Origin of the sequence: Chryseobacterium phosphatilyticum (assembly GCF_002899825.2) — a bacterium.
Classification (GTDB): Bacteria; Bacteroidota; Bacteroidia; order Flavobacteriales; family Weeksellaceae; genus Chryseobacterium; species Chryseobacterium phosphatilyticum.
The window spans coordinates 115,344-173,014 of sequence record NZ_PPED02000003.1 but is presented as its reverse complement, the minus strand read 5'-3'; the positions used below and the strand labels follow the sequence as shown (position 1 = coordinate 173,014).

Annotated in this window: 52 protein-coding genes and 1 tRNA gene (2 of these 53 cut by a window edge); 22 read left to right on the top strand and 31 right to left on the bottom strand. The window is 35.4% G+C overall.

The features are described from left to right. The 3 genes from C1631_RS12840 to C1631_RS12830 all read left to right on the top strand — a co-directional run. Positions 1 to 727, top strand: the 3' portion of a protein-coding gene (locus C1631_RS12840; protein ID WP_109712541.1) for a porin family protein. It extends 485 nt beyond the left edge of the window; 727 of the gene's 1,212 nt are visible here — the last part of the coding sequence; its start codon lies beyond the left edge, outside the window; its stop codon occupies positions 725 to 727. 77 nt (positions 728 to 804) lie between these two features. After that, positions 805 to 1,104: a rhodanese-like domain-containing protein gene (locus C1631_RS12835; protein ID WP_109712539.1), complete on the top strand. Its 300-nt coding sequence runs from the start codon at positions 805 to 807 to the stop codon at positions 1,102 to 1,104. A gap of 27 nt (positions 1,105 to 1,131) precedes the next feature. Continuing rightward, on the top strand, positions 1,132 to 1,749 hold the full coding sequence (locus C1631_RS12830; RefSeq protein ID WP_109712537.1) for an HD domain-containing protein: 618 nt from the start codon (positions 1,132 to 1,134) through the stop codon (positions 1,747 to 1,749). Positions 1,750 to 1,784: 35 nt separating this feature from the next. Here C1631_RS12830 and C1631_RS12825 read toward each other — a convergent pair whose 3' ends face one another. The 10 genes from C1631_RS12825 to C1631_RS12780 all read right to left on the bottom strand — a co-directional run bounded on the left by C1631_RS12825 (position 1,785) and on the right by C1631_RS12780 (position 10,722). Continuing rightward, the gene (locus C1631_RS12825) at positions 1,785 to 2,555 is read right to left on the bottom strand and encodes an alpha/beta fold hydrolase (protein WP_103247707.1); all 771 of its coding nucleotides are present in this window, start codon (positions 2,553 to 2,555) and stop codon (positions 1,785 to 1,787) included. Between the two features lie 2 nt (positions 2,556 to 2,557). Beyond that, positions 2,558 to 3,502 carry an NAD(P)H-dependent flavin oxidoreductase gene (locus C1631_RS12820; RefSeq protein ID WP_109713306.1) on the bottom strand — a complete coding sequence of 315 codons (945 nt, stop codon included), beginning with the start codon at positions 3,500 to 3,502 and terminating at the stop codon, positions 2,558 to 2,560. A gap of 415 nt (positions 3,503 to 3,917) precedes the next feature. Then, positions 3,918 to 4,124 carry a hypothetical protein gene (locus C1631_RS24375; protein WP_103247706.1) on the bottom strand — a complete coding sequence of 69 codons (207 nt, stop codon included), beginning with the start codon at positions 4,122 to 4,124 and terminating at the stop codon, positions 3,918 to 3,920. 83 nt (positions 4,125 to 4,207) lie between these two features. Beyond that, entirely contained in the window at positions 4,208 to 5,575 is a 1,368-nt protein-coding gene (locus C1631_RS12810) for a peptidylprolyl isomerase (protein WP_109712535.1), read from the bottom strand. An 87-nt stretch (positions 5,576 to 5,662) separates the two neighbouring features. Continuing rightward, positions 5,663 to 6,586 (bottom strand): PfkB family carbohydrate kinase, encoded by a 924-nt coding sequence (locus C1631_RS12805; RefSeq protein WP_109712532.1) that lies wholly within the window; start codon positions 6,584 to 6,586, stop codon positions 5,663 to 5,665. 27 nt (positions 6,587 to 6,613) lie between these two features. Continuing rightward, the gene (gene gldD / locus C1631_RS12800) at positions 6,614 to 7,171 is read right to left on the bottom strand and encodes a gliding motility lipoprotein GldD (RefSeq protein ID WP_109712530.1); all 558 of its coding nucleotides are present in this window, start codon (positions 7,169 to 7,171) and stop codon (positions 6,614 to 6,616) included. Positions 7,172 to 7,215: 44 nt separating this feature from the next. Next, a complete protein-coding gene (gene mutY, locus C1631_RS12795; RefSeq protein WP_103247713.1) occupies positions 7,216 to 8,250 on the bottom strand; it encodes an A/G-specific adenine glycosylase in 1,035 nt (344 codons plus the stop codon). 98 nt (positions 8,251 to 8,348) lie between these two features. Continuing rightward, a complete protein-coding gene (locus tag C1631_RS12790) occupies positions 8,349 to 8,816 on the bottom strand; it encodes a hypothetical protein (RefSeq protein WP_123966673.1) in 468 nt (155 codons plus the stop codon). A 77-nt stretch (positions 8,817 to 8,893) separates the two neighbouring features. Next, a complete protein-coding gene (locus C1631_RS12785; RefSeq protein ID WP_103247702.1) occupies positions 8,894 to 10,255 on the bottom strand; it encodes a DUF5458 family protein in 1,362 nt (453 codons plus the stop codon). Between the two features lie 20 nt (positions 10,256 to 10,275). Next, positions 10,276 to 10,722: a type VI secretion system contractile sheath small subunit gene (locus C1631_RS12780; protein WP_165828291.1), complete on the bottom strand. Its 447-nt coding sequence runs from the start codon at positions 10,720 to 10,722 to the stop codon at positions 10,276 to 10,278. A 356-nt stretch (positions 10,723 to 11,078) separates the two neighbouring features. Here C1631_RS12780 and C1631_RS12775 point away from each other — a divergent pair, with 356 nt between their 5' ends. Next, the gene (locus tag C1631_RS12775) at positions 11,079 to 12,125 is read left to right on the top strand and encodes a hypothetical protein (RefSeq protein WP_109712529.1); all 1,047 of its coding nucleotides are present in this window, start codon (positions 11,079 to 11,081) and stop codon (positions 12,123 to 12,125) included. A 65-nt stretch (positions 12,126 to 12,190) separates the two neighbouring features. Here C1631_RS12775 and C1631_RS12770 read toward each other — a convergent pair whose 3' ends face one another. The 4 genes from C1631_RS12770 to C1631_RS12755 form a co-directional block, all read right to left on the bottom strand. Further along, on the bottom strand, positions 12,191 to 14,284 hold the full coding sequence (locus C1631_RS12770) for a M13 family metallopeptidase (RefSeq protein ID WP_103248561.1): 2,094 nt from the start codon (positions 14,282 to 14,284) through the stop codon (positions 12,191 to 12,193). A gap of 194 nt (positions 14,285 to 14,478) precedes the next feature. Beyond that, on the bottom strand, positions 14,479 to 16,536 hold the full coding sequence (locus C1631_RS12765) for a M13 family metallopeptidase (RefSeq protein ID WP_109712527.1): 2,058 nt from the start codon (positions 16,534 to 16,536) through the stop codon (positions 14,479 to 14,481). 232 nt (positions 16,537 to 16,768) lie between these two features. Continuing rightward, positions 16,769 to 20,167, bottom strand: coding sequence for a trifunctional glycoside hydrolase family 18/polysaccharide deacetylase/glycosyltransferase family 2 protein (locus tag C1631_RS12760; protein WP_109712525.1), 3,399 nt, complete (start codon positions 20,165 to 20,167; stop codon positions 16,769 to 16,771). Positions 20,168 to 20,255: 88 nt separating this feature from the next. Further along, a complete protein-coding gene (locus tag C1631_RS12755; protein ID WP_103247828.1) occupies positions 20,256 to 21,506 on the bottom strand; it encodes a CinA family nicotinamide mononucleotide deamidase-related protein in 1,251 nt (416 codons plus the stop codon). 114 nt (positions 21,507 to 21,620) lie between these two features. Here C1631_RS12755 and C1631_RS12750 point away from each other — a divergent pair, with 114 nt between their 5' ends. Further along, on the top strand, positions 21,621 to 22,094 hold the full coding sequence (locus C1631_RS12750) for a DUF7832 domain-containing protein (RefSeq protein ID WP_103247829.1): 474 nt from the start codon (positions 21,621 to 21,623) through the stop codon (positions 22,092 to 22,094). A 52-nt stretch (positions 22,095 to 22,146) separates the two neighbouring features. Here C1631_RS12750 and C1631_RS12745 read toward each other — a convergent pair whose 3' ends face one another. The 5 genes from C1631_RS12745 to C1631_RS12725 all read right to left on the bottom strand — a co-directional run bounded on the left by C1631_RS12745 (position 22,147) and on the right by C1631_RS12725 (position 26,600). Beyond that, the gene (locus C1631_RS12745) at positions 22,147 to 22,689 is read right to left on the bottom strand and encodes a lipocalin family protein (protein ID WP_103247830.1); all 543 of its coding nucleotides are present in this window, start codon (positions 22,687 to 22,689) and stop codon (positions 22,147 to 22,149) included. Positions 22,690 to 22,762: 73 nt separating this feature from the next. Then, the gene (locus C1631_RS12740) at positions 22,763 to 23,497 is read right to left on the bottom strand and encodes a LytR/AlgR family response regulator transcription factor (protein ID WP_103247831.1); all 735 of its coding nucleotides are present in this window, start codon (positions 23,495 to 23,497) and stop codon (positions 22,763 to 22,765) included. A gap of 94 nt (positions 23,498 to 23,591) precedes the next feature. Continuing rightward, the gene (locus C1631_RS12735) at positions 23,592 to 24,011 is read right to left on the bottom strand and encodes a DUF6326 family protein (protein ID WP_103247832.1); all 420 of its coding nucleotides are present in this window, start codon (positions 24,009 to 24,011) and stop codon (positions 23,592 to 23,594) included. A 20-nt stretch (positions 24,012 to 24,031) separates the two neighbouring features. After that, complete coding sequence (locus C1631_RS12730) at positions 24,032 to 24,733, bottom strand: DUF4386 domain-containing protein (RefSeq protein ID WP_103247833.1); 702 nt, start codon at positions 24,731 to 24,733, stop codon at positions 24,032 to 24,034. A gap of 118 nt (positions 24,734 to 24,851) precedes the next feature. Next, positions 24,852 to 26,600 (bottom strand): tetratricopeptide repeat-containing sensor histidine kinase, encoded by a 1,749-nt coding sequence (locus C1631_RS12725; protein WP_109712522.1) that lies wholly within the window; start codon positions 26,598 to 26,600, stop codon positions 24,852 to 24,854. 207 nt (positions 26,601 to 26,807) lie between these two features. Between C1631_RS12725 and C1631_RS12720 the strand changes: the two genes are divergently transcribed. From C1631_RS12720 to C1631_RS12705, 4 genes are all read left to right on the top strand, one after another. After that, positions 26,808 to 28,562: an amidohydrolase family protein gene (locus C1631_RS12720; protein WP_109712520.1), complete on the top strand. Its 1,755-nt coding sequence runs from the start codon at positions 26,808 to 26,810 to the stop codon at positions 28,560 to 28,562. 170 nt (positions 28,563 to 28,732) lie between these two features. Beyond that, positions 28,733 to 29,407: an SIMPL domain-containing protein gene (locus C1631_RS12715; RefSeq protein WP_103247836.1), complete on the top strand. Its 675-nt coding sequence runs from the start codon at positions 28,733 to 28,735 to the stop codon at positions 29,405 to 29,407. A gap of 150 nt (positions 29,408 to 29,557) precedes the next feature. After that, on the top strand, positions 29,558 to 31,162 hold the full coding sequence (locus C1631_RS12710; RefSeq protein WP_109712518.1) for a DUF4139 domain-containing protein: 1,605 nt from the start codon (positions 29,558 to 29,560) through the stop codon (positions 31,160 to 31,162). An 18-nt stretch (positions 31,163 to 31,180) separates the two neighbouring features. After that, complete coding sequence (locus C1631_RS12705) at positions 31,181 to 32,368, top strand: VWA domain-containing protein (protein WP_109712516.1); 1,188 nt, start codon at positions 31,181 to 31,183, stop codon at positions 32,366 to 32,368. A gap of 57 nt (positions 32,369 to 32,425) precedes the next feature. On the opposite strand, the gene C1631_RS12700 is transcribed toward C1631_RS12705, so the two are convergent. Continuing rightward, positions 32,426 to 33,631 (bottom strand): NAD(P)/FAD-dependent oxidoreductase, encoded by a 1,206-nt coding sequence (locus C1631_RS12700; RefSeq protein ID WP_103248691.1) that lies wholly within the window; start codon positions 33,629 to 33,631, stop codon positions 32,426 to 32,428. Between the two features lie 114 nt (positions 33,632 to 33,745). Between C1631_RS12700 and C1631_RS12695 the strand changes: the two genes are divergently transcribed. Beyond that, entirely contained in the window at positions 33,746 to 34,126 is a 381-nt protein-coding gene (locus tag C1631_RS12695) for a SpoIIAA family protein (protein ID WP_103248690.1), read from the top strand. 95 nt (positions 34,127 to 34,221) lie between these two features. Here the strand turns inward: C1631_RS12695 and C1631_RS12690 are convergent, their stop codons facing one another. Further along, the gene (locus C1631_RS12690) at positions 34,222 to 35,427 is read right to left on the bottom strand and encodes an MFS transporter (RefSeq protein ID WP_185144669.1); all 1,206 of its coding nucleotides are present in this window, start codon (positions 35,425 to 35,427) and stop codon (positions 34,222 to 34,224) included. Positions 35,428 to 35,574: 147 nt separating this feature from the next. Between C1631_RS12690 and C1631_RS12685 the strand changes: the two genes are divergently transcribed. Then, complete coding sequence (locus C1631_RS12685; RefSeq protein WP_109712514.1) at positions 35,575 to 36,480, top strand: AraC family transcriptional regulator; 906 nt, start codon at positions 35,575 to 35,577, stop codon at positions 36,478 to 36,480. Positions 36,481 to 36,614: 134 nt separating this feature from the next. On the opposite strand, the gene lipA is transcribed toward C1631_RS12685, so the two are convergent. After that, a complete protein-coding gene (gene lipA, locus C1631_RS12680) occupies positions 36,615 to 37,481 on the bottom strand; it encodes a lipoyl synthase (protein WP_109712512.1) in 867 nt (288 codons plus the stop codon). Between the two features lie 115 nt (positions 37,482 to 37,596). Here lipA and C1631_RS12675 point away from each other — a divergent pair, with 115 nt between their 5' ends. Further along, positions 37,597 to 38,229 (top strand): hypothetical protein, encoded by a 633-nt coding sequence (locus C1631_RS12675; RefSeq protein ID WP_109713304.1) that lies wholly within the window; start codon positions 37,597 to 37,599, stop codon positions 38,227 to 38,229. An 82-nt stretch (positions 38,230 to 38,311) separates the two neighbouring features. Here C1631_RS12675 and C1631_RS12670 read toward each other — a convergent pair whose 3' ends face one another. Further along, positions 38,312 to 38,872, bottom strand: a complete 561-nt coding sequence (locus C1631_RS12670) for an RNA polymerase sigma factor (RefSeq protein WP_109712510.1) — start codon at positions 38,870 to 38,872, stop codon at positions 38,312 to 38,314. A 198-nt stretch (positions 38,873 to 39,070) separates the two neighbouring features. On the opposite strand from C1631_RS12670, the gene tyrS reads away from it, so the two are divergent. Then, on the top strand, positions 39,071 to 40,366 hold the full coding sequence (gene tyrS / locus C1631_RS12665; RefSeq protein ID WP_109712508.1) for a tyrosine--tRNA ligase: 1,296 nt from the start codon (positions 39,071 to 39,073) through the stop codon (positions 40,364 to 40,366). An 88-nt stretch (positions 40,367 to 40,454) separates the two neighbouring features. Here tyrS and C1631_RS12660 read toward each other — a convergent pair whose 3' ends face one another. Both C1631_RS12660 and C1631_RS12655 read right to left on the bottom strand, forming a co-directional pair. Continuing rightward, positions 40,455 to 41,486 (bottom strand): T9SS type A sorting domain-containing protein, encoded by a 1,032-nt coding sequence (locus tag C1631_RS12660; RefSeq protein WP_109712506.1) that lies wholly within the window; start codon positions 41,484 to 41,486, stop codon positions 40,455 to 40,457. 218 nt (positions 41,487 to 41,704) lie between these two features. Then, entirely contained in the window at positions 41,705 to 42,217 is a 513-nt protein-coding gene (locus tag C1631_RS12655) for a hypothetical protein (RefSeq protein WP_123966671.1), read from the bottom strand. Positions 42,218 to 42,542: 325 nt separating this feature from the next. Here C1631_RS12655 and C1631_RS12650 point away from each other — a divergent pair, with 325 nt between their 5' ends. Then, the gene (locus tag C1631_RS12650) at positions 42,543 to 42,764 is read left to right on the top strand and encodes a hypothetical protein (RefSeq protein WP_103249009.1); all 222 of its coding nucleotides are present in this window, start codon (positions 42,543 to 42,545) and stop codon (positions 42,762 to 42,764) included. Between the two features lie 65 nt (positions 42,765 to 42,829). Continuing rightward, entirely contained in the window at positions 42,830 to 43,027 is a 198-nt protein-coding gene (locus C1631_RS12645; protein WP_103249008.1) for a hypothetical protein, read from the top strand. 34 nt (positions 43,028 to 43,061) lie between these two features. Here C1631_RS12645 and C1631_RS12640 read toward each other — a convergent pair whose 3' ends face one another. Further along, a complete protein-coding gene (locus C1631_RS12640) occupies positions 43,062 to 44,750 on the bottom strand; it encodes a helix-turn-helix domain-containing protein (RefSeq protein WP_109712504.1) in 1,689 nt (562 codons plus the stop codon). 297 nt (positions 44,751 to 45,047) lie between these two features. On the opposite strand from C1631_RS12640, the gene C1631_RS12635 reads away from it, so the two are divergent. Further along, on the top strand, positions 45,048 to 47,042 hold the full coding sequence (locus C1631_RS12635) for a sensor histidine kinase (protein WP_109712502.1): 1,995 nt from the start codon (positions 45,048 to 45,050) through the stop codon (positions 47,040 to 47,042). Further along, positions 47,032 to 47,673, top strand: coding sequence for a response regulator (locus C1631_RS12630; protein ID WP_103248732.1), 642 nt, complete (start codon positions 47,032 to 47,034; stop codon positions 47,671 to 47,673). Before C1631_RS12635 ends, C1631_RS12630 begins: the two co-directional genes overlap by 11 nt. A gap of 46 nt (positions 47,674 to 47,719) precedes the next feature. Here C1631_RS12630 and C1631_RS12625 read toward each other — a convergent pair whose 3' ends face one another. After that, the gene (locus tag C1631_RS12625) at positions 47,720 to 48,154 is read right to left on the bottom strand and encodes a hypothetical protein (RefSeq protein WP_228441199.1); all 435 of its coding nucleotides are present in this window, start codon (positions 48,152 to 48,154) and stop codon (positions 47,720 to 47,722) included. Between the two features lie 248 nt (positions 48,155 to 48,402). Between C1631_RS12625 and C1631_RS12620 the strand changes: the two genes are divergently transcribed. From C1631_RS12620 to C1631_RS12610, 3 genes are all read left to right on the top strand, one after another. Next, positions 48,403 to 49,041 (top strand): alpha/beta hydrolase, encoded by a 639-nt coding sequence (locus C1631_RS12620; RefSeq protein WP_103248730.1) that lies wholly within the window; start codon positions 48,403 to 48,405, stop codon positions 49,039 to 49,041. A 125-nt stretch (positions 49,042 to 49,166) separates the two neighbouring features. Beyond that, positions 49,167 to 50,483 carry a PDZ domain-containing protein gene (locus tag C1631_RS12615; RefSeq protein WP_103248729.1) on the top strand — a complete coding sequence of 439 codons (1,317 nt, stop codon included), beginning with the start codon at positions 49,167 to 49,169 and terminating at the stop codon, positions 50,481 to 50,483. Between the two features lie 3 nt (positions 50,484 to 50,486). Beyond that, positions 50,487 to 51,014 (top strand): hypothetical protein, encoded by a 528-nt coding sequence (locus C1631_RS12610; protein ID WP_103248728.1) that lies wholly within the window; start codon positions 50,487 to 50,489, stop codon positions 51,012 to 51,014. On the opposite strand, the gene C1631_RS12605 is transcribed toward C1631_RS12610, so the two are convergent. The 4 genes from C1631_RS12605 to C1631_RS12585 all read right to left on the bottom strand — a co-directional run bounded on the left by C1631_RS12605 (position 51,007) and on the right by C1631_RS12585 (position 55,222). After that, on the bottom strand, positions 51,007 to 52,050 hold the full coding sequence (locus C1631_RS12605) for a L,D-transpeptidase (RefSeq protein ID WP_185144668.1): 1,044 nt from the start codon (positions 52,048 to 52,050) through the stop codon (positions 51,007 to 51,009). The genes C1631_RS12610 and C1631_RS12605 overlap by 8 nt on opposite strands. Positions 52,051 to 52,163: 113 nt before the next feature. Continuing rightward, complete coding sequence (locus C1631_RS12600) at positions 52,164 to 52,922, bottom strand: response regulator transcription factor (protein WP_109712500.1); 759 nt, start codon at positions 52,920 to 52,922, stop codon at positions 52,164 to 52,166. A gap of 487 nt (positions 52,923 to 53,409) precedes the next feature. Next, positions 53,410 to 54,543, bottom strand: coding sequence for an acyltransferase family protein (locus tag C1631_RS12595; protein WP_165828290.1), 1,134 nt, complete (start codon positions 54,541 to 54,543; stop codon positions 53,410 to 53,412). A gap of 605 nt (positions 54,544 to 55,148) precedes the next feature. Next, positions 55,149 to 55,222 (bottom strand) — tRNA-Asp (locus C1631_RS12585). 348 nt (positions 55,223 to 55,570) lie between these two features. On the opposite strand from C1631_RS12585, the gene C1631_RS12580 reads away from it, so the two are divergent. Both C1631_RS12580 and C1631_RS12575 read left to right on the top strand, forming a co-directional pair. Next, complete coding sequence (locus C1631_RS12580; protein ID WP_109712496.1) at positions 55,571 to 56,482, top strand: aldo/keto reductase; 912 nt, start codon at positions 55,571 to 55,573, stop codon at positions 56,480 to 56,482. A 24-nt stretch (positions 56,483 to 56,506) separates the two neighbouring features. Next, positions 56,507 to 57,671, top strand: the 5' portion of a protein-coding gene (locus C1631_RS12575; protein WP_109712494.1) for an NAD-dependent epimerase/dehydratase family protein. 413 nt of this gene lie beyond the right edge of the window; the window shows 1,165 of its 1,578 coding nt (coding positions 1-1,165); its start codon is at positions 56,507 to 56,509; the stop codon falls past the right edge of the window.

The following is a 57,671-nucleotide window of genomic DNA, read 5'->3' as shown; positions in this document are numbered from 1 at the left end:
TTATAAAAAACAGATTGCGGAACATCTGAAATGCGGTATTAACAGTGGGCAACTTCAAAATGTGAACTATACCACCAAAGATCTTACAAAGATATTTACTCAATATAATCAGTGTTCCGGAGACCAGATTACTGATTATGCAAAATCTGATACAAAGAAAAATCTTTTCCACCTGAACATAAGACCAGGGGTCAATTTTTCCTCATTTGAAACAACCCATAACTATAGCTATGAGTCAGTGAATACTGATTTTGGGAAAGACACTTCTTTCAGAATCGGGCTGGAATTTGAATATGTTCTTCCATTCAATAAAAATAAATGGGCTCTTTTTGCAGAACCTACTTACCAGTACTATAAAGGCAGTAAGGAAATCACTGAAAATGAGGGCTCTTATTTTGAATATAAATATACTGCTACGACAGACTATAAGTCTATCGAGCTTCCTCTTGGAGTAAGACATTATTTCTTTTTGGATGACCGTTCTAAAATATTTTTAAATGCAGCCTATGTAATTGATTTTAATTTGAGTTCTTCCATAAAATTCGACAGAAACGAGTTGGAAGTTTCGTCAGGAAATAATTTTGTTTTCGGAGCCGGATACAAATACAACGACAAGTTCAGTGCTGAAATCAGGGTGGGAACGTCAAGAACACTGCTTCGCGATTATGTAAGTATAAATTCAGATTATAAAGCTATATCTGTAATTTTAGGATATACTCTATTTTAAATAGTAGATCCGGTAGAGAGTTTTTCATAAAAAATTACGTAATTTCGTTTATAATTTAATGTTTAAAACCAACAACTATGTCTTTAATAGAAGTAATACAATCCGGAAATTATGAATTGATCGACGTTCGCGAGCCAATGGAGCTTGAAATGGACGGGAATATTGAAGGTGCTAAAAACATCCCTCTTGGTGAAGTGGAAGACAGACAAGATGAAATTTTATCTGTTGAAAAACCGGTAATCATTTTCTGCAGAAGCGGAAACAGAAGTGGAAAAGCATTAGAATATCTTAACTCTCAAGGATTAAAAGACGGTTATAACGGTGGCGGCTGGGCTGAGCTGAAAGCTGCTCTTGAAGCAAACAGAGGAACTTTTTAAAAGTTCCTTTTTTTATCTCTATTCGTTATGAGTTTGAAAAATAGATTTGAACAACTCTGTTTACCATTTACAACAGATCAAGACTTAATCAATCGTTTGTGGGCAGAAATTGAGAAAAAATACACTAAAAAAGACAGACGTTATCACACACTTCTTCATCTTGAAAATATGTTTCTGGAGCTTGAATCTGTAAAAGACAAAATTTCAGATTTCGTAGCTATTTCTTTTTCTGTATTTTATCACGATGTCATTTATGACGCAACCTCAAAGTCCAATGAAGAGAAGAGTGCCGAAGTTTCAAAAGTCAGACTTACTGAACTTGGCTTAGATAAAGATCGGATTAATATCATTTTCAATCAGATCATAGCGACCAAAGCTCATGAAATGTCTGAAGATGCTGATACCAATTTTCTTTTGGATGCAGACCTTTCTGTCCTTGGAAAAGATTTTGAAACGTATTCAGAATACACCCAAATGATCAGGAAAGAATATTCCATCTATCCGGATATTCTTTACAAACCGGGAAGAAAAAGGGTCCTTAAACATTTTCTGGAACTTACAAGTATTTTTAAAACTGACTATTTTAAGGAAAAATACGAATCTCAGGCAAGAAAGAATATTGAAGCTGAAATACAGCTTTTATAATTGAAAAGACTGCCAAAAGACAGTCTTTTTTTATTTCAAATGTACTCTTCGATAAATTGAGTGACTCTGCCCAGTACCAGTTCGGGAGATTCTTTATGAGGGGTATGTCCTATTCCGGGAATAATGAATTTTTCAACATGACCACTTACCTGAGACACAGTTTTCTCAACCTGACCTAAAGTACCATATTCATCTGCTTCTCCCTGAATGAATAGCAAAGGACAAACAATATCTTTTAGAAGATATTCAATATTCCAGTTGCGGTAATCATCTCGGGTCCAGGTTTCTGTCCATGCTTTGAATAAGGTATCAACTTTATCACCGTGATATTTTTGTAACCTTTCTGCAAGATTGGTTGTTTGATAAGCTTCTACTGCTTCATGGATACCTTTCAGTGTTACCTCTTCCACAAAGATATGTCCGGCTTCACAAATAACAGCTTTTACTTTTTCCGGATATTTTGCTGCCATAATCAATGCAATAGTCCCACCATCGCTATGCCCAAATAGGATAGCATTATTAATATTAAGTTTATGTAAGAGATCGTTCAGCAGATCAGCCTCCAACTCCATATAATTAACAGGTCTTTCATGAGTAACCATTGGAGCTGATTTTCCATATCCCAGACGGTCATAGACCAGAACATTACATCCTGTAGCCTCACACAGCTTAGCAGGAAAATCTCTCCAGAGTTGCACCGAGCCTAATGAATCGTGCAAAAAAATAATGGCAGGTCTTTTCTCATCTGAATTAAAATATTCTAGATAAAGTTTATGCCCTTTTACATCAATTATCTGTCCTTTCATTCTTAAAAAGCCGGCATTTTTACTTCTTCAAATTCTTTTAAAAGATGATTGAAAACAATTTCGACAGGAAGAACTTCATCTATTAAAGCAGATACCTGACCAATTTCAAGCTCACCATCTTCCATATCACCTTCAAACATTCCACGTTTGGCTCTTGCTCTGCCCAGAGATGCCACTAATGCTTCTTTATTTCTTCCGATTTGATAGATATCTTCCAATTCGCTGAAGAATTTATTTTTAACCATTCTTACAGGCGCCAGTTCTTTTAATGTAAGATGGGTATCCCCTTCCTGCAATTCCGTGATTTTCTTTTTCCAGTTTTCATGAGCGCTGGCTTCTGTAGTAGCAGCAAACCGGGAACCGATCTGTACTCCGTCAGCACCTAATATCATCGCTGCTTTTATTTGAGAGCCCAGAGCAATCCCTCCCGCTGCGATCAGAGGTTTAGAAATATGCTTTTTCACATTAGGAATAAGGCAAAATGTCGTGGTTTCATCTCTTCCGTTGTGCCCTCCGGCTTCAAAACCTTCTGCCACAATAGCATCTACTCCTGCATCTTCACATTTTACAGCAAATTTAGTAGAGGAAACAACATGAGCAACCTTTATCCCTTCTTTCTGCAAGGTTTCAGTATAGGTTTTCGGATTTCCTGCTGAAGTAAATACAATTTTAACTCCTTCTTCCAGAATAATCTGAATGATTTCCTCAATATTAGGATACAGCATGGGAACATTCACCCCAAAAGGCTTATCAGTGGCTTGTTTGCACTTTTGGATGTTTTCTCTAAGGATATCAGGATACATACTTCCTGCGCCTATTAATCCTAATCCACCACAGTTGGAAACCGCTGATGCCAGTCTCCATCCGGAATGCCAGATCATCCCTGCTTGGATAATCGGATATTTGATATTAAAAAGTTCTGAAATTCTATTTTGGCTGGCCTGCATATCATGTAATTTTTTTGCCGAGTTGAAATCTATAAAATTGCTCATACTGTAAAAATACTAAAAGGAAATATCCTGAACATGGGAACTTTGATAATTTTTTGAATAATTTCAGTTAAAATACTACACAGATTTATAATATTCTAAAGTAGAATCGATGATAGGACTCGCTGAGATAAAATTGCTGGCCAACTCAATTATATCACTTTGGATGGTTTCAATATTCAATGGAATCCAACCTTGCATTAAAGTTTGAGGACCAAAATTCACACTTATATTTTGCCATTCATAGAGATCTTCAACAAATTTACTTCTGAATTCTTCAGCAAAATCTCTGCTTGAAATTTTAAAACCTTTCAGTTCACGGAGTTTTAAAGCATGAATATTATAGTATAATTTTCCTTCTTTAATAGTTTTATCATTTATCCAAATCGAAAAAAAAAATTTTACTTTTTGAGTTTAAAGGAGATTCAAAATCATTTGTCCATTCAGGTTTATAAATTTTCAACGCAACAGAATCTAAAACCTCTTCAACAGATAGTTTGAAACAAAGCTGATCAAATTGTATAAAAAAAACATCTTCTATTGCTTCTTCAAAATTTTTCCTGTAAAAATTATAATCCATTATTTAGCGTTTGCATCAAAAATAAGAAGTTTTCAGAAATTTCAAGCATAAAAAAACCTTCAGAAATTCTGAAGGTTTTGATATTATTTTTTGATGGCGTCTTTCTTCCAGTTGGCTTTGAAATTACAATTATCATAGCGTCCGTCAATTGAAATGAAAGTTGTCGGTAACTTGGAATTGACAAACTTTTCAACCATTTCATTTTTCTTCTTATTGAGGGCCATTTGTTTGATTCTGCTGAAATCTGTTTCAAGAGTAATCTGGTGAGAAGGAATAACATCTTCTAATTTTATGATCTTTACCACTTTTCTTCTGTTTTCTTCTTCATCAAAAGCAGTTGTGATATCTCCTTTATTCAACCCGGCTAATTCGTAGCTGATCGTTCCCGGAATACTTTCTCTTTCGATTTTATCTGAACCGTCTGCACCTGGAATTACCCCTGCATTAAATTTGGTTCTTTTATCATCCGAAAACTTGAATGCAGCATCTTTGAATGTTATTTTACCATCTAAAATCAGACCTCTGATACTGTCTAATTTTGCTTTGGCTGTTTTCATTTCCTCATCTGTAGGAGTCGCTTTCAACAAGATATGTCTTGCATCATATACTTTACCTGATCTTTTAATCAATTGAATAATGTGATAACCGAATTCAGATTCTATAGGATCAGAAATTTCATTTTCCTGAAGGTTCAATGCTGCGGCCTCGAATGGCTTTACCATCTGTCCTTTATTGATGTTCTTATATAATCCTCCGTTAGATGCAGAACCTTCATCTTCAGAATAAATTCTAGCCTGGCTTTCAAAGGTTTCACCTCCTGCAATATCCTGCTTGATCTTCTTCAGCCTATTGATAAGGTCTTGTTTATGAGCTTCCGTTAATTTGGGATACATCATAATCTGAGCCAAAGTAACTTCGTCTTTTACCTGTGGCAACTGTGTTTTATACATATTGAAAAAATCAGTTACCTCATTAGGCGTTACATCTGCTTTATCAGTAACTCTTTGGTATTTTGCCTGTCCGTAATATTGATCCGTATCGATTTTTTCGATGGCGTTCTTCATTTCGTAAGCATTTCTGAACTTATAAGCAGCTAATAATGTTTTTTCATCAGGAAATTGACCAAGTAACTGACGGTATTTCTGATTAGCCTGTTCTTTGATAGCGGCAGAACGGTTTTCAATCAATGTATCTTTTTTCGCTTCGTATACAAGAAGCTTATTACTGATCAGGTTTTCAAGGAACTCACACTTATCGGTGTTTGAAGCTCCCTGCTGCTTTCCATAATTCATCTGTTCAGTTACATCAGATTCCAAAACAATTTCGTTCCCGATAACAGCAGCAATACCATCCACTAAATCTCCTGGTTTTAGCTGGGCATTCATCATATTTGAAGAGAATATCATCATGAAAATCCCAAGGAGAAAAGTGATTTTTAGTCTATTTGTCATTTTACTATTTTAAACAAGTTGCAAATTTAGAATTCTTAACGAATTTTACTCAATTTTTTATTATAAATATTTCTTAAAAAGACTTATTTACTGCAGTTCGATATCAAATGTCGTCAATTCTTTAAATTGTCTTAATCTGCTGAACATATCTGATTCGTTTACTTCTTCAATTCTTTGAGTTCCGAATTTTTCTACCGTGAAAGAGGCCATTGCAGATCCTACAATCAGAGCAGATTTCATGGTATCAAAATCAATTTTACCTTTTTTAGCAAGATAGGCTGCGAAACCTCCTGCAAAAGTGTCTCCTGCACCGGTCGGATCAAAAACATCTTCTAAAGGAAGTGCCGGAATAGCAAATACTTTACCATCGTGGAAAAGCAAAGCTCCGTGTTCTCCTTTTTTGATGATCACAAATTCAGGTCCCATGGTGTGGATTTTCTTAGCAGCTTTTACCAGAGAATATTCTCCTGAAAGTTGTCTTGCTTCTTCATCATTGATAGTAATTACATCAGTTTTAGCAATCATATCCATCAAAATATCCCATGCACAATCCATCCAGAAGTTCATCGTATCAAGGATCACCAGTTTAGGACGTTTGTTCATTTTTTCCAATACGGATAACTGAACTCCGGGGTGTAGGTTACCAAGTAATAAAATTTCAGCATCCTGCATTGAATCCGGGATTTTAGGATCAAAGTTCTCCAATACGTTTACTTCTGTCGCCAACGTATCTCTGGTATTCAAATCATTATGATATCTTCCGGACCAGAAGAAAGTTTTCCCTTCTTTTACAATTTCAATTCCTTCGATATTTACTTCTCTGTTTGTGAACATATCAAGATGTTCCTGTGGAAAGTCTCCTCCAACTACAGAAACAATACCGGATTTAACGCCTAAAATAGATGAAGTGATTCCAATATAAGTGGCAGCTCCGCCTAAAATTTTATCCGTTTTACCAAATGGTGTTTCAATTGCATCAAATGCAACACTTCCTACAACTAAAAGTTTCATATATTTTTCAATGTATATTAAAAGTAATTATTTTTTCCATTCAAAAGAATCCAGCAGGTGCTTCATATCATTTTTGATATAGTTCACAGCAGGGGCCAGAGAGTCCGGTTTCGGTCTCGTATTAAAGTATAAATAAGCAGTTACGAAATGTTTCGTACTGTCTGTAATGTAAAACTGAAGATTAGAAGCACTCTGTCCTTTCAACTCATAAAAATTCCCATACACCTTTTTTTCGGGGTATTCAAAAGACTTTGTATCTATAGAACTGGCCTTAATAGTATGCTCATATACCATTTTTTCGGCTTCTTTAATGTGTTCTGCAAAGTCATTCTGTATCGGATAATAAGTAACAAAAACTTTAGCTTTCATTTGAGGATAATTCAAATAATACCAACAAGGTTTTTTGGCTGCTGTTATAGTAGCAAAATCTGAATATTCGAAAGTATAGGCACAGTTGTTTTCAAACTTTTGGTATCTTGGTGCTGGATATTCTAAACGCAATTCTCCGTAAGGTTTCGGGACAGAATCTTTTCCACAAGAAATTAAAAGTAGCGATACAAAAATAAAAATGACCTTTTTTATCATTTTGCAAAAGTACAAATTAGATTTTAGATTTCGGAAGACAAATTTCAGTCTTTCAGAGAGTTTTGGATGTAATTTTCCAGAGGCTTTGGAAACGATTTTTCATGAGAGCCTTCAACATCAGTAATGAGGTACTGATTTTCAGCAATAAAATCATTCCATAGTATTTCTGAACTCACCTCAACATTAAAAATTTCAACGCTTAAGTTCTTGTGGGTCAGTTTATGGTTAATGGTCCTTGAACTGGTAATAAAAGATTCCATTTCAACAGGAATAGCAGTTGGAAATTCAAATAATTTTTTCCAGATAAAATCATCTTTTCTCTGACGGATCAAAAATTTTCCGTTTTTGTGCACAAAGTAATAAGTTAAGGCAAGGTTTTCTGCCTTTACTTTTTTTGTTTTTACAGGATATTCTGAAACTTTCTGCATGGAAAAAGCCAGACAATCATCGTTAACCGGGCATTCACCACATAAAGGATTTTTGGGTTTACATATTTCAGAGCCAATGTCCATCATCGCCTGGTTAAAATCTCCCACATTATCGGGTATCACTAATGTTGCCAGTTCTGAAAAGTAGGTAAAAGCTCTGGAGTTTGAAATATCAAAATTATCAGCAAAAAGGCGGCTCAGAACACGGTAAAAGTTACCGTCAACAGCCGGCATTTTTCCTCCAAAGCAAATGCTTGACACGGCAGCAGCAGTGTATTTACCCACACCTTTCAATTTCAGAATTTCTTCATACTGTGCAGGAAAAACACCCTGATAATCGTTCATAATCTGCTGAGCAGCGATATGAATATTAATTGCTCTGGAGTAATAGCCCAGACCTTTCCAATAGAGTAAAACTTCGTTTTCTTCAGCTTCAGCCAAAGTTTTCACATCTGGAAATCTTTTAATAAAATTATTATAATGATTTAATCCCTGAGCAATCCTTGTCTGTTGAAAAACAATTTCACAGATCCAGATTTTATAAGGATCTTTTGTCTGTCTGAAAGGCAGATCCCTTGCATTATTTTTATACCAATCCAGTATTTTATTACCTACATGTAGAAAGTCTGAATTTGTGTTATCCTTCTCCAAAAAATTTTTGTTTAGCTTTTTATGATATGCTTCTTCCCGCACGAATAATATTTATAATTTCACTATATCATGCTGAGTAGGATTTGCAAAGATAAAATTTATTTATCAGCTTTCACAGAATATACAGGTGCTGCTTTTAACCACTGATATTTAAGATTCTTATCCTTGGCAATAAAACGATACCCCTTTAATTGTTTGAGGTAAACATATATTGAATCATCACCATGGCCTTTTAATTTCAATCTTTGAAGAGACAAAAATTGCATAGGAAAGTCCACTGTAGAGTCTCTTACTGTTTTTAATACTTTACCGGAGTTTACTTTATAGATAAAAAAGCTTCTTCCCCGCCCTTTCGAACTGTCGGTCAATTTCACTCCCGATCCGGCTATAACGAGCTCGCTTCCATCAAAACATTCTTCCCGGTTCATGATATAGGCTTTTCCTTCTTGTCGTTCATCAGCAAAAAGATCTTCTTCGTAATGGCCGGGACTTTGGTATTTTTTTTCACAACTCATCAAAAAAGCCATTAGTAAAACCGGCAATCCAATGAAAAGTTTTTTGTTCATTTTAATATTCATAGGTGTATTGGTAGAAAAAAACCGATGTAAAATTGCATCGGTTTTTTTATTAAAAGTAGTTTTTTTTATTCCTGAGCATACTCGGCATCCCATTCATTACCATCATCTCCCTTGTGTCCGTCTAGTTTAATAACAAAACTTTTTGTTGGGAAATAAGGAGTCATACGGATATCAAGCCATACTCGATCTTTATTTACTCTATCCTGCTCAAAACGAACAATCTTAAATTTCTCAATCAGTTTATCCGGGCCTTTGATATTATCCAGGAATGTTACGATTTGTCTTCTCAGATCGTCTTCGTTTTTAGCATTCCAGTTTTCGAAAGCTCTTCTGTTCAGGAAGTCCAATAATACTTTAGTCACATAGTCGAATACACGAACTACGGAATATGTCTGAAGACCAATATTGTCACCGGTAAATAATGTTTTCGCAGAGAAAGCCATAATTTTTCCGTATTCATTTACCATTGGAACAAGACCCATTTTTTCTAACTGAGAAATTTCACTTTTCTTCAATTCGAATTTAACAGCATCTACTTCATTGATATTACCATGTTTTTTACCGGCAGCTACCTGAGACATCAATGTTTTATGGATTTTTCCTGCTAATGAAGTGGAAGGAGGAAGTTCTACGTTTTCTTCTTCCCCAACTTCTTCAGCTTTTCCTCTTCCCACCAGCCAGTTACAAGTCATAATCACATTACTTCTGTGAAGTTCACCTCCTGTAAGGTTTGCTGAGTGGAATAAGTCTACCACGTCATCCGGTTTATCAAGGTTTGCGAAGTCAGTAACCATCATTACTTTATTCTCGTTACAGATCTTTGCCCATTTCTCGATTACTTTATTAGATCCTAAATATCCAGGGATCGCAAGGATTGAATAGTTATCTCTAAGGTCCAAACGATCGTAATAATTTTTAAATTCCTCAGAAATGGCATCGATAAATAAAGGATTATCTAAATCTGAAACCTGATCCAGACTTGCATTCACAATACTTACATTATCCACTTTATCCAATTCTGTATTTTTATAGAATTGGGCTACAGTTCTGTAGTTGGTTTCCAACATACGAACGGCATCCAGTGTATTTTTCAAGTTTGTTTTAAGATTCTGATCAGCTTGTTGTGCTTTGGTTTTGCACGTATCAGCCATTTTATCTGCTGGTTCATTCCCTTCTAAAAGGCTTACCCAAAGATTGATCTTCTGAAGAAGTTCTTTTCTTTCGTCTGATTTATTACCATCGTTCAGGAAGATTTCTTTTCTTGCCTTTCTTGTTGGGTTCATATTGGCAATACCGTCTACGACGGATTCAACAAAGCCAAATCCTCCCATTTTATTGAGCTCTGCAAGCGGGTTGCCTTTCGGTTGCCCTGAATGTTGCTGCTGCCCCTGCTGCTGGCTTTCTTGTGCCTGTAATTTGCTATCCATGATTTGATTTAAGTCTTTAATTATTTTTCAAGTTCTTGTGCCACTTCTTTCAATACTTCTATGAACGCAGCTCTTGTCTGATCGTTTTCCAGCATATTGCGTAGAATTTTATTGGTTTTCAGCTGGCGTACAATTTTGTTGTACTGCTCCTGTTCCATACTCAATTGCTGAAGGTAATCTGATTTTTGAGTAAGGCTTTTAGGAGTAAAGTCTCCAAGATTTTGAAAACGGAATTCCTCTTCAACCAGGCTTCCATCTTCAGTTTCGTGCTGTACTGCTATAGAAGGTTGAAAGTGTTTGAAAACGTCTTCCACTGTTTTTAATCCTGTCACAATTTCAGGAGTGTACGATTCTTCTGTTGTAAGTTGGCTTACTATCAGTGATTTATTTTCTTGTATTTCCTGAATTGCTTCATTAGCGTCTACTTTTACCTCGTTTCCGCCAACACCATAATTAAACATTGCCATATTATTATTATTTTGAGATTTCTTATTCTGGTTAATATCTGTTTTTGAATAATTTACAAACGAATGAAATAAATTACCAATCCAGCGTTTAAATTTAAAAAAAAACTATAACATACAAAATTTTGTCAAGAATTTTTCTTCGGTTGCTTAGATTCACCTGTAATTATTCATCATAAAATCACTCACTTACGATATCACTAAGCTATGAAAAAATAAATAAAATAAATCATAAAAAAATAAAATACAATTTTTGAATGCTTTACTCTTATAGAGAAACACCAAACGAATGTTAAAATACGATTTCCTCCGACGTCAAGAAAAAATATTCTTTATATTTAAACAAAGTAAAGAGGGTCATGAAAGATGTAAAAATAGCGTTTAGAAAGCCAATATTCCCGGTTTCAGAAGCATTACAGCAATATCTGGAAAAATATAACAGAACAACCGAGATTCGGTTTTTGTATGAAGACCTCTTAAGGTTTAGCGACAGTGTGAATATTCTTGATAAGGATGGTAAAGATACTTTGTGGCTTGGAGTAATGTATCCTGAATATGAATTTAAAGAAATTGAGGCTAATTTAAATAAAATTTACACCCTTCTTCATTCCGATGGAGATACCGCTACTTTACCCTATCTGAAAGTAGACACAATCGATTTTTGCACCTTTGGAAACTCTAAACCTTTCCGGGTTCGGGTCAGAAATATTCTGAACGATAATTATACTAATTTTTACATCAAACAGGCGGATGCTTCCCGAATATATGGACTGGAGCTTGAAGATCTGCTTTCTCCCAACCGGATTAACTTTCTGATTTACAAAAACACGTTGATCGAAGAACATATTCTAGGAATTCCGGGAGATGTTTTTATTCAGAAACACCTCTTCAACTGTACAGATTTGGAAAAAGCACAGATTTCCAAGGAATTCGTAAAATTCAATGAGCGTTGCCTCATTGGCCTCCTGGGTGATATGCGTTCTTATAATTATGTGGTTATTCCCATACACGATTTCGACCAGGTTATCTACAGAATTCGTCCTATCGATTTTGATCAGCAAACTTATGAAGGGAATTTGAAGGTTTATCTTCCCCAATATTTCAAGGAAAACAATCAAATGGTAAAAATGGTCATGGAGAAACTGAAGCCCAGTTCTATTGAACAGTACCGTAAGGAAGTACGTTCGCAAATTGTAAAAAGAGTGACCAGCAGCAAAAACAGGTTTGATGAGCTTATTTCTATCATGAAAACAGACAATATCGCACCGGAAGCTCATGTTACAGAACTAAAGACAGCGTTACAAAAACTCACCTACGATGTTAATTTCAAGTATTGTAAAACTATGGGTGATATTATACAAACCGGAATAAATTTCGTTCTCAGGAACTATAAAAAAGCCTATTAAAAAAAGAATCCATCTCAACTAAAAGTGAGATGGATTCTTTCTTTTCTAACAATTTTTTGGCAAAACTACCAAATTTTTATTCTGTCCTCAGGAGCTTTATACATTTTATCCCCAGGTTTGATATCAAATGCTTTGATGAACGAATCCTGATTCACCAATGGTCCGAATGCTCTGTACATTCCCGGTGAGTGTGGATCGGTCTTTACCTGGTTGATCATATATTGATCTGTCGCTTTAGTTCTCCAAACAGTAGCCCAGCTCATAAAGAATCTCTGATCCTGAGTGAATCCACTGATTTTTCCCGGATTACCTTTATCTTTCAGGTACATTTGAAGAGCATCATAAGCTACTGCCACTCCACCAAGGTCACCAATGTTCTCACCACTTGTAAATTTACCGTTTACAAAACTTCCTTTTACAGGCTCATATGCGCTGTATTGCGCGGCAAGCTGTCCTACTTTGGCGTCAAAGTTTTTACGATCACCATCTGTCCACCAGTTATTAAGGTTTCCATCACCATCAAAACGCGAACCGCTATCATCAAATCCGTGAGAAATCTCATGACCGATTACGGCGCCAATACCTCCGAAATTTACTGCCGCATCAGCGTTAGGATTATAGAAAGGAGGCTGAAGAATCGCCGCAGGGAATACGATTTCGTTATTAGATCCGCTATAGTAAGCATTTACCGTTTGCGGGGACATTCCCCATTCCGTTTTATCAACCGGCTTACCTACTTTATCCAGACTTCTCTGATATTGCCATGCTGAAACATTCTGAAGGTTTGAATATAAAGTTGCTCCCTGTTTTGGAGATTCTACCTTTAATTGGCTATAATCCTTCCATTTATCAGGATAAGCAATTTTTACGGTAAACTTGGATAACTTTTCCTGAGCTTTTATTTTTGTATCAGGAGACATCCAGTCGATACTTGCGATATGACTTTTAAATGATTTTAAAAGGTAATCAATATAAGTTTCCATCTGCTGTTTTGCTTCAGGAGTAAAATATTTTTCAACATACAATTTTCCGAAAGCTTCACCAAGAACACCATTCACAAGAGTTAAGCCTCTTTTGTTCATCGGACGTTGTTCTTTCTGACCCTGTAAATATTTTGCGTAAAAATCAAATCTGATTTGTTCCAGACTGTCATCAAGGTTGCTTGCATTACCATTGATTAAATGATATTTCAAATAATCTTTTAATAGAGGAAGGTTCTTCTGCGTTATAAACTGATCCATATTCTGGTAGTACTTCAACTCCCCTATGATCACTCTGTCAGTATTTACTCCGGCTTCTTTCAGATATTTGGCAAGCTCAACATTTTTAACCAGTCCTGATAATTCTGATACGTTTTTCGGATTGTATCTTAAATTAGCATCTCTGTTCTGTTCAAGGGTCAATAAGTAATTGGCCAGTTGCTTTTCAAAATCCACTACATTTTGTGCTGCCTGAATTGAATTTTTATATCCTAAGACCCCGAATAGCTTCCCAACATAGGTCTGATACTCTGCTAAAGTCTTCGTATTAGCCTCATTCACTTTCTGGTAATAATCTCTTCCTAAACCAAGATCAGGACCACCAAGATAAACAGCATTCATTTTAGAATTCTTCATATCAGCGCCTACTCTCCATCCATAGAAAGAGTTATCGCCCAATCTTGTTGCTTCTAAAAGATAGTTCTGAAGATCACTTAGATTTTTAATGGCATCAATTTTTGCAAGATCTCCTTTAATGGGAGCAAGACCTTCTGCATTTCTTTTCGCAGTATCCATGAAAGAAGCGTATAAATTCTGGATCTTCTGTCCTTCAGAACCTGCTGAATAAGACTCAGTAAGAATTTTATTTAATATATCTAATGAAGCATCATCCACATTCTCTCTCAATGCATTGAAAGATCCCCAATTTGCCTTATCGGAAGGAATCTGAGTGGTTTTTACCCAATTCCCATTCACATAGCTAAAAAAATCATCCTGTGGGCGGACATTGGTATCCATATATGATAAATTGATCCCTTCTTCCTTCACTTCTTTCTTTACCGGTTCTACAGCAGATGTAGCATCAGTTTTTGTCTCTGTCCCTGTAGTTTTTGTAGCACCACACGAAGTAAGAAATACAATACCCGAAAGGGCAAGTACTCCAATATTTAGCTTTTTCATTAAAGATAATTTTTGATTTTACACAAACGTATCAAATATACAAACTTTAATGATAATTGAGAAATAATAGAAAGTTGAAAATTGAAAGTTGAAAATAATGACTGTTCCGAATAAGAATTTTCATTTAAAGTTTAAACTTTAAAGTTGATGGGAAGAATCAAAAAAACCGCTCGTTGCTGAGCGGTTTATATTTTTTACCAGATTTTGATTCTGTCTTCCGGAGCTTTGTATAATTTGTCTCCTTTTTTAACATCGAAAGCTTTGTAGAAAGCATCTACGTTAATTAATGGACCGAAGCTTCTGAAATATCCCGGAGAATGCGGGTCAGTTTTCACCTGATTCACCATATATTTTTCACTTGATAAAGTTCTCCAAACGGTTGCCCAGCTTAGGAAGAATCTTTGATCCTGAGTAAAACCACTGATTTTTCCAGGATTTCCTTTATCTTTTAAATACATCTGTAGGGCATCGTAAGCAATGTTTACTCCTCCTAGGTCAGCAATATTTTCACCATTTGTGAAAGTACCGTTTACAAAAGTTCCTTTTACAGGCTCATATTTGTCATACTGGGAAGCCAAAGCTTTGGTAGCCTTTTCAAAATTAGCTTTATCTTCAGGAGTCCACCAGTCTACAAGGTTACCTTCAGCATCAAACTGAGCTCCTGAATCATCAAACCCATGGCTCATTTCGTGACCGATAACCGCGCCAATTCCACCAAAGTTCACCGCTGCATCCGCTTGTGGATTGAAGAACGGTGGCTGAAGGATCGCTGCCGGGAATACGATTTCGTTAAATACCGGATTGTAATAAGCATTTACTGTCTGCGGAGTCATTCCCCATTCTGTTTTATCAACCGGCTTTCCTACTTTAGCCAGATCTTTGTTATACTGCCACTCAGCAACATTCTGAAGGTTTTGATATAAAGTACCACCTTTCGCTTCAGGAGTGATCTGTAATTTTGAATAATCTTTCCATTTGTCCGGATAAGCCACTTTCACCGTGAACTTATTCAGCTTATTCATCGCTTTTTCCTTAGTTGTAGAAGACATCCATGCAAGGTTGTTGATATGAACAGCGAAACTTTTCTTTAAATAATCAATCAATTCTACCATCTGAGCCTTAGCTTCTGCAGGGAAATATTTCTCAACATATAATTTTCCGAAAGCTTCTCCAAGGTTTCTGTTAATCAACTCAAATCCTCTCTTATTTAATGCTCTTTGTTCCTGCTGACCTCTTAAATATTTACCGAAAAATGCAAACTTCATGTCTCCTAATTTCTCACTTAAATAAGAAGCACTTCCGTTAATCATGTGAAATTTCAGATAATCCTTGATTACAGGAAGGTTCTGAGCATTGACCAATTTATCGAAGTTCTTATAGTACCCTAACTCTCCGATGATAATTTTATTGGTATTGACTCCTACTTTTTTAAGATAAGCAGGAAGGTCAACTCCTTTTACCAGTGCTGAAAGCTCAGTCATTGTCTGAGGGTTGTACTGTAAGGTATTGTCACGACTTTGTTCGTTAGTAAGATACGTCTTTGCAATGCTTTTTTCATAATCAACAATTCCTTTTGCTGCTGCCTCTGCATTTTTATATCCTAATTCAGTTAACATGGAAGCTACATATTTCTGATATTCAGCAATAGCTTCTGTATTTTTGTCATTGACTTTCTGATAATAATCTCTCCCTAATCCAAGAGAAGCCTCTCCCAGATAAACGGCATTCATATTAGAATCCTTCAAATCTGCATATACACCCCATCCATAGAAATTATTTTCTCCTTCTTTGGTTACTGATGCAAGATAGGTTTGAAGATCAGCCATATTTTTGATGGCATCAATTTTAGTCAGGTTTTCCTGGATAGGCTTGATTCCATCAGCATTTCTCTTCTGCATGTTCATGTAAGAAGCATACAAATCCTGAATTTTTTTACCTTCACTTCCGTCAGTAAATTTATCTTTCAGAAGAGAATTCAGGATGGTCATGGAATTGTTATCCGTATCCTCAGCTAATTTGTTGAAACTTCCCCACGTTGGTTTATCAGATGGAATTTTGGCAGTTTTCATCCATGTTCCACTCACATAGTTATAAAAATCATCCTGTGGACGAACAGAAGTGTCCATCAGACTAAGGTCTAAGCCTTTATCCGTAGTATTCACAGCTACTTTCGCAGCTTTAGCTTGTGCACTCATCGTATTTTGAGAGCAAATCCCTGCTATTAGAAACAAAGAAAGCGTTATTTTTTTCATTTTGATAACAATTTATACAATAGGTATAATTTATTTTCTCTTTGTTACTTTTTTGTGAAAGAAATTTAAACATTATATAACATGGTTTATAAAAATCTATGTTTGAGACTTGAAAGATGGAAGATACTAAGGTCATAAAGAATGATCATTCTATTTATTTTCACCTTTGTAAAATAATTTGAATGAGACTTTCAGTTATGCAACAACTGTAAATAGCTTCCAGCTTCTCTACCTAAGAAGTTACGATCTCCTTTACATTTCCTGTACGTTTCAGGAATCCCCAGGATTGCATTTCCCCTTTCAGTGCTTTTCTTACACTTTTAAACAGTACAATATACATCAACCATCTATATCCGAATCTCTGTGGAATAATATACAGCAAATTGCTGAGCTTTTCTCTTTGCATAATAAATGCCACTAAAGCCAGTGAAGCATCTACCAAAAGGAAGAGCAAATAATATGTAAATATTTTGCCTCCGTTTCCGGATAAAATTCCCAATACCATTATAATATCTGCCAATGGTGAGAAAAAAGGGATGATATACTGGAATAACAGAATATTCGGCATAGCCCACAGCCCCAATCCTTTATAGTGGGGGTTAAGGAAAGTTTGTCGTTGTTTCCAGAACATCTGCATAATTCCATAGGTCCATCGGAAACGTTGTTTCAAAAACTGTTTTGCGGTCTCAGGAGCTTCAGTTACGGCAACGGCTCTGTTTTCATTGGCAATAGTATATCCTTCTTTTAAAATCTTTACTGTAATATCACAATCTTCGGCCAATGTATCGGAAGAATATCCTCCTACCTTGTTGATGACTGATCTTTTAAAAGCTCCAATTGCTCCCGGAATTACAGTAATTGCATTAATATTGGCATAGGCCAGTCTGTCAAAGTTCTGACTTGTGGTATACTCTATCGCCTGCCATTTCGTAAGCCAGTTGACTCTGTTTCCTACTTTTACATTTCCTGCCACTGCGGCTATTTTATCTTTCGGAGCTGCATTGAGAAATCTCGCGATCAGGTATTTTACGGCATCCTGCTGTAGTTTGGTATCTGCATCAATACAGACTACATATTCAGCATCGGTTTGTGAAATACCATAATTTAAAGCTGTTGCTTTTCCTCCATTGGTTTTTGTAAACATTTTCAGTTTCGGATGGTTGGGAAATGCTTCTCTAGCTTTATCATAGGTAGAATCTTTACTTCCGTCATCTACCATGATAATATTAAAATTCGGGTAGGTCTGTTTCAGCAAATTGGTTAAAGAAGAAACAATATTTACTTCTTCATTGTAGGCAGGTACAATGATAGATACTTTCGGGTAAGAGTCCAGAACAGGAAATCCGCCCAGTTTTTTCTCTTTTTTTCTTTCTCTAAAAGCCCAATATGCCATCAACAATAATCTGATTAACCCTAGTATGATAAAAATAGTAAACAGTGCCACCAGAAAATGACTTATTCCGTAGATTGCTGTAGCTAATACTAAATTAAGCTGCATCACGTAATACGACTTTGTTTTAGGAACTTCGGGCATCAGCTCACTTCTGTTTTTATGTAAAAGGTTGGTAAGATTGGTAAAATGATATCCTTGCTTCTGAAGTGTTGGAATTAAAACCTTTAATGCTTTCACCGTTTCTTCTCTGGTATCCCCACCGGCATCATGAAGCAGAATAATATTTCCTCTCTGTTGTCTGATTCCGGCCATTACCCGTTTTACAATTTCATCAGCTTTGATGCCCGGCTGCCAATCTTCAGGGTCAATATTTTCTCCGATATCCAGATAATTCTGTTGTCTCGCAAGAGCAACCGGAATAATCTCTTCTGAAGTCGTTGGCTCAGAGTCGGCATTATAAGGTGCCCTGAAAAGAATAGTACTATGACCTGTCACGCATTCTATCAGTAAACGGGTCAGTTTTAATTCAAGTAATGCTCTTTCAGGACTTACTTTTGCTACATTTTCATGGGTAAATGTGTGATTTCCTATTTCATGGCCTTCGCGATAAATTCTTTTTACGAGTGGAAGATTTTTTTCAGCATTTAACCCAACCAGAAAGAAAGCTGCCGGAACGTGGTATTGGGACAATATATCCAATACTTGTGGCGTATAAGTCTCATCCGGTCCATCGTCAAACGTTAGCACCAGTTCTTTCTGAGGGGCACTTCCGTATTTTTTCACCTCATACGAACTGGGATAAGTGATATAGTTTTCATCGGTAATGATCTTCTCTTTGGGGTCAATTTCTACCGCAATTTTTCCATCGTGAGGAGTATTCAGGACATCTAAAACTTCACCATCACCAATGTAGTCTACCATGGTCTGTCCTTTTACATTTTCCATTGTTTTTAAATTAAGCCTGGAAAGCCCTGCAAACGTAAGATCCTTATCATAAAAGTTCCACACCCTGCTGTCTTCACTTCCCAGTCTCCATAGAGCAGTTCCTGCCAACGGATATTCTGACGAAAAACGCATGGTATTGAAAATAGAGGCTGCATCGTTAAAGAACACAGTGTGGGTATTATTTTTAGAATCGGTGTAGGAGTAATTGAGGTTAAAGGTATTATCATTAAAATCAATAACCGCTTTACTGGCACTGGCTTTTGTAATCGCCTGCATGTAGGTCACAGAGGTATTGTCATCTTTATTCGAGCTCCAGTCATACCCATATGCGCCCAAACCAAGAATAATCTTTTGCGGAGATGTTTGCTTTACGATTTTACCCGCCTGGGCTTCAATCCATTTTTGTGAAGAAACCGGTCCGGCATCACTTCCGGCGGAATATTCGTCATAAGCCATCAGTACAAAATAATCTACATAAGGATCTAATCTCGGAATATTATAATCATCATTATCCGTCATGATATCCATGGTAACAAGCAATTGATTCTGTTTGAAGGTTTCTGAAAGTTCTTTCATAAAAGCTACCAGATTTTCATCAGAATTCAGGTTCATGTCCTCAAAGTCAATATTGATTCCTTTGAAATGGTATTTTTTACATTGCTGTGTAATTTTTTGAATCAGATTGGTTCTTCGTTTAGGATCATTAAGTACCTTCGTTAAACCCTCAGCACGGAATTCCCGATCAGAGTTGTTACTCAACATAGGCATCGCAGCTACTCCGGTTCTTTTGATTACTTTATATCCTTCCGGATCTACATTGGTTTTCAGATCTCCGGTTTTAGGATCGATAAAAAACCATTCCGGAAAAACCAGATTAACGTGTCTGATGTTTCTTTTTAAAGACATCAAAGACTGTGGATCCCATGCTACATAAAAAGCAGAACGGATTCCTCCGGGAAATTGTGCCCAGTTTCTGTTTTGATTTTTAAATCTTTCTTCTCTTGCCTTTTCAATTTTGGCAAGACTGGTATGTATTGTTTTTTCAGAAATAAAGCTTCGGAAGCCTTTATATTCTTTAGAAATTTTATTCTCCTGAAGATAAGGTTTATTGGCAGTAATCACTGCTTTGTAGTCTTCCTTAAAAGGAATTTTCGGACTTCTGTCCAGTGTCATCATCAGCCCTAAAGCAAGAAGAAGTAATGCTGCAACAAAGATAAAGAAGCGGCTTCCCCATTGTACGCTTTTCCAGCGTTTTTTACTGTTGGTCTGAAAAATCTGTTTGGAATTTTCCACGATTTTAAAATTTTAATGAATTCTTTTCAAAAAGTGTGAAAATCTACATTAAAATTAATTAAAAAAATATTAAAAAAACAACAGGTTCCTAGTTGTTTACGAGAAGTCCTATCAGATCCTGAATCACCTTTTGAGAAACGAAATTCATAAAATCTATTCTTTCCAGATGCGGCATATATAATTTTGAGGTCACTTCCTGATCACGAATTCTGATGGTATAAAAAACAGTCCCTATATCTTTCCCGTCTTCCCCTTTTCCCGGACCGGCAACTCCGGTGGTAGATAGAGAAATATCGGTATCAAATAGTTTCTGGCAACCTTTGGCCATTTCCTGTGCAACTTGCTCGCTTACAACGGTAAATTGGTCTACAGTTTCTCTGGAAATACCTAAAATCTTGATTTTTTTTTCCGTCGCATAGGGAACTATTCCCCCAAGGAAATATTTTGAACTTCCGGAAACTGAAGTAATCATTTTTGCTATTTCCCCTCCGGTACAACTTTCCGCAGTAGAAATAGTCAATTTTCTCTCGGTAAGTATTTCTGAGAGTATATTTTCAATCTTATCTTCAGATATAGCAATAACATTTTTTTCGATCAGTGGAAGCAGTTTTTGAATTTCATTCTCTGTCTGTTCTTTTAATCTTTCTTCATTCTCTCCTGATGCTGTGATTCTTAATTTCACACGGGTACCTACCGGAAGATAAGACAAGGTCATATTTTCAGGAAGAGCCAACTCCCAGTCCTCAATGATATCAGCGAGGATACTTTCAGGAATTCCGACAACAGATACGATTCGGGTATGGATATAATTAAGATTAAATTTTTCCTGTAAATAAGGGACAATCTGATCTTTGATCAACGGTTTTACTTCATAAGGAACACCGGGTAAACTAAAAGACAATTTCCCGTTTTGCTCCATCATCATACAGGGTGCTGTACCAAAATTATTTTGAAAAACAACGGATTTGGTAGGGACAAAAGCCTGTTCTCTATTTCTTTCCAGAATATCTGCTCTTCCTCGTCTTTCCATATAAGTTTTAAGATGGTTAAAAGTTGTCTCATCAAGAGCAATTTCATCATTGAAAAACTCAGCGAGTGCTTTTTTGGTTTTATCATCTCTGGTTGGGCCAAGGCCTCCTGTTGTAATGACAAGATCTCCCAACTCAAAAGCCTTCTGTAACGTATTTTTGATGGTTTCAATTTCGTCTGAAATGGTAAAAATCTGTTTAACTTTTATCCCAATATTTTTAAGTTCGGTAGCGATGAAGTTAGAATTGGTATCCACTGTATTTCCGGAAAGGATCTCGTCGCCAATGGTAATCAGAACTGCGTTTTCCATGTTTTGTTTTCGAAAAAATTCTGATACAAATGACGGAAAATTCTCTGTGACCGACAATATAAATTGATTTTTTCTATTTTTGGCAAAAATTGTTTAAAACTATAATTAAAGATTATGTCTAAATATGATGATGCTTCATGGCATTATGGTGGTGATTTTCCGGAAGGAATTCCTCAGCAAAACGGAGCAACCCATACAGGAATGTTCCTGAACTGGTGTATCCACAATGATCTGATTTCTGATGAATTAAAAGAAGATTGTGCAGAGGAAATTGAAAAATTGAAAAGAAGAGAAATAACAGGAGCAGAATTCGTAATGAATGCCTGTGACGGGAAATTCTCTGAATATGACTTAAATGATCTGGGAAATAGCTTTGCAAAGGATTATTATGCCGACGACACAGATTTTGGAAACAAATACAGCTCATTTGCTGATGACTACGTCAATCTTTTTGATACCAAAGCAGAAGAAAACGATTATCAATACGAAACATTTTATCATATTGAAGACACCTACGAAAATTATGATCTGATGAAACAAGTGATCGACTATCGTTTTGAAGAGTGGAAAGAGTATGTTGGAAGCTAAAAATAAAAAGGCAAACCATAAAAACAGGTTTGCCTTCTTGTTGTATACTCACTTATTGATGATGTCTGACCCAGATCAGATCTTCAGTTTTATATCCTATTCTCTTTGCTTTTTCTAAGAAACGTTGCCTGATACTTTCAGGAATGGAAGTTGTTCTGGAAAGTATCCATAAATATTTAAGACTGCTTCCGGCAACAAGTGCATATTGATAGTCTTCATCAATATCAATAACATTATATCCTGCCCAGATCGGCTTGAAAAAAGAAACTTTGAGTCGCCCTTCGTTAGTATTTTTTACAAATTTTGCTTCTCCGATAGATTCTTGCCATAGCTTTTTTACATAATCATAGCCTTTATTAAGAACACGAACGCTTCCGTCCGGGTTTTCGGAATATTCTGCAGTGACATTATCCATATTCTTCTCAAAGCGATAATCAAAACGGGCAATTTCATACCATCTGCCCAAATATTTTTTAATATCAAATCCTTTTACAGCAACAGCTCCTCTTGGGATTCTTATCGAATATGAATTAAAAGCAATTAATGCCAGTGCCCCCAGAGAAACGGGAAGTATAATTTTATGAACCGTTTTCATAGCTTATGATTTTGAATGTTTGGAATAAAAACGTCAAAAATAGTGCCTTTAGGCTGTTAAGGAACAATAAATTCTAGGAGAAGACTTTCAGGAAGTTATCCTTAAAGCTACCTGAAACTTCAATTTCGGTACCGTCAGCAAGCATTACCGTTCCACTTTTATGATATGATTTTACAAATGTGGTATTGATAATATGAGAACGGTGAACTCTTACAAAAGGGTTTTCCAGCAAATCATCAAAATGTTTTAAAAAACGACACACCATCTTTTTGGATCCATCGGTCAGATACACCTGGGTAAAGTTTCCATCCGCCTGGAGACGGACAATATCTTCAGTTTTCACGACATCAAAGCCTTGTAAAGTAGGAAGAATAAGTTGTTGTTTTTCCGGTTTTAATTTTAAATTCTCAAGCAAAATTTTATTCCGGTTTAATTCGTCTTTCTTTTCAAGACTTTCAGCCACTTTATTCACCGCCAGGATCAATTCCTGGATGTCGATGGGTTTTAAAATATAATAGCTGGCAGACTTATTTAAAGCCTGTAAAGAATATTGCGAAAACGCAGTAATAAAGATGGTTTCATAAGAAAGCTCACGGGTTGCTTCCAGCACATCAAAAGCATTCCCAAAAGGCATTTCCACATCCAGAAATACCAGCTGAGGCTGTTTTTCTGCAATCAGCGGAACGGCTTCTTTAATGTTTTCTGCTTCACCTAAAAGTTCGATCTGTGGGCAATATTTGGTAAGATAACTTCTCAGTACTTCTCTTGCAATTATTTCGTCGTCTACAATGACTGCTTTTATTTTCATCGGAGTTTGGTATTAAGTGGCGGATTGTGGATGCAAATTAGCAATATTTCATCAGCCTTACAATCGTATCGGTGTGATTGACCGGGTCTTCACCTTAGTCTATTTTTTTCCATTTCCATGCATGCTTTATGATCAATAGGGTTATGACACATTCTACAGCAGCAAAGAAAGAATAAAACAAATACCAGTCCGAAAAGGAAGAAATTCCAATCAATAGCATAACAACAGTAAAAAATATTCCGAAAATGATATTCAGAATTCTGTTCAGTACCGGTTTTAACATCAGGGATAAAAATACCATTACAGCAGGAATCGCAAGAACTACAGAGGCCATCAGCAGCTTTACAGGAGAATTTAAAAGATTATGCCCATCAATAAGTCCTTGTGTCTTACCTGGAGTATATAACTCAAAATAGTCTCCATATAAATAACATAATGTAACAGAAGCCCACAGACCGGCAAGAATGATCCTTGTGTTAACCGGCTTATCTTCAAATTTTGAAAAATTATTCATGATTATTAAATTAAATATTATCAATGTGTTGAGTTGACTTTATGACTTCTCACTCCTATCATCAACATCCACAGTCCAGTTCCTATTTCTCCAACCGTCGCAGGAAGTGTTATATAACCTGATATTATATAATCTGAAAAATGTGGAGTTATCGTCCTTCCAAAAACATTAATGAGGTAGCCAAAACATCCAAACATTAAAAAAAAGCCTAAAATCTTAGGTAAAAAGTTGGATTTATACACCAGATATCCAAAAGGAAAAAGCCAGAGTCCCCAAAAAACCTGAGCTATTAAAATACCTGTATTGTAGTTGTTCAGTAATACCATAACCTGCGCCTGCAATTCTTCTGTACTGTATATTTTTAAATAGTCAGCAGCTTTAATTATCGTAAGAACAGAGAATTTATTTTGCAGATTAATGAACGATATGGGAACACTTAACAAGGCAAGTATAACCATCAGCCTTGCATAATTTTCATGAACGTTTTTCAGCAAATGATACAAAGTAAGAGGAAGTAACGTAAATGCAATATAACAAAGCATACTGCAAGCAATGCTTAAACGAAATAATTGTTTTGAAGCTGATATATTCTGAAAAGTAAGAGATGGATTCTCCCACACAATCAGCCGGGATGGAACATACATGAGACTAAAAATCCCTGTTAATACAACGATCAGGTAAAAAAATCCTGCAAGCCGGGCTGTTTTATTGTAAGTATTCATTTTGGGTTATCTTTTTAAGTATAAGACAGTAATTTTCCCAAAATGGTTACAGGTTTTAAAATGATAAGTTGAAGGTCTCTGTATAGCGACCAATATTTTCCGTTCCTGAACTATAGAATCAGGCCAGATTCATTTTGATCGTGACCACAACTCCACTGTTATTTTCTTTATCCTTCACAGAGCAGGTGATCTCTTTTTTGTACAAATCATTCAGCAGGTGAATTCTTTCCAGGGTGTTTTTCATTCCTCTGCCTTCTCTTGTTTTTTGATGCTCCGTTTTCTGTTTCTTACTTTCCTCAATACCGATTCCGTTATCATCAATAACAATTTTCAGGAAGGTTCCTTCTTTTTCAAAATTAAGTTTTAAAAAACCTTTATCCGTTCTGTAACGTAATCCATGCCAGACAGCATTTTCAAGGAAAGGCTGTATCAGCATTCCGGGTACCCGGAGGTTTTGCATATTCAGGCTTTCATCCACCTCAACTTCATAATCGAATTTATCAGCAAAACGTGTTTTTTCGAGAGCAAGATAGTTTTGAAGCAGATCCAGTTCCTGCTGGAAAGGGATAAAATCTTCAGTAGAGTTTTCCATCACCCCACGCATTAATTTGGAAAATTTAGTAAGATACTGATTGGCTTCCAGCTCATTATTCATGGCAATAAAATGATTGACACTATTCAAACTATTGAAGATAAAATGCGGATTCATTTCACGACGAAGCGACTGAAGAGCTATTTTTTTATTTTTAATCTGAACTTTTTTCAAGGTTCTGAAAATAATAACAATAAGTCCTGTCAAAAGTACCAAAGCTCCGATCAGTCCATAATTGAAAACATTTTTCTTACGGATCAGTTCGTCCTTAAGTCCCTTTTCTTTTTCAAGCTGTGAGATTCTCTCCTCCGTATCTGCAAGAATTTTATCATCAACCAGACTTCTGTCTTTTGATACGAGATCCGGCAATTTCCCCAAAAAATCTCTGTATAACTGAACCGACGCATTAGTATTTCCTGAAATAGCGTACAGACTATCCAGTTTTTTTACACTTTTTTGAGCTTCCATTGTATGACCTTTGTTTAGGGCAATACCATAGGCGTTTTTCAATAAATTTACAGCTTCCTCCGGATCATTTTTCTTGATATAAATATCAGCCAGCTCCTGAATCTGATTAACTTTTTCCTGTGAGTTTTCTTTCACAAAATCTTCTTTCAGCACTTTCTTTTTGGCTTCAATGGCTTTATCAAAGTTTTTGTTTTCTACATATAGATTCGCCAGCTTCTGATTGATTTCCAATGCCTGCTGTGGAGCTTCTCTTTTTGAAATCTTGTAGGCTGCATTAAGATTTTCTTCCGCCTTAGAAACATCATTCTGCTGGATATTAACATCTGCCAACTGGCTGTATCCTGCAGCAACCTCAGCCTGTACATTTTCTTTCTTGCTGAGATTAATATTATTCTGAATAGCTTCTGCCTTCATCTCAGGAGTCGGAGAAGATAGTCTGGCTGCATCATTGGCGTTTACTGTACGGCTTTTTTCGCTATAACCCATTTGTGCTGCCATGCTGTAATTACTAATGGCAGGGGTGATTTTATTCTGTTTTTCCTGTGACTGTGCCAATTTTCGGGTTACCGATTCCAGATTCTTTTTATCGTTAAGGTTCTGGTAAAGATTTTTAGCCTTAATCAGAAACTCTTCACTTTTCGCATAATTTCCCTGATTGTAATAATCATTCGCCATTCCTACATAAGCATCGGCAACCCCTTTATTATCATTTTTATCGACTGCTTTTTTCAATTTTGCAGCAGATTTAAGAGCCTGGGTAACCCGAGTCGTATCCTGTGCCTGCACGATCGCTGTGCTGACCAACATCAATACAATTATTATTTTAAAAACTAATTTCACGGATTTCAGATCTTTACTGCAAAGTAAGTAAAACTTTACCGATCTTCTTTCATTCTTCACCAAGTCAAAACCTTATTTCACCAAGTCTCTCACCATAAGGTTATTCAAACATCAGCAAGTAAGTGGATATTGCTTTTAATAATATTTGTATTTTTACTACATCTAATAGACATCATGAAAAAATTTCACCTCATCATTGTAGCAATTGTTTTCTGCATCAGCAGTATGCAGGCACAAACCTATATTCAGAATGTAACCGTTGCAGATGTCATTCATAAAAAAATGCTTCCTTCTCAAACGGTGATCATCACCAATGGTACTATTACAGCTGTAAAATCCAGTAAACAGATCAAAATCCCAAAAAATGCAAAAGTCATTAATGGTGAAGGAAAATATTTGATTCCCGGAATGACAGATGCTCACATCCACTTTTTTCAGAGTGGTGGTTTATACACCAGACCTGATGCGCTTAATCTAAAAAAACATGTTCCTTATCAGCAAGAAATTGACTGGGGTCACCAGAATATGGAAAATTTTCTTCAATACTATCTTCGGTCAGGGATAACTTCAGTGATTGATCCGGGGGCAACCTATAATTTTCTTAAACTTAGAGATTCTTTGAAAAAGAAAGAAAACCTGCCATCTGTTTATATGTCTGGCCCCCTTATTACAACATATGAACCCGAGGCTTTCAAAAATTTAGGTAAAGACGAGCCCTTCAAGCTCACATTAACCACCGAAGATGCTAAGAAGTATATTCAGGAACAACTTCCCTATAAACCTGACTTTATTAAAATATGGTATATCGTACTGGGTGAAGCTCAGAAAAAACAGGAAGAGGCCAAAAAACTTGAACCAGTTGTTAAAACTGCCATTGAAGAAGCTCATAAGAACAATTTAAAGGTAGCCGTGCATGCTACTGAACGTTTTACTGCGGAAACAGCAGTTTTAAACGGTGCCGATTATCTTGTTCATAATATCGAAGACGAAGTAGTTTCCGATGAATTTGTTAAACTTTTGAAGTCTAAAAAAGTGATTGTATGTCCTACCATGACTGTATCAGAAAATTATTATGATACCTATGGTCAGAAAAAGCATTACAACACCTATGAACTGGAAAACTCCAATCCGAAAAGCGTCGGTTCCATTTCTGATCTGAAGCATCTGGAAAGCACTTCCGACTCAACCTGGATAAAGAAATATAAAACAAGATTCAACTCTCCTCAGATCAAAGCTTATGTTTCCAAGGTAGATTCTATCAGAAAAATCAACCTGAAAAAACTAATGGATGGCGGAGTTATTATTGCAGCAGGTACAGACGCCGGAAATATTGGAACTCAACATGCTTCTTCTTTTATGGAAGAGCTCAATGCGATGAAAGCAAGCGGAATGGATAACTGGCAAATTTTACAGTCAGCGACGATCAATCCTGCGAAGATTCTTAATAAAGATGCTCAATATGGAAGTATCGAAACCGGAAAGGTGGCAGACCTTGTTCTGCTTACTGCTGATCCTATTGAGAATTTAAATCACCTTACCCGGATAGACACCGTAATAAAGAATGGGCAAACTCTGGATCCCAATAAAATTTTAAAAATAACGCCTGAGGTATTGGTACAGCAACAGGTAAATGGCTATAATGAAAGAAATATAGAAGCCTTCCTGGAGCCCTATGCTGACGATATAGAAATATACAATTTCCCCAATACATTGGTAAGCAAAGGAAAAGGAGAGATGAGAAAAACCTACGAAAATCTTTTCAAAAGAGCACCGGATCTTCATTGTGAGATCAAGCAAAGAATCATCAACAGCAATACGATCATAGATAAGGAAAGTGTTTCAGGAATGAGACCTGGTCAAAAAGTAGAGGCTACAGCAATCTATGAAATCAAAAATGATAAGATATCAAAGGTGTACTTTCTCCATTAAACAAAGATTTATTTTACCATTCCATATTCCATTTTTACAAGCAATCTTTTAAAGGTTGCTTTTTTTGAACCATTCACCAAGTGAAAACTCAGTTTCACCAAGTCTTCTGTTTTTCAGTTTAAAACCTGACTAATTTTACTTCAGAATTTAAAATTTAAAAACAAGAAATTATGAAATTGAAACATTTTTTATTGATCGGAATCTTAACCCTGGGAAGCTTTGTAAGCGCACAGGAAGGAAAGAAAAATGGAATTGAAGTAACAGGCGTTGCTGAAATGGAAGTAGAACCTGATGAAATCATCTTCAGCATCGGTATAAAAGCAGACAACAAAAATGATCTGGCAGATAATGAAAAGAAATTATTTGAAACCTTAAAAAGTGCCGGAGTGAAGAACGAAGATATCAAGTTCAAATCCATGTACCAGAATATCTATTCTAAAACCGCAAAATTCAGCAAAAACTATCAGTTTACAGTCGGAACAAAAGCCAATATCAGCAAGATTTTTGAAGATCTGAACCAGAAATGGGTAAGCAGTCTCAATATTGCTGAGGTAAAGAGTACCAAAATTGCAGACTTTAGAAAAGCAGTAAAGATCAATGCTTTAAAAGCTGCTAAAGAAAAAGCAGACTATCTGCTGGAAAGCATGGGCAAAAAAACAGGAAATGTTATTGAAATTGTAGAAATAGAAGACTATACAAGCGATATGATCATGCCTGCAGCCTACAAAGGCAGAATGAGCAATGTACAGATGGAAGTGGCAGATGCTCCGATAGATTATTCCTTTGACAATATCGAAAATATCAAACTGAAATACAGTATTAAAACGAGATACGAAATCCTCTAAAAGATAGCAAATGTTAAAAACAGTTCCTTTTCGGAACTGTTTTTTTGATCTGTATTTCAGCTCACCAAGTCAAAGCACCACTTCACCAAGTTTCCCGAATCCGGGGCATAAATGGGGATAATTTTACATCATAATTTAAAATAATAAACGATGAAACATTATCTTTTAATATTGATCACCTTTTCGGTTTCCCTGATCAGGGCTCAGGAAATCAAAAAAGAAATTGAAGTAAAGCAGGCTACCGTATTCCTTCAGGGAGCAAAAGTTTATGGTAATACCAGTGTAAGCCTTCAAAAAGGACGAAATACGGTAAGAATTGTCAATTTACCCAACAACCTGGATGAAAACACCTACAAAATCAATCTTGAAAAAAATACAACCCTTCTTTCAATCACCCCGCAAAGTAATTTTCTGAAAACAGATGAGCTATCTGGTGAAGAGAAGAAACTGGATGATGAAAGAAAAAAATTACAGAGACAGGCCAGCTTATTACATATTCAGATTAAGAATCTCGCCGGAGAACAAAATATCATCAATGATAATCTAAAAGTATCAACCAACGATAAATCTACTCCACAGGAGCAATTGATCAAGCTTACAGAGTTCTATAGAAAACGAATGCTGGAAATTGATAACCAGATGTTCTTATTAAATGAGCAAAAGACTGTTGTGGATGAAGGAATTGCAAAGATTGATAAACAATCAGCCGAAGAACAAACCCATAAAAACACAAACAGAAAGGAGCTTGTACTGGAAATTCTTGCTGATAATGAAACAAACCTGAATCTCGGGGTAAGTTATATTGTTTCTGATGCCGGATGGGTTCCATCGTATGACTTGCGGGCACAATCCGTAAAGAAACCTATTGAAATGATATATAAAGGAAAAATTTACCAGAAAACCGGGCAAGACTGGAAAAATGTAAAGCTTTTTGTTTCGACTTACAGACCATCCTATAACCAGGACAGACCAATCATGTCACCGCTGTATGTTGCTGAATATGCAGCTTATAATCCTCAGGTAGAAATAGCTGCTTCCTACAAACTTAGAAAAGAAACTGCTGCTGTCAATGCTTACCAAATGAGAGAGGACATCGCTGTAAAACCAAGTGAGATTCCGATTGCTTCTGTTTCCGATAATCAGATGAACGTTATGTATGAGCTCAATTATAACCAAACGATTCTAAGCCAGGAAAAAGAGCAATACGTTGTTCTCGATAAAAAACAAATTGATGCTACCTATAAATATCATACAGTGCCTAAGCTTAATAATCATGTGTTCCTGATGGCATTTGTAAAAAACTGGCAAAATCTGAATCTGATTACCGGAGAAGCAAATATTTATTTTGAAGATAATTATATCGGAAAAACAACCATTACAAGTAATTATGTAAAGGATGAATTCCCAATCTCTCTTGGGGTGGACGAAAGAATTACGGTAAAAAGAATCAAGCTGGAGGACAAAACCTCTCAAAAAGCAATGAACTCAAATAAATGGGAAACTGAATCTTATCAGATCAGCATCCGAAACAATACAAAAGAAAATATTGAACTGGAAGTACTTGATCAGCTTCCGATCAGCGAAAACTCCAAGATTCAGGTAAAAGCTCTTGAAACCGGAGGCGGAAACTTTGATGAGAAAACAGGAAGCGTCCTGTGGAATAAAAATATTGTTTCCGGAGGATCTGATAAAATCAACTTCTCGTATGAAGTAAAGTATCCGAAAGAAATGCAAATACACTATTACAACAGGTAACCTTATAAAAATAATAATATGACAACTTTAAAAATCTTAACACTCGTAGCGGGAATATCCTTTTTAAGTTCTGGCAAACCTTCTGATATCCGCCATTCTGGAAATAATTCAAACAACAGCCATCTGGTTGTACGAAATGCCTCATCAAATATAACGATAAGGGACAATAAAATTCAGGTGGCTCTTTTACTGGACACCTCCAACAGTATGGATGGCTTGATTGATCAGGCAAAGTCCAGACTCTGGAATATTGTCAATACTTTGACCACTCTAAAGTACAACGGACAGGCTCCCCAGATTGAAATTGCCTTGTATGAATATGGTAACGACGGAATTCGTGATGAAAATTATATTCGCCAGGTAACTCCACTTACACAGGATCTTGATCTCGTCTCTGAAAAATTATTTGCCTTAAAAACCAATGGTGGAAGCGAATATTGCGGAGCTGTTATTCGCGATGCTTCAAATAACCTGAATTGGGATGCTAACGAAAAAAGCATGAAATTGATGTACATTGCGGGTAATGAGCCTTTTGATCAGGGGAAAATAAACTATAAAGACGTTATCACAAAAGCAAAAAGTAAAAATATTTATACCAACACGATTTTTTGCGGAAGCCGAAGCGAAGGAATTGAAAGTTATTGGCAGAATGGAGCAACGATTGGGGGTGGTAAATACTTCAATATCGACAGTGATAAAAAGGTTATTTATATTGAAACACCCTATGATATCAGAATTTCTGAATGTAATGCAAAGCTAAATGACACCTATATATATTATGGGAATCATGGCTCCGAATATAAAATGAAACAAATTGTTCAGGATAAGAATGCAGAAACACAATCAGTGTCCAATCTTGTGGAAAGAACCGTCTCCAAATCAAAAAAGAATGCTTACAAAAATGAACATTGGGATCTGGTAGACAAAGCTGAAAAAGATGCCGGGTTTATTACCAATATCAAACAAAGTGAGCTTCCTGATGACCTGAAAGGAAAAAGCAGTGAGGAGATCAAAAAAAGAATCGCCATAAAATCAGCAGAACGGGGAAAAATTCAAAAAGAGATTGAGGAACTTTCCAGAAAACGTCAGACGTATATTGATCGTGAAATGAAAAAAAGAGGAGCAGGAGATTCTGATGATCTTGGAAAAGCTATTGAAACATCCATTAATGATTTAGCCAGGAAAATGGGATATAGCTCATTGTAATTAAGATCCTTTCCATTAGTCTTCAGCTGGTGTTCTAAAAAACAGGGCACCAGCTCTTTACCTTCCAAATCTAAAATACTTTGACAACTTGTGTGTTTTATTCTTCATAAACAGAGAAGCCATTTCCATTCCCGTTATTGAAAAGGTTATCCCGTTTCCCCCGAAGCCGAGTACAAAATACGAGTTTTTAAACTTGTCATGTTTTCCGATATAAGGTAACCCGTCTTTTGTTTCACCAAAAGTTCCCGCCCACACAAAATCAGGATAGAAATGATAGTCAGGTTTTATTTTTTTAAGAGATTTTAAAATTTCTTTTTCCTTTTTGCCTAATAAAGAATCGCGTTTTTCAGCATCGTAGAAATCTTCATCACCTCCGCCTATGAGAAGTCTTCTGTCATCCGTTGTTCGCATATAGAGATAGGGATCATCAGTATTCCAGACCAGTGTACTGCTGATATTTTTGAACTTATCGTGATCAATTTCAGAAACTACAGCGTAGGTACTTTTTAAATCCACAAAGTTTTCACGGATAAGATTCTTACTTTCATAGCCGACACAATAAATAATCTTTTTTGTTTTGATCTGGTATCCGTTATCTGTGGAGACAAGATTAAATCCTTTATGATATTCTACTTTGGTCATCTCAGTTTTGTCAAAAATTTTCAGTCCTTTCTTTGCATTATGTTTGAATAATTCATGAGCAAATTGAAAGGCATCAATACTGGCTCCTTGTTTTGATACAATCCCACCATACGTATTTTCAAATCCGAATTGCTGTAAGATCTGTTCACTACTGCACCACTCCACTTCAAATCCGGCCTCCTTTCTTGCTGCATATTCTTTTTGAAGCCATTCCACATCTTTCTTTTTAGAAGCAAAATACAATGACTTTTTTCGTTTAAATCCTGCTTCAGACTTGATAAGCCCTGCCAGCTTCTCTATTCGGTCAATAGCATCAGAGCACGCTTTATAGCTTTCAACAGCTCCTTTTTTACCGATTTTCTCTATCAATTCGTATAGAGGAACATCAATTTCATACTGCAACATTGAGGTGGTAGCAGAAGTACTTCCGTTGCAAAGCTCACGCTTATCAATAAGAATTGTATGGTAACCATCCTTTATCATTTGATGAGCAATCAGACTCCCGGTAATTCCGCCTCCAATGATCAGCACATCACATTCCTCATCCGATTTCAGAGATGGATAAGAAGCGATCAATCCGTTTTTTAAAAGCCAGAAAGGTTCATTCGATTTTAAATTCATATTTATATTTTAAACTAAAATAGCAATATTTATGAATATTTTAACTACCACACGGGCATTCATTGGTGTAATTATTGTTCGCATTTAAAACTAAACCACCATAAAATATTCACTATGATAACAATTATTCCAGAAGCTCCGGAGAATGTTGCAGCTTTTAACGCAACCGGAGAAGTGACGAAAGAAGATTTTGAGAAATTGGTAATTCCACGTGTCAAAGAGAAAATAGATCAATTTGGCGAATTGAATTATCTGTTGTATTTGGATACCGATCTGGATAAGTTTACCATGGGAGCATGGCTTGAAGATGTTTTGCTGGGGATAACGAATCTTACCCATTGGAATCGTACCGCTATTGTAACAGACAAAGAAGGTGTACAGAATTTTACAGACATTTTCAGCGTGGTAATGCCGGGAGAGTTTAAATCTTTTCCCAAAGAAAACTTATACAATGCGCTCTACTGGTGCAAAAATGGAGATGAAGTAGAGGCATAAAATTATTTTATACGAAAAAACAGCTGATTCTAAAAGAATCAGCTGTTTTTTTATTCTTAAGGTTTCCGATTTTATTTGATAGGAAACCCATTATTTTATTTATCACAAGACACACACTCGGCTACGGCCTCCTCTTCAACAGAACTATTACCTGAGCCATATAAATACATATATCTTACACTAATTGCGAGTCCGATAAATGTCATTCCTACTCCTACCAGTGAAGGATAGTTGAATGGAAGTCCATATTCTAAAGGAATTCCTCCCAGAAAAGCACCCATTGCATTGGCTATATTAAAACCAGCCTGCATAAAAGCGGCTGCCATCATTTCACTTTTTGGTGCTGCTTTCATCATCATGATATTAATAGGTGCTGCGATAGACATTGATAAGGCCCCGCACATAAAGGTCAGAACAAAAGCTATATTCTGGTGCTCGGAAAGGAGAAATACTCCAGTCAATGAGATCATCATCAGAAAAATCAGTACAACACAAGTTTTCTCCGGGCCAAGCTTGTCCGAAACAATACCTCCTGCCAGATTTCCTACGACCATTCCGGCACCTGCCAAAACCATTACATAAGCCATCTGATCACTTTGTACTCCGGAAATCCCAGTCATTAAAGGGGTAATATAACTCAACCATGTAAACAGTCCTCCAAAGCCAATTGCCGTAATCCCTAATACCATCCAGGATTGTTTATTTTTCAGAAATTTTAATTCTTCCAGGAAGTGCGTATTCTGGTTGCCCTCCATATTAGGTAACCACAATTTTAAAAATAATAATGCAAAAAGGCCAATTACCGCTACAATAGCAAAGTAAAATCTCCAATGATATGCATGCCCGATATAGGTTACCAAAGGTACCATTACCAAATTGGCCACCGTAAGGCCCGTAAACATCATGGATATATAAAATGCTTCTTTCCCTTTCCCGGCCATCTTCGAGGCCACTACAGTTCCTACTCCAAAGAATGCCCCGTGAGGAAGCCCCGACATAAATCTTATGCTCAACATTGTCGTATAATCAGGAGCAATTGCAGAAAGTCCGTTGAATAAGGTGAAAAGAACCATAAAAGCTATCAATACTTTTTTAGGTTGAAACTTCACAGAATATCCGATCAGAAGAGGGGCTCCAATAACAACCCCCATCGCATATGCAGAAATTAAATGCCCTGCCTGCGGAATTGAAATCTGCAATGTCTTTGCAATATCCGGCAATAATCCCATCACGGTAAATTCTGTTGTTCCTATCCCCAAACCACCAATCGCCAGTGGTATTATTCTTTTATCAATCTTCATGAGTATGTTCTTTTTTCTGAATCTTTATTTGACAGTGCAAAATTCGAAAGAAAGATTGGATTTCACTTCTTTTAAAATGATAAAAATTTGCTCCATATTAACCTTTTTATGTAATTTTAAATTCACAAACAATCAAAACAGAACAAAATGAAGATCCAGAAAGAAATTATTGAGTTTGAAAAAGGAAAATCATTTAAGCTATTTTCTCCTGGTTTTAAAAATTGTTTTTTCTGGCATTATCACCCGGAAATAGAGCTGGTGTATGTAGAAGCAATGAATGGAATCCGACATGTCGGTAAAAATATTTCGGGGTTTACAGACAGTGATTTGTTGTTGATTGGGGCTAATGTCCCACATCTCAATTTTGATTATGGTATCCAGACAGAATGCAATCAGTTGGTATTGCAAATGCGTGAGAATTTTCTTCAGGATATTATTTTGCCTGTTCCGGAGTTTGAAAATATTAAAAACCTTTTGGAAAGATCTTATCTTGCTTTGTCATTTTCCGGAGAAACCAAAAAAATTGTGGTGGAGAAACTTCAGCTGATGAAAGATAAAAACTCTTTTGAATCACTGATGGGCCTGATTGAAATACTACAAATTCTGGCCGACTCAACTGAAGTAAAAGAACTCAATAAGGAAGACACGAGGATCAAATGGTTTTTGAATGATAAAATCAGAATGGGAACGATCTACGATTATATTCATGAAAATCATGATAAAAAGCCGAATGTGAATGAGATTGCAGAGATTGTAAGCCTCAGCACACCTGCTTTCTGTCGTTATTTTAAAAAACAGACGAATATGACCTTTACAGATTTCGTCAATAATTACAGGATCAATCAGGCGAAGGTATTTTTGCTGAAAGATTATTCTGTAACGGAAGTTTGTTTTCAGGTGGGGTTTGAAAGTCTTTCTTATTTCAATAAATTATTCAAGCAACACACTGGCGAAACGCCTTCTGAGTTTAAGAAGAAGCACTTTAAAGCCATTGAAATTAATGGAAGGATTGGAGTGATTACACGGGAATCATCTTGTCATAAAGAGTTTTAATCCCACATTTCAGATAATTTTGTTGGCCAGCAGTAGGCTTTGGCTAAAGCCAGATGAATTTTGATATGATCAGAGCGGGCTAAAGCCCGCTCGTATTGTTAAAAAAACGTTCAATAATGAACGGTTTGTATTTTTTAGTGAATATGTTTTTCTGCATGGTAAGAACTTCTTACAAGAGGAGAACTTTCAACATGTCTGAACCCTAAGCTTCTTGCAAAATCACCAAACTCATCAAATTCTTCAGGAGTAATGAATTTCTTCACAGGAAGATGTTTTTTGGTTGGCTGAAGATATTGTCCCATGGTAATAACATCCACATTCGCATTTCTGATATCTTCAATCGTTTGAAAAACCTCATCTCTGGTTTCTCCTAAGCCAAGCATTACACCCGTTTTCGTTCTTCTTTGTCCTGCTTCCTTTAAATATCTCAGAACTTCAAGACTTCTTTCATACTTAGCCTGAATTCTTACTTCTCTTGTCAAACGTTTTACAGTTTCCATGTTGTGAGAAATCACTTCAGGAGCAACCTCTACTAATCGGTCAAGATGTTTTGTAATTCCCTGAAAGTCGGGAATCAATGTTTCCATAGTAGTTCCCGGAGAAATTCTTCTCACAGCATTTACAGTTTCTCCCCAAAGGATAGATCCCATATCTTTCAGATCATCACGGTCTACAGAGGTAAGAACCGCATGTTTAATCTTCATCAATTTGATCGAACGAGCCACTTTTTCAGGCTCATCCCAGTTTACATCCAGAGGTTTTCCTGTCTTCACTCCACAAAATCCACAGCTTCTGGTACAGATGTTTCCCAAAATCATGAAAGTAGCTGTACCTTCACCCCAACATTCTCCCATGTTCGGGCAGCTTCCGCTCTGGCAAATTGTGTTTAATTTATATTTATCAACCAAAGTTCTAAGTTCCCGGTAGTTTTTTCCGGTAGGAAGTTTTACTCGGATCCACTTTGGTTTTTGAACGGTAGTGTCTTGAACTGAATTTTCCATTTCTAAAATTGAAGTTCAAAGTTAAGGATTTTTTAATGGAAACCATCAACCGGAACTATTGATGAAAATGATAATTCAAAATTTCGTTGTAAATTTCGGCCACAAAATTTTATCCATGAAAAAGATGCTTTTCGTTTTATTAGTTACTGGAAGTACTTTATGCTTCGCACAAAAAGAATTTCAACCTGCAGGATCTACGATTATTGAAACTGCAGATGGTGACCTTGACGGAGATCAAATTCCTGAAAAAGTAATTATTTATAATACAAAAGATAAAGATGAATCCGGCGACATTCGTGAAATCCAGATTCTGAAGAAAATTAATGGTAAATGGACAATTCTTGAAAAATCAAGAAATGCTGTTCTTGAGAGCGAAGCAGGTGGTATGATGGGAGACCCATATCAGAATACCACTATTGAAAAAGGCATTTTAATGATTACTCAGGCTGGTGGCAGCAGCTGGAGATGGGGAAACACCGATAAATACCGTTTCCAGAACGGACATTTTGAATTGATAGGATATTTTTCGGAATATGGAAAACCCGAAGAATATTCAACTGAAGTGGATTTCAATCTTTCTACCGGACAGCTTAATTTCAAAAAAGATGTTGAGAATACCAAAGAATACGGTCCGTCTACTAAAGAAACTTATATCAAAAAAGGATTAAAACTAAATCTTCAAAACAGACGACAAAAAGATCATATAGAAATTACACTTCCAAAAACTAAAGAAAAGGTGTATCTATAAACACTTTTCTTGCCACAAATACAGAAGATAAATCATTCGTGTGTTTGTGGCAATTTATGTTGTAAAGATTAATTTTTGATATTTATTCATCGTCGAATTCATTATTTTTCAATAATTCAGCAAGCACCTTTTTGGCGCGCATTACCCTTACTTTTGTATTGGCCACGGAAATTCCAAGTTCTTCTGCAATTTCTTTGATGCTTTTTTCTTCAAAAAATCTCAGTTTGATAATATCCTGATAGTTGGCGTCCAAAGATTCTATGGTTTTAATGATTTTCTTTTGCTCTTCATCAGAAATCATCAGTTCTTCAGGAGACTTTGCATACTGATTTTTTACTTCATCCAGATTTTCAACAGCATCTTCGTTCTCCCGGTTCTTCTTTCTCCAGAAATCGATTACTGTATTTTGGGCAATTGTAAGAATCCAGGTTTTAAACTGAAAATGTGGATCAAACATGTCAAGTTTCGACAGGACTTTAGAAAAAACATTCACCGTGATTTCATCTGCATCATTTTCATCCCTTACTTTCTTCATCACAAATGAAAAAACATCCACCCAAAAAACATTGATGAGTTTAGTCTGGGCCTTCTGGTCTTTATCCTTGGCCTTCTGGATGAGCAGGAATAGCTGTTCGTCGTTCATTATTAACAAATATAGAGTATTTGAGACGAAAAGGCAAATTAAAATAAAGGGAAAAAGCAGGAAAATCCAGGTCTGAAAAACTTGTACATTTCCAATGAAAACTGCCCGTTTCCCGTTGTAGAATTTTACCTTTTTGATCTTTTTCTCTTCCCTCCGAATTTACTATCTTTGCACGATAAAATTTTAAAGTAAAAATCAATGAATTCCTTTATAGAAGAACTTAAATGGCGTGGTCTTTTTGCCGATATGATGCCTGGAACCGATGAACAACTGAATAAAGAGGTAACTACTGCATATATTGGTTTTGACCCAACTGCCGATTCTTTACATATCGGAAGTCTTATACAGATAAAAATACTGGCTCACTTTCAGCAACATGGGCACAAACCCATTGCTTTGGTAGGAGGTGCTACAGGGATGATTGGAGATCCTTCGGGGAAATCTGCAGAAAGAAATCTTCTGGATGAAGAAACCCTTTTACACTATGTTGATTGTTTGAAAAACCAGCTTTCAAAATTTTTAAATTTTGATGGTAATGAACCTAATAAAGCTGAATTGGTCAATAACTACGATTGGATGAAGAATATTTCTTTCCTTGATTTTGCGAAAAACATTGGAAAGAATATCACTGTCAACTACATGATGGCTAAGGATTCTGTAAAGAAGAGATTCTCGGGAGATGGTGGTGCGGATGGAATGAGCTTTACAGAGTTTACCTACCAGTTAATTCAGGGATATGATTTCCTTCATTTATATCAGAACAATAATGTTAAGCTTCAGATGGGTGGTTCTGACCAGTGGGGAAATATCACAACAGGTACAGAATTAATTCGTAGAAAGGCTCAGGGAGAAGCATTTGCACTTACTGTTCCATTGATTACAAAAGCAGACGGTTCTAAATTTGGAAAGTCTGAAAGTGGAGAAAACTATTGGCTGGATAAAAAGAAAACATCTCCGTACAAATTCTACCAGTTCTGGTTGAATGCAACGGATGATGATGCGGAAAGATTCATCAAATTCTATACTTTCTTAGGGAGAGAAGAAATTGAAACTTTAATTGAAGAGCACAAAACAGCTCCCCATGAAAGAAAACTTCAGAAGAAGCTTGCGGAAGAAGTAACGGTTTGGGTACATGGAAAAGAAGAATATGAAAAAGCACTGAAAGCTTCTGAAATTCTTTTCGGACGTTCAACTGCTGAAGATCTTGTAAGCCTTGATGAAGAAACTTTCCTTGAAGTTTTCGATGGTGTTCCTCAAAAAGAAATTGCAAAATCTGATGTATTAGGAATCAATATTGTTGATCTTCTTTCTGAAAAGTCAGGATTCTTAAAATCAAAAAGTGAGGCACAGAGAGAAATCAAAGGAAATTCGATTTCTATTAACAAACAAAAAGTAAACGATACATTTACAGCAAACGAAACTGATCTTATTGACGGCAAGTTTTTATTGCTTCAGAAAGGGAAGAAAAGTTACTTTATTGTAAAAGTAATATAAATACAGGGAGGCGATTCAACCATGAATCGCCTCTTTTGATAATAGTCTATCTGTAAAAATATCATCTTTACACATTTTTACACTTGTCTCACCGACTCAATTGTATCTTGTTGGTATTCTCCCCTTTCTCAGTCTCTATCTTTAAGATATAATGATCATCTGGCAAAAAATGAAGGTTGAGCAAGTATATTCCTTTCTCCATTGAAATCTGATTTCCGGCCTGCTCAAAAACCTGCCTTCCTGCCCGATCATAAATATATAGCATTTTGATTGTATCATGCTTCGTATCTATCCAGATTTTTCCATCCCTGCTCGGATTAGGATACATGATAGATGACCAAGGTATAACTACATCCTGAGTTCCCAAAGTACTGCTATTGTTTGTATATTGAAAAAATGAAGGTATTGCAGACGGTGTAGGTGATATCAAATTGCTTACACCAAATACGGCAATTTGCTCTCTGCTATTTTTATACCATGCATAAGTCGTAATTTGTGTTGTTGAGACAGGAGCCCCGCTCATACTTATATTTACAGTACTTTCCTTTTTTACTCTTAAAACATTAGCATAGGTACCCGCAGGAGTTTTCACAGTACCATATCCATCTGCTGTAATTACACTACTGGTATTGGTAGTTACCCCATTTACTGTGTACGAAGAGGTATCGTTAAAAGACTGCAGATAAGTAGTAGGAAATTTCAACTCGATAGGGGTATCTGTATAGGTAAGTGTATAGTTAGTAGCTATATTTCTTACCCCCAACATTTCAAGCTGGATACTGTTAACCTTAAACAAATTTTTTTCATTATTTTGATTTCCATTACTATCAAAACTTACACTATACTTATTAGCTGTTGGAAATGATGAACATTCAGGAACAGCTGAAGAGCAGTCTCCATAGAGTATTTTCGTCCCAGCTGCAGTTCCCTGTATATTAGAAAAGTCCCAGGTTACATTAGCACCCGCATTACCAGGAGAATAAGCTCCTTGATTAAAACTAACATTGGTAAACTGAAAAGTACCATTAATAATGTCTGCATTTGTGATTGTAGGTTGTGCATTCATTGATCCGCTGAAAAGAATGCTTAAAATGCAAAAAAACAGATATTTTTTTTTCATAATTAAAGATTTAAAAGTTTATTACTACTAGCTGTTGCTTTGTTTTGTTCACTGGCATAAGGTTTCTATCAGCATGATCAAAATCCGGAATCATCTCTATTTCTAATACAAATTTTAGTTTTAAAATTGTAAAAAGCTTGATTCAAAGAATATTTAATACTACCTGAAAAATATCTTAATACTTAACTTTATCAACCTGAACTTAGGTTAAATGACTATTATTTTATCTTAATTTCAATCATTCCCTCATCAATTCCTGATATATTTTTATCCGTATATATATTTTGGGCTCTGGATTGAATATTACTTAATAAATCTTCTGTATTTCCTGAATGGAAAACGGTAATACTTGATGAGGCTGTATTAAACTTCATGTCCGTATCAGTAACACCTTTTGATTCTGCAACGATGCCATTGAGTTTTTTAAGATTGGTAAAATCAATATTTGATATTTTTATAATGGTCTTGTTATTACCTTCTGATGTGTTATTGTTGCCTTCAGAAACTTTTTCATCATTCTTTTTATTTTTATTCTTTTTGCCAAATAATGACCCCAGTTTCCCTCCTGTTTTGGATGCTTTATCCGCCTTATTAGCAGCATTATCTACTGTATTACTGGCTTTATCTATTTTACTTACCAGATTATCTATTTTATCAAAAAGACTCTGTGCATTCATTGTTGAGATGCTAAATACTGATAAAGCAAAACTCATTATTATTATTTTTTTCATAGCTTTTTTTTTAGGTTATTTAGAAATCTTTGTGCTTTTTAACGATACAAATTTTGCTTAATCCCAATCAAAAAAAAACCGTATCAATAAATTTTTCATAAAAAGACATAGAACTTTTTATAAAAAAGCAATCTCAAACCAAGATATAAAAAACACACTTTCAGCAAATTACATAATGTTACTCCGTTTCATAATCAAGTCCTTATCATTTAATCTATGCAATAACATTATTATTTAATTTTACAGTATTATCTTAATTTTAAGTTTATTTGAAAAAAACTATTACAGAAATAAAGATGAAATGTAAATCTTAAAAAGTTCACATATGAATACGACTGAAATTAAACTGAAATCAACTTTAAAAAAATTATCTAAAAAGGAACAATCAAAGATTATCGCAGGCCAGTCGGAAGGAGGAGGTACTAACAGTGGCATGAGTAATGGTTCCATTGAAAAAAAATGCCCTCCGGGAAGCATTCTTTCTCCGGTGGACAAACGTACTTGTATCTCCCTGCATAATCCGGGAGTACCCTCTCCTTTTAAATAGGTAAAACAGAAGACCTGTAGAACAGCTAAGAATAAAATATAATTTGAAACAAAAAATAATTAGAAATGAAAAAAAATGTAAAATTCAGAAGATTAACAAGAAAAGAACAATTAACAATTGTAGCAGGAGAAGCCGTTATTCTTGAAGAAGGTGGCGGTACAAATACCGGTATGAGCGGTGGAGCTATAGTAGAATATTGTGATCACCCCATTACTTATCCGGATGGTTCGGTACGATGTCCTGAGGGTAACGAGCAAGGCTAAACAAAACGAATTAATTTTGGTAATATCCGAAATATTATTCGACATCTTTATTTAATTTTTCTATATATTGAAACGGGGTAACCCCCGTTTTTTCTTTAAATGTTCTTGCAAAAGAAATTCCACTTTTATAACCTACCATTTCAGCTAAGGCCTGGGTAGTATAGTTTCTTATTTTTTTATTTTCAGACAATTCTTTAAGGATATAATTAATTCTTAACTCATTCGTGTACTCACTAAACGTTTTTTTCATGTGTTTGTTAATGATCTGAGAAAGATAAGTTGTATTAGTATCTAGTTTTTTTGCGACATATGCCTGATTATACTCCGGTTTGAGATAATTTTTTTTTCCTTCCAGTTCAAGCAGTTTATTTATAATTTCAGCTTCTTTCTCATTGCTTATGGTGAAACTGTTTTTATTGACACGATTTGCTACATTTAAAGTATTGCTTTTTACCTGCAATAATATTTCATCAAGCCTCTGTTCTGTTCTCTTTTTTTTCCTAATCTGATTAATAAGATAAATCAGGGTGCCTCCCAGCAGTAAAACCAATACAATGATTACAAACAAACGGCCTCTAAGTAGAGAAGAACTTTTATTAATCTCATCATTGAGATTTTTAGAATTAATTGACTTGTACAGATCTGCAATATTCTTTTTCTCTAATTCAGAGTTCTTTTGATACAGGTCAAAAAATTTATTGCTGTAAAACTTGACAGAATCTACTTTTTTTTCTTTTAAATAAATTTTGGATAAATAATCCTGAGCAAATATATAATCACTATTTACCAAAGAATTCTTTTCCATCAGTTTAGATAATTCAAGAAACCCCTGTTTAGATTTTCCATATTCTTCCGAATCATAATAATTGACACTCATATTATATTGAGTATTCAGAATCTCATCTTTAAGCTCTAAAACTTTGTAATCCTTTAAACTTTGTGAGTAGTATTCTGTGGCTTTAGAATAATTCTTTTTTTTATTATTCAATGTACCCAACCTTAAATAAGTGCCTGCTATAAGCCTTTTATCCTCTGTAGACCGAAGCAACTGGTAGAAATTCTGCGAAGCACTATCAGCAAACGACTTGTTCTTATGAATATCGGAAATGTATTTATCCAAATATAAATGTCCAAGATTAGAATTCATAATATTATAAATAATATTAAAATGTTCGTTTTCATAGAGATTTTTATTTTCTTTTAAAAGTCTGAGAACCTCATGACTTTCTTTAATAGCCTCATCGGTCTGCTTCAAATCCAATTTTATACTGGCTATATTTCCTTTGATCTTTATATGTTGTCGGGTATCATTATTTTTTTGGGCAAAAAAGTCTGCCTTTATAAATTCCTTTAACGCGTTATTTGGTTTTTGATTAACTTTATTCGTATTACCTAAAATATTATAAATATTTGATAGTAAAGTATAATTTTCTTCTGTTTCAGGTATTTTGTTTAAATAAGCATTGATCTTTGTAACATATATTTGGTCATTATAATCTTTTCTTGCAAAAGATAACAAATATCTTTTTGCCGTATACGCAAATACCAGATCTTTATCATTTCTTGAGGTGAAGATTTTGTCGACGTAAAACAACGCACTATCAATTCCTATTTTTTGATAAATAAAAAACTTGTCCTTGTAGGACTGAATATCTTTATCGGTCTGAGAAAATAGTGATCCTGATCCTATTAAGAACAAGAATAAAATAATTTTTTCCCACATGTATTTTCCTTATTAAAATTTACACCAATATACTCAATTTGTTTCTTACCATCTACTGAGAATAAGCAGACCATTTTAAATGATAAAAACAAAGATCATTCAATCAGAAAAACCGTTATTTACATAAAAAATAAGATTTTAATTCTCTTTTTCTTTTTTTATTACATTCATCTACCAAAATAGAAATGAAAAAAAATTAACTTTTTATCCTTATTTATAGGTATTTTTTATCGCTGAATTTTTAATTATATTCACGTTTACTAAAAAAATGAACTATAAACACTGAAAATCATCCCCATGAAACGCCTGTTGTCTATAATATATATTTTTTTTCATATTTCACTGCATTCACAGGGGCTCCTTCCACTTAACGAAAAAAAATATATAGATAGCCTGCAATCTTCTATCGCCAATAAAACAGGCAAGATTTCTCAGTCAAATACTTATTTCCTCTTATCAGATTATTATAAAAATACAGATCCCGCTTTGAGTAAAAAGTATCTGGAAGATGGAAGAAATATGGGAAAAAACGATCATTTTACAACAGCACTTTATTATTATTACGAAGGACAATATTATCAGGATACAAACAAGGAAAAATCTGCAGAATCATTTCAAAAAGCTATAGAAGCATTATCTAAATTAAAAAATAAAAAAGCTCACCTATATGTTTCCTTAAGCTGGTACCATTATGGTATCATTCAAAAAAATAAAGAGGGCTATCCTTTCCTTATTAAAACCATGCTTGAAAAAAGTATTCCAATAGCAGAAAAATATGGTGATGGTAAAATTCTCGGCTTTTTGTACACCCAGCTGGCTTTGATGCTTACCTACAACGCTGAGTTTTTAAAAGCTGAAATCTACAATAAAAAAGCACTTCACATTCTTGAAAGTGATGCTCCTCATTCGACAGAATTATTCTATGCGTACCTTAATACCAACAGCAATTATTGCTATCAGGCAAAATGCAATTCTGGAAAACAGTTTTTAGACAAGGCAGGAGGAATGATACGTCCCTACCCCAACTCGTCTTCAAATACCTTTTATTATTATAACAGAGCATTATACTTTATCGGACAGCAAGAGCACAAAGAGGCTTTACAAATGATAGAAAAAGGATTATCTTATGCTAAAAAGAACAACCAAAAGCTGCAAATACAGATGTTCTACTTCCACAAATATGACATCTTTAAAAAATTAAAAAAATATACAGAAGCCAAAAGTCTTCTGGAAGAAATTTTAGCGGAAAAAACCCTTGCCCGTGATCTGAATAACAGAAAAACAATTTATAGCCACCTGTCTGCGATCAATGAAACCATGGGAAACCCCAGCCAGGCATTGGTATGGGAGAGGAAATATTCTGCATTAAATGACAGCTTAAATGCTGAAAATGTAAAATTGGAAATCAATAAACTGGAGACAAAATTTAATGCATCAGAAAAGGAAAAAAAAATAGCATTCCTGAATGCCGAAAAGAACCAGAAGCAAATGGAGGTGAATAAAAAAAATTCCTATTTATGGGTATTAAGTCTTATTTTATCATTGTTTCTGAGTCTTTTACTTTTCTTATTCATCCTATATAAAAACAATAAAAATCTTTCTGAACAGAAAGAGATCAACCTTCAACAGAAAATCAAAGATATTAAACAAAAGGAACAACTGACCCTTACCAAAGCAATTCTGGAAGGAGAAGAAAGAGAGCGGGAGCGAATTGCAAAAGATTTACATGATGGTCTGGGTGGGATGTTGGCAGGCGTTAAAATCAACTTATCAACCTGGTCCTCTAATCATTTAAATCCTGAGAAAGACAAAGATTTCTATAGGATCTTAGGGCAATTGGATATGTCTGTAAGTGAACTCCGTCATGTAGCCCGTAATTTAATGCCTGAGTCATTACTCAACTTTGGTTTGGAAACCGCTTTGCATGACCTGTGTGAATTTTACGGCAGAAAGGATCTCGAAATCGATTTTCAGGCCATTGATATTGATAAAACATTACCTTTAAATATTCAGCTTAATATCTACAGGATTGTACAAGAGCTGCTGGCCAATGCCATAAAGCATGCAGAGGCAAACAACATCTTTCTGCAATGCTCTCAATCCGAAGAAAATTTTCTGATCACCATTGAAGATAATGGAAAAGGATTTAATAAACATGCTGAAAAGACGACAAAAAGTATGGGGCTTCGAAATCTGAATAACAGGGTCAATTACCTACGGGGAAAAATGGAAGTAAGTTCCGATAACCAGGGGACAACAATTAATATAGAACTTAATATAAATGGAGAATGAAAAAATAAATATTGTCATTGTAGATGATCATCCTATTGTCATTGAAGGTTTGAAAATAATGCTGAACAGCCAACCTTTTTTCAATATTTCTGAGACTTTTACTTCCGGATCAGAAATTATCAATTTTGTGAAATCTCATCAAATTGATATCATTCTTTTAGATATTGCTTTACCTGATGCCAATGGAACAGAACTTTGCCGTGAAATAAAAAAAATATCACCGGATACTTCTGTGATCATGTTCAGTAATCGTTCTGAAAGAAGTATTATCATGCAATCTATACAAAACGGAGCTAGTGGTTATCTCCTTAAGAATACCTCAATAGATGAATTGGTAGTATGTATAAAAGGCGCCCTATCCGGGAATATTGTATTCTGTAATGAAACCAAGCATATCATCAGCCGGCCACCTTCTCAAAATGATTTACCCATCCCCAGATTAACCAAAAGAGAAAAGCAAATCCTGCAGATGGTAGCTCAGGGAAAAACAAGTAATGTAATTGCCGAAGAGCTCTTCTTAAGCCCTCTCACAGTGGATACCCATCGAAAAAATCTATTACAAAAGTTTCAAACTAAAAACTCTACAGAATTGATTAATCGTGCCATACAGCAAGGCATGCTGGAGGAATAAAAAAACCGCTGTAAAAGCGGCTTAAGGTTTATATAAATACTAAAGTTTATGGTTCCAGGAAGCTGTAATCAATAGAAGCAACCAATTCTCCTTTCCCTTTTTGTTTGGCTGTTCTCACAATTTCTCCATCAATATAAAGATTGATAATCAATTCTGAATCCGGATCCGGTAATTTTGCATTAGCATCCAGATTTAACTGAGCCTGGCTGGAATTCACAAAGAATTCATTGCTTTTCCATGGAGAAGTTAAAGGAGTTGTTGGCGTATTAAACATGGTACTCTGTGAAGTACCTACTTGGGTTACTACACTTATTATTTCGCCACCTGCACTCGTTTTTACTTCGAACTGAACCAAATGATCCTTGAATCCGTCATCATCGTCATCCTTCTTACAAGAGCTGACAACGGTAATAGTAGAAAGTAAAAAAACGAATAGAAAAGAAAGTCTAAGTAAACTTTTTGAATTGTAAAATTGCTTCATTTCTTCAAATAAATTTTTTAATGTTCCAAATATAAGTTTTTTATTAATATAAAAATAACTTTTTTGAAAATTTTCCAACAAAGATTTACAAACAATATCAAATCAATAAAAACAAAAATAACCCGTAAAATCTAATAATTCAGTTCAATCAAACAATCATTAAACTTAAAACACAGGATCTTTCAACCTGCTTATGGGAATAACAAAAATTAAGATTTATAAAATAATTTATTAAGTATATTTGCTGTATGAATTTAGATTATATCGTAAGAGAACCCGAAAATATTACACCTAGTACTCCCATTCTTTTTATGCTTCATGGCTATGGGAGTAATGAACAAGACCTTTTCAGTTTTAGAGAAACCCTTCCTCAGGACTGGATCATTGTAAGCTTCAGGGCTCCACGAGATACTCAATTTGAAGGATATTCATGGTATGACATCGATTTTAATAATCCTGATAACTTCATGGATCTTCCTCAGGCAAAGGAATCTTTAGATTCAGTGTTGGAAAGTATATTGAAAATTACCAACCATTATGGCCTTACTGAAAGCAGAGCACACTTGTGCGGATTTAGCCAGGGAGGAGTACTGAGCTATGCTTTAGCATTACAATATCCGGATCTGTTTAATTATGTAGCTTGTTTAAGCGCTTATCCTGAAGATAAAATCCTTACTCATATCGTAAAGGATAAAAAGAAGCTTGAAAAATTGCGATTTTTTGTATCCCATGGTACAGATGATGCTGTTATCCCTTTGGAATGGGGCAGAAAAGCGGCAGATCTGCTGTATGATTTAAACTGTTATTTCACTTTCAGAGAATATATGAGTGGGCATGGTGTCAATCAGAAGAATTATATGGATTTAATGGATTTCTTTTCAAAATAGATCAACTTATTCCATTTTTAAATAAATTCAATATATAATACCACTTCATTGAAGTTCATACAAACATTCCTGTATTTGGAATGTTTTTTTTATGATTATTGAGATAAATTCAGTAAATTCAATAAATGAAACTAAAGCTTTTATTACTGAGTTTATTTTTTAGCATTTTCGTATATGCTCAGAACTCTTTTGAGCTTATCAATACTAAAAAGGCAGTCATCCCTTTTCAACTTATCAATAATCTCATCTTTATTCCCGTCACAATTAACGGAGCTGAACTTACGTTCCTTCTGGATACAGGCGTTTCTGAAACTATCCTTTTTAGTTTGGAAAATAAAGAACTTAAACTGGGAAACGTTGAAAAAGTAAAATTTTCAGGACTGGGAGGGAATTTGAGCATTGACGGATTAAAATCTGACCGCAACATCGCACACATTGGAAATGCCGTAGTCAATACCTCTATGTCTCTTTATGTTATTATGGATGAGGACTTTAACATATCACCCCATATAGGAATTCCGGTCAATGGAGTTATTGGTTACCATCTTTTTAAAGATCATCCTGTAGCCATTGATTATCTGGGAAAAAAAATAATCGTCTATGAGAATACAGAACCCCTGCAAAGGAAAATCAAAAAATTTGAAGAATTCCCGATAACAATTGAAAAAAGCAAACCTTACATTCAGGCAGATGTAGAAATGACCCACGAAAGAAAAGATTCAAAATTACTGATCGACCTTGGTAATAGTGATGCTATATGGCTTTTCCCTACCCTCATTAAAGATTTTGTATACAACAGACCCAATATTGATGATTTTCTGGGGCGTGGATTCAATGGTGACATCTATGGCAAAAGGAGCAGGATTCATAATTTTTATCTGGGAGATTTTAAATTTGAAAAACCTCTTACTGCTATGCCAGATGAATTTTCTATTCAACATGTCAATTTAGTAGAAAACAGAAAAGGTTCCATTGGAGGGGAAATTATGAGGCGTTTTATGGTTATTTTTGATTATCCCAATAAAAAGTTATATCTTAAAAAAAACAGGGACTTTAATGATCCTTTCCATTTTAATATGAGTGGCCTGGATTTCAAACAAGACGGTCTGGAGTGGCAGTCAGATAAGATAAACATTGAAACTCAGGCAGGAAGCAGTGGAGATGTAGTATACAGAGACTCTTTTCAATACAAGTTCTCTTTGAAACCCATCTTTTCCATTGCAGGAGTAAGAAAAGACTCTCCTGCTGATGAAGCTGGTTTACAAAAGGATGACCGGATCATCAGTATTAACGGAAATAAGACTTCAGATATGAAACTGGCGCACATTATGGAAATCATGAGATCAGACGAAGGACGAAGTATCACGATGGTTGTGCAGAGAAAAGATCAAACCCTTACCATACGTTTCACTCTCGAAGATCCGATTCCTTATCAAGAATAGAATATGAAAACCGAAGAAACAACCTTAGACAGAATAAGAACGCGGCCAAGGTTCAAGATGTTTACTCATCTGACCAAGGAAGAATATGCTGACAATCTGAAAAAATATCTTACTGAACATAAAGATGAATTTTCCGGGAACATCAATAAAGAAGTTGCCACAATCTACGTTGAAACGAAATATGACAGCTACTGGAAACCCCGCCTTTCATTACGGGTAGAAATTGAGGATGACCACACGGTAATCCGGGGGGTGTTTGGACCCAGCTCCGCAGTCTGGACCTTTTTCATGTTTCTCTATTTTTCTTTTTCTATTTTTTGGATGACATTTTTCACCATGTACTATGTAGAAAAACAAATAAAAAGCGCCGAATACCCTTGGGCACTGAGCGCTTCTTTTGTGATGTTATTTCTTATTCTCCTTACCTATATCGCTGCAAGATTCGGGCAACATAAAGGAAAAGATGAAATGCATAAATTGAGAAAGTTTGCTGAAGAATCTACTTTACAGTTTGAAAAGAAAATTATCTAGACAAAGAATCTCCGCTTCTTTCATTTTGAACAGCCGGGGCCATCGCTCTTGCTGCTTTGATAGAATCAGCTACTTTTTCTCTATTGGCTTGTTCTTTCAACATTTTGGGAACATCGGGTTCCAGTAATTTGGTTAACTCTTCTACCGGGATATTATTGGCATTCGGATCATCCAAAAGTTTTTTCCAGGGTTTTCTTCCACCCCATTTATAGTCCCCAAATACCATTACAGCGGTGCCTCTTGCTTTTGTAGTTGCTCCGCCCGGATTCAGAATCCAGGTATCAGCATAAGAATATAACCACTGCGCATCTTTCCTCAGCAATCTTAAGCAGGAATGTGAGGCAGGATATCCCGGAAGGGTATATTCATGCCATCCGATCCCTCCTATATTATGGATATTAAAATTATAGGGAAGCTTCCATTCTGTACTTACTGTAGAAATAGACAACTTCTTTTTCCAGTTGGCGAAAGTAAGCCCTCTTGTTGTCTGAGCTGCTTTTTTTCCCATACTGGTAGGGCCCCATTTCACAAGACTTCCATTATTATATACTGCAAAAGCCTGTATAGGATAAGAAAATATGACAAACTTTTTCACTCCACTCAATACATCCAGTTGCATTGGGAACGGTGAATAAGCCATCAATGTCGTATCAATTTTAGCAGGAACAACAAGAGTATCTGCGTTCCATTTGCTTTTAGAATCCAGTCTGTTTAAAGCAAGGATAGCAGTACGCTCTTCAACACTATATTTTTTGCTGAATTCCGCATACACGGAATCTCTCATTTTTTTGTCTTTGGGAAGGACGAAAGCATTATAGAAACCATTCTCCTGCATCATTGGGGGAACAGACTCTTTCTTCACAACAGGTACGGAATCTTTTTTCACGGAATCTTTTTCTGTTTCCATTACTTCAGATCCGGAAACTGTATCTTTAAAAGTATCACTTACCTTTTCTATTTCTTTTTTACATGAAACAAGAAATAAGGTACATAAGCAAGCGTATAAAAATGTTTTTTTCACAGATATGTTCTTCATAAATAAGAGAGGTCATTTAGTTTGGCTACCCAGTACAAATATCAGACCTAAATTTGAATCATAAAAGACATTCTTAAAAATACCGTAAAAAAACGGTATTAAACAATATTGATTTATAACAATTTATTGGTTTGGGCATAGCCCAACGCCTCTGCTATATTATTAACTCCAATTTTTTCAAAGAGTTTTTTCCGGTGAAACTTCACTGTATCTGCGGTAATAAAAAGTTTTTCAGAAATTTGATTAATCGTCAGCCCGCTTGCATATAAGCGTAAGATCTCATGTTCTCTTGAAGAAAGTTTAATTTTCTCACTTTTCAACCATATATCTTCCTCCAGATTATATTTCCAGATTTCATCAGTCCCCTCCTTACTAAGAACTACATTCCCTGAGGAATTATTATTGGAAAGTGAAACAACACACAATGCTTTCCACACCTGCCCTTCTTCTGTAAGAAACATCGGGGTGAGTTTATGATTAACCAAAACAAGATTCTTTCCATGATTGATAAGGTAGAAATCGTAAGAAATAGAATACAATTTCCGATCTTGAACAGGAATTGTTTCATAAAATTCAAATCCAGCTTTATTAATCTTTATCAGCATCTCAACATCCATAGGCTTTACATTCTGAAAATAAAAGGCATATCCCAGATCCTTAACTTCTTCTGAGGTTTTCCCACACAGGAAAAGTGGATTTTCAGAAACATATTCAAATCCCCTGGTTTGATAATTAATGACATACAAACTCTGATAAGTAGTTCTGGCAAGAGCTTTTATCCCTTCAAGATAATCTGTGGACTGGCTATAATCAATTGCAGCCTCCTGGCTTACCTCATTTTTATCATTAAAAAACCTGTCAATTTGTTTCATAGACCTTAGTGTATTAAGACACTACTCTAAAGAGTAGTTTTAATGTCAATCATACAAATCTACACAAAAGTGTAGTCTTTTTCAATAGGGGGACTTTTACATTTGCAAAATAATTTTCATGATTGTACTCTTTAGAAAATACTCACCCCTCTTCATAAAGGAGATGTGTGAATTAAAAATAAATAACTCAAGACAACATAGTTTTAAAATATAATCATAACCATGACATAAAGAAGCTACCTCACATGATTCAGTCTGAGTTCAAGTACACTTGATCCGTGAAGTTTTTATCGTAAACCATTCAGACTATTCAGAATGAAAAATATTTAATAAAGACTGAATCAATGTAGCTCTAAACATCAGTTTATCGGTAGCAGCTGCTATTTTTGAAAAAAACAGCTGATCTGAAAAACCTTCTAATTGATCTTTGCTATTACTGTCTCATGGATGGTAATTTTTTTTTCCTGAGAATACAACATCTTTACTATTAAGCCTCTTTTTTTGGTTTTACCACAAGTTTATCCCTTAATCGGGTAGTTGGGATTTCAAAGTACTTGTATAAAAAGAAAGATATAATGAAGCACAGGAAAAGGTACATTGCAAATACAATATATGCAGAAGATATAAAATAGCGGAAAACATGTGGGTAAACGAACATTTGCCCTATAACCCATGTTTGAATAAAAGTCAGATTCACGAGATACATAGAATATGAGATTAGACTGATATAAGTTACCGGCTTGAGAATTTTATATGGTGTAGCCTTGTAGCTGCTTAAAAAAGGCAAAAGAAAGAGAGTTCCTACAGACATCAGACTAAAAGAAAATACCGAAAAAAATAAACTGTTCCGATCAGATATTAATTCTATCAGAGACAATTGGCTTAATAAAATTAAAGCTAATCCAAAATAAAATACGATCCTTTTACGAGCATTCCATATTTCTGAATAGTAATACTTTATATAAGCACCCAAAACACCATACATTAAACTATCCAATCTTGTAATCACCTGTTTCCTAAAGTTCAGATCCCAACTATTCAAATCAGGAGGAGTTCCGCATATAGAATACCGGTACAATCTAAATAAAGTAGTGAAAAGGATAATAGAAATAATTACGATTAATACAGACGTTTTTACTTCACGTTTTACAATATAAATTAGTCCATATAGAAAGACAGGTATCAACAGGTAAAACCATTCTTCAATGCTTAAACTCCACGCTTCAGCGAAGAACTCCGGATGAGGCGATGCAAAGTTCTGTATAAACAGGAAATATCTGATTCCATTATATATTGAAAAATCAGGAGTAAACAGCGTCTCCAAAATCAACAAAACCAACAGAACCAAAAAATAGGCAGGCAGTGTTCGGCACCACCTCCTGACCCAGAAATTCAATAGCTCTTGCCTGTCGAACTTCGTCCGGTTTAAAATTTCTATTAATATTCCCCCGATCAGAAAGCCACTCAGAACAAAAAACAGGGTAACACCGTCCAACATAAAGTTTAGAAAAAAATCAGCATAAGGAAGATAATGCAGACCATGAGAAACTACAACAAAAGATATAGCAAAGAAACGCAACAGATCCAGCCCAAAAATTCTGTTTGAATCAATTTTTATCATAAAGGTATGGACTACAAACTCTTTTATTCTATTTATAAACATTGGGAAATTATATCACTCGGATTCTTTGAAATAAAACAAAACTAAATTAAAAAGGTCAATATTTGAATAAAGAAATAAATCTGTAATAATAAAATATCCATACAACCATCCACGGCAGGTTCATGATCAGAAAAACAAAAATTTCCTGGCCATTAATTTTCCCGTCACTTACTGCAAAAAAGGAATAACATAAAGCTATAACAGGCAATAAAAACCAGCATATCCCTGTCATTATTCTTTTCTGAAATTGTTTTAAAACAGAGAAAAGGCTACTAAGCGAAACCAAGCTCATCAAAGTTATCCAAAAGATTACAAAAACATAAGCCAAACCACTCATATCACAATTTCTGGGACGTTCCCTGACTTCTTTGGTAAGACTTAAAAAGATAATCAAAAAAACAATAGAAATAAGTGTTGAAATACCCCAGGTTTTAAGTATAGAAAGTAGAATAAATTTTCTTTTAGACATCAATTTACATTTAAGTGCTAAAATAATAATAAACCAGGCTGTACACTAAATTTAATTCATAAAAAAAGTCTCCTATTTCTAGAAGACTCTTTTGCGATCCGGACGGGACTCGAACCCGCGACCTCCGCCGTGACAGGGCGGCATTCTAACCAGCTGAACTACCGGATCATTTTTTGTTTTTGAAAGAACTGTATTTCTTTTTTGTGATTGCAAAAATACATCTTTTTTCATTCCCTCCAAACAAAGCACAACCTTTTTTCTATAGTATTTATTTAAAATACAGATTATCAATTATAAAATTTTAAAAAAATGAAAGTAAAATACTCCGCGATATTCATTTCTAAGTTTAATATAGGTTTTCACGCCTTCAAATTCCCAGTTTTCGTAGGTAATTCATCCACATCATCTCAATAATTAAAATATATTCCATACATAAAGAAAAAAAATAAATTTATAATATTAATAACATAAATTATTTATTTTTGAATTATAAATAAATCACAATTAAGAGATAAAATGTCTTTGAATACCAATGGAATTTCCATCTTTCCTATTTCTCTCGGTGGAGCAGGTATTGGCTCCTGTAATAAAAACATTTTCTTTCAGGGGCCAGTATCAGATAAACAGGCTGTAGAAACTATTTTATTCGCATTGGAAAACAACATTAACCTGATCGATACCTCACCTTTTTACGGTGACAGCGAAAGAAAAATCGGTATTGCATTACAAGAATATGGAAACCGTTCATCATATATTCTTTCCACAAAAGCTGGAACACACCCTATATATAAAGGGTATTCAGGAGAAAATATCCGAAAAAGCGTTGAAAATAGTTTAAAAGTACTACAAACAGATTATCTGGATATTCTTCACATTCATGATCCTTCCGATATTGAATTTAAGAATATGATGAAAAACGGAGGAATAGAGGTATTACTCCGCCTGAAAGAGGAGAAAATAATTCACAATATCGGCTTAGGAGTTAGAGACCACGACCTCCACCTTCAATTCATTTCCTCAGGTTATGCTGATGCAATATTGCCTTACCTCGATTATAATCTTTTATCAACCAAAGCAAACGCTTTGCTGGAAACAGCCAACAAAAACAACATCACGGTCTTGTTAGGCTCTGCGTTGTGCATGGGATTACTGTCAGGTAAAAATCCGGCTGATATTAATATCCGGCATTATTCCATAGAGAAAGATGTTTCAATACAAAAAGCAACACAAATGTATTGGTGGTGCCAGGAAAACGATGTCAACTTAATGGCTCTTAATTATCATTTTATTCTCAATAATCCGGCTGTGAATACTATTGTAATCGGTGCTTGCTCAAAAGAAGAAATAAAAAAAAGCTTAAATGCATATGACGAAAGCATTAGTCCAGCCATTTTTGAATCTTTTCTTAAGACATTCAACCTTTCATAAAATCATTAAATCACTTAAAAAAATATGAAAAACACCCCCCTACATTACAAAGACGAAAATATCACAAAATCAGCTAGCGGGCTAATCCCTACAGATATCTATCGCACTATTCTTGATAATGTTCCTTTAATATGCGTCGACCTTGTCATTGTAAAAGACAATAAAGCTTTTCTTACGAAACGTAAAAATAAGCCTGGTAAAGGTGTTTACTGGATGCAAGGTGGCAGAATGTTGAAAAATGAAGGGATAGAAGAATGCGGAATAAGAAAAGCAGCTTTAGAACTAAATATTCCTGAAGACAGAATAAAAATAACACAGTACCTCGGCACTTTTTCCACAGAGTTCAATGATTCTGAACAAGGGGCTTCCTCACACACAGTAAATATCACTTTTCAGGCAGAGGTTGATGATGCAGTTTCTTTAAGTTTTGATCATGATCACTCGGATGGAAAATGGTTTGATATCAACGGTTCTATTCCTTCTGAATTACAAGACCAATATACACATCACCCCTACATCATTAAAATCCTGCAACTCATTGAACCTAAACGCATACTCAAAACCGATAAAATCCGGGTATTGGTAACAGGAGCAAGCGGATTCATAGGTTCTCATCTGGGCAAGCGATTAAAACAAGAGGGCTACTATGTAATAGGCGCTGACTGGAAGAGCCCGGAATTTATGCAACCTGGCGAATTTTGTCACGAGTTCCTTAGAATCGATTTACGAATAATGAAAAATTGTATGGATGCTTGTGAAGGGATTGACTGGGTCTTCAACCTCGCTGCGGATATGGGGGGAATGGGGTTTATTCAAAGTAATCATAGCCGCATTGGATATAATAATACAATGATTAGCTTGAATATGCTTGAAGCTGCAAGGCATCATAATGTAAAACGTTATTTTTACTCTTCAAGTGCTTGTGTTTACCCTCTACATGTACAAGACGATTCTGAAAACACAGTTGGATTAAAGGAAAGTGATGCATGGCCAGCCTATCCTCAGGATATCTATGGGCTTGAAAAATTATACGGTGAAGAGATTGCGATGAAATATTCGGAAGAATTTCCACAAATGCAAATCCGTATTGCAAGATTCCATGGAATCTATGGTGAACAAGGAACTTGGAAAGGGGGAAGAGAAAAAGTACCTGCAGCATTTTGCCGCAAAGCAGCCGCAGCAGAATCAG

What these genes read in the sequence shown, in the direction of transcription:
- C1631_RS12835 (WP_109712539.1), top strand. Translation starts at nt 805, where the DNA reads ATGTCTTTAATAGAAGTAATACAATCCGGAAATTATGAATTGATCGAC.
- C1631_RS12830 (WP_109712537.1), top strand. Translation starts at nt 1,132, where the DNA reads ATGAGTTTGAAAAATAGATTTGAACAACTCTGTTTACCATTTACAACA.
- C1631_RS12825 (WP_103247707.1), bottom strand. Translation starts at nt 2,555, where the DNA reads ATGAAAGGACAGATAATTGATGTAAAAGGGCATAAACTTTATCTAGAA.
- C1631_RS12820 (WP_109713306.1), bottom strand. Translation starts at nt 3,502, where the DNA reads ATGCAGGCCAGCCAAAATAGAATTTCAGAACTTTTTAATATCAAATAT.
- C1631_RS24375 (WP_103247706.1), bottom strand. Translation starts at nt 4,124, where the DNA reads ATGGATTATAATTTTTACAGGAAAAATTTTGAAGAAGCAATAGAAGAT.
- C1631_RS12810 (WP_109712535.1), bottom strand. Translation starts at nt 5,575, where the DNA reads ATGACAAATAGACTAAAAATCACTTTTCTCCTTGGGATTTTCATGATG.
- C1631_RS12805 (WP_109712532.1), bottom strand. Translation starts at nt 6,586, where the DNA reads ATGAAACTTTTAGTTGTAGGAAGTGTTGCATTTGATGCAATTGAAACA.
- gldD (WP_109712530.1), bottom strand. Translation starts at nt 7,171, where the DNA reads ATGATAAAAAAGGTCATTTTTATTTTTGTATCGCTACTTTTAATTTCT.
- C1631_RS12790 (WP_123966673.1), bottom strand. Translation starts at nt 8,816, where the DNA reads ATGAACAAAAAACTTTTCATTGGATTGCCGGTTTTACTAATGGCTTTT.
- C1631_RS12785 (WP_103247702.1), bottom strand. Translation starts at nt 10,255, where the DNA reads ATGGATAGCAAATTACAGGCACAAGAAAGCCAGCAGCAGGGGCAGCAG.
- C1631_RS12780 (WP_165828291.1), bottom strand. Translation starts at nt 10,722, where the DNA reads ATGGCAATGTTTAATTATGGTGTTGGCGGAAACGAGGTAAAAGTAGAC.
- C1631_RS12775 (WP_109712529.1), top strand. Translation starts at nt 11,079, where the DNA reads ATGAAAGATGTAAAAATAGCGTTTAGAAAGCCAATATTCCCGGTTTCA.
- C1631_RS12770 (WP_103248561.1), bottom strand. Translation starts at nt 14,284, where the DNA reads ATGAAAAAGCTAAATATTGGAGTACTTGCCCTTTCGGGTATTGTATTT.
- C1631_RS12765 (WP_109712527.1), bottom strand. Translation starts at nt 16,536, where the DNA reads ATGAAAAAAATAACGCTTTCTTTGTTTCTAATAGCAGGGATTTGCTCT.
- C1631_RS12755 (WP_103247828.1), bottom strand. Translation starts at nt 21,506, where the DNA reads ATGGAAAACGCAGTTCTGATTACCATTGGCGACGAGATCCTTTCCGGA.
- C1631_RS12750 (WP_103247829.1), top strand. Translation starts at nt 21,621, where the DNA reads ATGTCTAAATATGATGATGCTTCATGGCATTATGGTGGTGATTTTCCG.
- C1631_RS12745 (WP_103247830.1), bottom strand. Translation starts at nt 22,689, where the DNA reads ATGAAAACGGTTCATAAAATTATACTTCCCGTTTCTCTGGGGGCACTG.
- C1631_RS12740 (WP_103247831.1), bottom strand. Translation starts at nt 23,497, where the DNA reads ATGAAAATAAAAGCAGTCATTGTAGACGACGAAATAATTGCAAGAGAA.
- C1631_RS12735 (WP_103247832.1), bottom strand. Translation starts at nt 24,011, where the DNA reads ATGAATAATTTTTCAAAATTTGAAGATAAGCCGGTTAACACAAGGATC.
- C1631_RS12730 (WP_103247833.1), bottom strand. Translation starts at nt 24,733, where the DNA reads ATGAATACTTACAATAAAACAGCCCGGCTTGCAGGATTTTTTTACCTG.
- C1631_RS12725 (WP_109712522.1), bottom strand. Translation starts at nt 26,600, where the DNA reads ATGTTGGTCAGCACAGCGATCGTGCAGGCACAGGATACGACTCGGGTT.
- C1631_RS12720 (WP_109712520.1), top strand. Translation starts at nt 26,808, where the DNA reads ATGAAAAAATTTCACCTCATCATTGTAGCAATTGTTTTCTGCATCAGC.
- C1631_RS12715 (WP_103247836.1), top strand. Translation starts at nt 28,733, where the DNA reads ATGAAATTGAAACATTTTTTATTGATCGGAATCTTAACCCTGGGAAGC.
- C1631_RS12710 (WP_109712518.1), top strand. Translation starts at nt 29,558, where the DNA reads ATGAAACATTATCTTTTAATATTGATCACCTTTTCGGTTTCCCTGATC.
- C1631_RS12705 (WP_109712516.1), top strand. Translation starts at nt 31,181, where the DNA reads ATGACAACTTTAAAAATCTTAACACTCGTAGCGGGAATATCCTTTTTA.
- C1631_RS12700 (WP_103248691.1), bottom strand. Translation starts at nt 33,631, where the DNA reads ATGAATTTAAAATCGAATGAACCTTTCTGGCTTTTAAAAAACGGATTG.
- C1631_RS12695 (WP_103248690.1), top strand. Translation starts at nt 33,746, where the DNA reads ATGATAACAATTATTCCAGAAGCTCCGGAGAATGTTGCAGCTTTTAAC.
- C1631_RS12690 (WP_185144669.1), bottom strand. Translation starts at nt 35,427, where the DNA reads ATGAAGATTGATAAAAGAATAATACCACTGGCGATTGGTGGTTTGGGG.
- C1631_RS12685 (WP_109712514.1), top strand. Translation starts at nt 35,575, where the DNA reads ATGAAGATCCAGAAAGAAATTATTGAGTTTGAAAAAGGAAAATCATTT.
- lipA (WP_109712512.1), bottom strand. Translation starts at nt 37,481, where the DNA reads ATGGAAAATTCAGTTCAAGACACTACCGTTCAAAAACCAAAGTGGATC.
- C1631_RS12675 (WP_109713304.1), top strand. Translation starts at nt 37,597, where the DNA reads ATGAAAAAGATGCTTTTCGTTTTATTAGTTACTGGAAGTACTTTATGC.
- C1631_RS12670 (WP_109712510.1), bottom strand. Translation starts at nt 38,872, where the DNA reads ATGAACGACGAACAGCTATTCCTGCTCATCCAGAAGGCCAAGGATAAA.
- tyrS (WP_109712508.1), top strand. Translation starts at nt 39,071, where the DNA reads ATGAATTCCTTTATAGAAGAACTTAAATGGCGTGGTCTTTTTGCCGAT.
- C1631_RS12660 (WP_109712506.1), bottom strand. Translation starts at nt 41,486, where the DNA reads ATGAAAAAAAAATATCTGTTTTTTTGCATTTTAAGCATTCTTTTCAGC.
- C1631_RS12655 (WP_123966671.1), bottom strand. Translation starts at nt 42,217, where the DNA reads ATGAAAAAAATAATAATAATGAGTTTTGCTTTATCAGTATTTAGCATC.
- C1631_RS12650 (WP_103249009.1), top strand. Translation starts at nt 42,543, where the DNA reads ATGAATACGACTGAAATTAAACTGAAATCAACTTTAAAAAAATTATCT.
- C1631_RS12645 (WP_103249008.1), top strand. Translation starts at nt 42,830, where the DNA reads ATGAAAAAAAATGTAAAATTCAGAAGATTAACAAGAAAAGAACAATTA.
- C1631_RS12640 (WP_109712504.1), bottom strand. Translation starts at nt 44,750, where the DNA reads ATGTGGGAAAAAATTATTTTATTCTTGTTCTTAATAGGATCAGGATCA.
- C1631_RS12635 (WP_109712502.1), top strand. Translation starts at nt 45,048, where the DNA reads ATGAAACGCCTGTTGTCTATAATATATATTTTTTTTCATATTTCACTG.
- C1631_RS12630 (WP_103248732.1), top strand. Translation starts at nt 47,032, where the DNA reads ATGGAGAATGAAAAAATAAATATTGTCATTGTAGATGATCATCCTATT.
- C1631_RS12625 (WP_228441199.1), bottom strand. Translation starts at nt 48,154, where the DNA reads ATGAAGCAATTTTACAATTCAAAAAGTTTACTTAGACTTTCTTTTCTA.
- C1631_RS12620 (WP_103248730.1), top strand. Translation starts at nt 48,403, where the DNA reads ATGAATTTAGATTATATCGTAAGAGAACCCGAAAATATTACACCTAGT.
- C1631_RS12615 (WP_103248729.1), top strand. Translation starts at nt 49,167, where the DNA reads ATGAAACTAAAGCTTTTATTACTGAGTTTATTTTTTAGCATTTTCGTA.
- C1631_RS12610 (WP_103248728.1), top strand. Translation starts at nt 50,487, where the DNA reads ATGAAAACCGAAGAAACAACCTTAGACAGAATAAGAACGCGGCCAAGG.
- C1631_RS12605 (WP_185144668.1), bottom strand. Translation starts at nt 52,050, where the DNA reads ATGAAGAACATATCTGTGAAAAAAACATTTTTATACGCTTGCTTATGT.
- C1631_RS12600 (WP_109712500.1), bottom strand. Translation starts at nt 52,922, where the DNA reads ATGAAACAAATTGACAGGTTTTTTAATGATAAAAATGAGGTAAGCCAG.
- C1631_RS12595 (WP_165828290.1), bottom strand. Translation starts at nt 54,543, where the DNA reads ATGATAAAAATTGATTCAAACAGAATTTTTGGGCTGGATCTGTTGCGT.
- C1631_RS12580 (WP_109712496.1), top strand. Translation starts at nt 55,571, where the DNA reads ATGTCTTTGAATACCAATGGAATTTCCATCTTTCCTATTTCTCTCGGT.